The 56,033-nt window shown below is 57.1% G+C and carries 53 protein-coding genes and 2 pseudogenes (1 of these 55 only partly in view); 31 read left to right on the top strand and 24 right to left on the bottom strand.

The window, feature by feature from the left end; genetic code table 11:
- From dadA to QK296_RS01145, 6 genes are all read left to right on the top strand, one after another.
- Positions 1 to 997 carry the 3' portion of a D-amino acid dehydrogenase gene (gene dadA, locus QK296_RS01170; protein WP_003195458.1) on the top strand. 305 nt of this gene lie to the left of the window's left edge, so 997 of the gene's 1,302 nt are visible here — the last part of the coding sequence; its start codon lies beyond the left edge, outside the window; its stop codon occupies positions 995 to 997.
- Entirely contained in the window at positions 969 to 1,322 is a 354-nt protein-coding gene (locus tag QK296_RS01165; protein ID WP_003195456.1) for a RidA family protein, read from the top strand. Before dadA ends, QK296_RS01165 begins: the two co-directional genes overlap by 29 nt.
- A 79-nt stretch (positions 1,323 to 1,401) precedes the next feature.
- Positions 1,402 to 2,475: an alanine racemase gene (gene alr / locus QK296_RS01160; RefSeq protein WP_282390508.1), complete on the top strand. Its 1,074-nt coding sequence runs from the start codon at positions 1,402 to 1,404 to the stop codon at positions 2,473 to 2,475.
- Positions 2,476 to 2,591: 116 nt separating this feature from the next.
- The gene (locus QK296_RS01155; protein ID WP_003195453.1) at positions 2,592 to 3,140 is read left to right on the top strand and encodes a cupin domain-containing protein; all 549 of its coding nucleotides are present in this window, start codon (positions 2,592 to 2,594) and stop codon (positions 3,138 to 3,140) included.
- A gap of 182 nt (positions 3,141 to 3,322) precedes the next feature.
- Positions 3,323 to 3,733 (top strand): c-type cytochrome, encoded by a 411-nt coding sequence (locus QK296_RS01150; protein WP_003195451.1) that lies wholly within the window; start codon positions 3,323 to 3,325, stop codon positions 3,731 to 3,733.
- Positions 3,734 to 3,870: 137 nt separating this feature from the next.
- Positions 3,871 to 5,793 (top strand): acetyl-CoA hydrolase/transferase C-terminal domain-containing protein, encoded by a 1,923-nt coding sequence (locus QK296_RS01145; protein WP_003195450.1) that lies wholly within the window; start codon positions 3,871 to 3,873, stop codon positions 5,791 to 5,793.
- A 116-nt stretch (positions 5,794 to 5,909) separates the two neighbouring features.
- Here the strand turns inward: QK296_RS01145 and QK296_RS01140 are convergent, their stop codons facing one another.
- Entirely contained in the window at positions 5,910 to 6,482 is a 573-nt protein-coding gene (locus QK296_RS01140; RefSeq protein ID WP_003195447.1) for a xanthine phosphoribosyltransferase, read from the bottom strand.
- 58 nt (positions 6,483 to 6,540) lie between these two features.
- The gene (rep, locus tag QK296_RS01135; RefSeq protein ID WP_003195444.1) at positions 6,541 to 8,550 is read right to left on the bottom strand and encodes a DNA helicase Rep; all 2,010 of its coding nucleotides are present in this window, start codon (positions 8,548 to 8,550) and stop codon (positions 6,541 to 6,543) included.
- Between the two features lie 266 nt (positions 8,551 to 8,816).
- Between rep and QK296_RS01130 the strand changes: the two genes are divergently transcribed.
- A complete protein-coding gene (locus tag QK296_RS01130) occupies positions 8,817 to 10,481 on the top strand; it encodes a bifunctional diguanylate cyclase/phosphodiesterase (RefSeq protein ID WP_282390507.1) in 1,665 nt (554 codons plus the stop codon).
- Positions 10,482 to 10,606: 125 nt separating this feature from the next.
- Here QK296_RS01130 and QK296_RS01125 read toward each other — a convergent pair whose 3' ends face one another.
- Positions 10,607 to 12,010 (bottom strand): NorM family multidrug efflux MATE transporter, encoded by a 1,404-nt coding sequence (locus QK296_RS01125; protein WP_003195441.1) that lies wholly within the window; start codon positions 12,008 to 12,010, stop codon positions 10,607 to 10,609.
- A 152-nt stretch (positions 12,011 to 12,162) separates the two neighbouring features.
- Between QK296_RS01125 and QK296_RS01120 the strand changes: the two genes are divergently transcribed.
- Complete coding sequence (locus QK296_RS01120; protein WP_003195439.1) at positions 12,163 to 13,083, top strand: LysR substrate-binding domain-containing protein; 921 nt, start codon at positions 12,163 to 12,165, stop codon at positions 13,081 to 13,083.
- Positions 13,084 to 13,259: 176 nt separating this feature from the next.
- The gene (locus QK296_RS01115; RefSeq protein ID WP_003195437.1) at positions 13,260 to 15,236 is read left to right on the top strand and encodes a methyl-accepting chemotaxis protein; all 1,977 of its coding nucleotides are present in this window, start codon (positions 13,260 to 13,262) and stop codon (positions 15,234 to 15,236) included.
- A gap of 122 nt (positions 15,237 to 15,358) precedes the next feature.
- Here QK296_RS01115 and QK296_RS01110 read toward each other — a convergent pair.
- Positions 15,359 to 16,222: pseudogene (locus QK296_RS01110) on the bottom strand (YifB family Mg chelatase-like AAA ATPase); the annotation flags it as partial.
- Positions 16,223 to 16,256: 34 nt separating this feature from the next.
- On the opposite strand from QK296_RS01110, the gene QK296_RS01105 reads away from it, so the two are divergent.
- Positions 16,257 to 17,978 carry a recombinase family protein gene (locus QK296_RS01105; RefSeq protein ID WP_282390506.1) on the top strand — a complete coding sequence of 574 codons (1,722 nt, stop codon included), beginning with the start codon at positions 16,257 to 16,259 and terminating at the stop codon, positions 17,976 to 17,978.
- A gap of 315 nt (positions 17,979 to 18,293) precedes the next feature.
- On the opposite strand, the gene QK296_RS01095 is transcribed toward QK296_RS01105, so the two are convergent.
- Complete coding sequence (locus QK296_RS01095) at positions 18,294 to 18,539, bottom strand: hypothetical protein (RefSeq protein ID WP_282390505.1); 246 nt, start codon at positions 18,537 to 18,539, stop codon at positions 18,294 to 18,296.
- Positions 18,540 to 18,722: 183 nt separating this feature from the next.
- Here QK296_RS01095 and QK296_RS01090 point away from each other — a divergent pair, with 183 nt between their 5' ends.
- Both QK296_RS01090 and QK296_RS01085 read left to right on the top strand, forming a co-directional pair.
- Positions 18,723 to 19,322, top strand: a complete 600-nt coding sequence (locus QK296_RS01090) for a hypothetical protein (protein ID WP_282390504.1) — start codon at positions 18,723 to 18,725, stop codon at positions 19,320 to 19,322.
- 430 nt (positions 19,323 to 19,752) lie between these two features.
- The gene (locus tag QK296_RS01085; protein WP_282390503.1) at positions 19,753 to 20,190 is read left to right on the top strand and encodes a hypothetical protein; all 438 of its coding nucleotides are present in this window, start codon (positions 19,753 to 19,755) and stop codon (positions 20,188 to 20,190) included.
- A 260-nt stretch (positions 20,191 to 20,450) separates the two neighbouring features.
- Here QK296_RS01085 and QK296_RS01080 read toward each other — a convergent pair whose 3' ends face one another.
- From QK296_RS01080 to QK296_RS01070, 3 genes are read right to left on the bottom strand one after another with little or no spacing between them, the layout of a single operon-like run.
- On the bottom strand, positions 20,451 to 20,798 hold the full coding sequence (locus QK296_RS01080; protein WP_282390502.1) for a hypothetical protein: 348 nt from the start codon (positions 20,796 to 20,798) through the stop codon (positions 20,451 to 20,453).
- 30 nt (positions 20,799 to 20,828) lie between these two features.
- The gene (locus tag QK296_RS01075) at positions 20,829 to 21,278 is read right to left on the bottom strand and encodes a hypothetical protein (RefSeq protein WP_282390501.1); all 450 of its coding nucleotides are present in this window, start codon (positions 21,276 to 21,278) and stop codon (positions 20,829 to 20,831) included.
- A 13-nt stretch (positions 21,279 to 21,291) separates the two neighbouring features.
- Positions 21,292 to 22,428, bottom strand: coding sequence for a hypothetical protein (locus tag QK296_RS01070; RefSeq protein WP_282390500.1), 1,137 nt, complete (start codon positions 22,426 to 22,428; stop codon positions 21,292 to 21,294).
- 122 nt (positions 22,429 to 22,550) lie between these two features.
- Between QK296_RS01070 and QK296_RS01065 the strand changes: the two genes are divergently transcribed.
- The 3 genes from QK296_RS01065 (at position 22,551) to trfA (ending at position 25,708) form a co-directional block, all read left to right on the top strand.
- Positions 22,551 to 22,907, top strand: coding sequence for a hypothetical protein (locus tag QK296_RS01065; RefSeq protein ID WP_282390499.1), 357 nt, complete (start codon positions 22,551 to 22,553; stop codon positions 22,905 to 22,907).
- Complete coding sequence (locus QK296_RS01060) at positions 22,900 to 24,531, top strand: relaxase/mobilization nuclease domain-containing protein (protein ID WP_282390498.1); 1,632 nt, start codon at positions 22,900 to 22,902, stop codon at positions 24,529 to 24,531. The genes QK296_RS01065 and QK296_RS01060 overlap by 8 nt, the downstream gene beginning before the upstream one ends.
- A gap of 325 nt (positions 24,532 to 24,856) precedes the next feature.
- The gene (trfA, locus tag QK296_RS01055; RefSeq protein WP_192101479.1) at positions 24,857 to 25,708 is read left to right on the top strand and encodes a plasmid replication initiator TrfA; all 852 of its coding nucleotides are present in this window, start codon (positions 24,857 to 24,859) and stop codon (positions 25,706 to 25,708) included.
- Positions 25,709 to 26,345: 637 nt separating this feature from the next.
- Here the strand turns inward: trfA and QK296_RS01050 are convergent.
- The 5 genes and pseudogenes from QK296_RS01050 to QK296_RS01030 form a co-directional block, all read right to left on the bottom strand.
- Entirely contained in the window at positions 26,346 to 27,407 is a 1,062-nt protein-coding gene (locus QK296_RS01050) for a phosphoribosyltransferase (protein WP_282390497.1), read from the bottom strand.
- 90 nt (positions 27,408 to 27,497) lie between these two features.
- Complete coding sequence (locus tag QK296_RS01045) at positions 27,498 to 28,622, bottom strand: DNA-processing protein DprA (RefSeq protein ID WP_282390496.1); 1,125 nt, start codon at positions 28,620 to 28,622, stop codon at positions 27,498 to 27,500.
- Between the two features lie 526 nt (positions 28,623 to 29,148).
- Positions 29,149 to 30,918, bottom strand: coding sequence for a DUF262 domain-containing protein (locus tag QK296_RS01040; RefSeq protein WP_282390494.1), 1,770 nt, complete (start codon positions 30,916 to 30,918; stop codon positions 29,149 to 29,151).
- A gap of 478 nt (positions 30,919 to 31,396) precedes the next feature.
- Positions 31,397 to 32,044, bottom strand: a pseudogene (locus tag QK296_RS01035) (magnesium chelatase domain-containing protein); the annotation flags it as partial.
- A gap of 155 nt (positions 32,045 to 32,199) precedes the next feature.
- Positions 32,200 to 32,463: an accessory factor UbiK family protein gene (locus QK296_RS01030; RefSeq protein ID WP_003195432.1), complete on the bottom strand. Its 264-nt coding sequence runs from the start codon at positions 32,461 to 32,463 to the stop codon at positions 32,200 to 32,202.
- A 423-nt stretch (positions 32,464 to 32,886) separates the two neighbouring features.
- Here QK296_RS01030 and glnK point away from each other — a divergent pair, with 423 nt between their 5' ends.
- The 4 genes from glnK (at position 32,887) to sutA (ending at position 35,667) form a co-directional block, all read left to right on the top strand.
- Positions 32,887 to 33,225 (top strand): P-II family nitrogen regulator, encoded by a 339-nt coding sequence (gene glnK, locus QK296_RS01025; protein WP_002555808.1) that lies wholly within the window; start codon positions 32,887 to 32,889, stop codon positions 33,223 to 33,225.
- Positions 33,226 to 33,259: 34 nt separating this feature from the next.
- Positions 33,260 to 34,597 (top strand): ammonium transporter, encoded by a 1,338-nt coding sequence (locus QK296_RS01020; RefSeq protein ID WP_020302863.1) that lies wholly within the window; start codon positions 33,260 to 33,262, stop codon positions 34,595 to 34,597.
- A 209-nt stretch (positions 34,598 to 34,806) separates the two neighbouring features.
- Positions 34,807 to 35,232: a secondary thiamine-phosphate synthase enzyme YjbQ gene (locus tag QK296_RS01015; RefSeq protein ID WP_003195429.1), complete on the top strand. Its 426-nt coding sequence runs from the start codon at positions 34,807 to 34,809 to the stop codon at positions 35,230 to 35,232.
- A gap of 102 nt (positions 35,233 to 35,334) precedes the next feature.
- A complete protein-coding gene (sutA, locus tag QK296_RS01010) occupies positions 35,335 to 35,667 on the top strand; it encodes a transcriptional regulator SutA (protein ID WP_282390493.1) in 333 nt (110 codons plus the stop codon).
- Positions 35,668 to 35,798: 131 nt separating this feature from the next.
- On the opposite strand, the gene QK296_RS01005 is transcribed toward sutA, so the two are convergent.
- The 6 genes from QK296_RS01005 to QK296_RS00980 are packed head-to-tail and all read right to left on the bottom strand — an operon-like array spanning position 35,799 to position 40,386.
- Positions 35,799 to 36,494, bottom strand: a complete 696-nt coding sequence (locus tag QK296_RS01005; protein WP_282390492.1) for an HAD-IA family hydrolase — start codon at positions 36,492 to 36,494, stop codon at positions 35,799 to 35,801.
- Positions 36,491 to 37,390, bottom strand: coding sequence for a tyrosine recombinase XerC (gene xerC / locus QK296_RS01000; RefSeq protein WP_003195423.1), 900 nt, complete (start codon positions 37,388 to 37,390; stop codon positions 36,491 to 36,493). The genes QK296_RS01005 and xerC overlap by 4 nt, the downstream gene beginning before the upstream one ends.
- A gap of 2 nt (positions 37,391 to 37,392) precedes the next feature.
- Entirely contained in the window at positions 37,393 to 38,109 is a 717-nt protein-coding gene (locus QK296_RS00995; RefSeq protein WP_003195421.1) for a DUF484 family protein, read from the bottom strand.
- A gap of 13 nt (positions 38,110 to 38,122) precedes the next feature.
- A complete protein-coding gene (gene dapF, locus QK296_RS00990; protein ID WP_094774729.1) occupies positions 38,123 to 38,953 on the bottom strand; it encodes a diaminopimelate epimerase in 831 nt (276 codons plus the stop codon).
- Positions 38,954 to 38,956: 3 nt separating this feature from the next.
- Positions 38,957 to 40,204, bottom strand: coding sequence for a diaminopimelate decarboxylase (lysA, locus tag QK296_RS00985; RefSeq protein WP_057710197.1), 1,248 nt, complete (start codon positions 40,202 to 40,204; stop codon positions 38,957 to 38,959).
- A 14-nt stretch (positions 40,205 to 40,218) separates the two neighbouring features.
- Positions 40,219 to 40,386, bottom strand: a complete 168-nt coding sequence (locus tag QK296_RS00980) for a lipoprotein (protein ID WP_212614852.1) — start codon at positions 40,384 to 40,386, stop codon at positions 40,219 to 40,221.
- A 238-nt stretch (positions 40,387 to 40,624) separates the two neighbouring features.
- On the opposite strand from QK296_RS00980, the gene cyaY reads away from it, so the two are divergent.
- The 3 genes from cyaY (at position 40,625) to rnk (ending at position 41,723) form a co-directional block, all read left to right on the top strand.
- Positions 40,625 to 40,957, top strand: a complete 333-nt coding sequence (gene cyaY, locus QK296_RS00975; protein ID WP_003195412.1) for an iron donor protein CyaY — start codon at positions 40,625 to 40,627, stop codon at positions 40,955 to 40,957.
- Between the two features lie 2 nt (positions 40,958 to 40,959).
- Positions 40,960 to 41,178: a DUF1289 domain-containing protein gene (locus tag QK296_RS00970; protein ID WP_032897694.1), complete on the top strand. Its 219-nt coding sequence runs from the start codon at positions 40,960 to 40,962 to the stop codon at positions 41,176 to 41,178.
- A gap of 131 nt (positions 41,179 to 41,309) precedes the next feature.
- A complete protein-coding gene (gene rnk, locus QK296_RS00965; RefSeq protein WP_212614851.1) occupies positions 41,310 to 41,723 on the top strand; it encodes a nucleoside diphosphate kinase regulator in 414 nt (137 codons plus the stop codon).
- Here rnk and QK296_RS00960 read toward each other — a convergent pair.
- The 3 genes from QK296_RS00960 to QK296_RS00950 all read right to left on the bottom strand — a co-directional run bounded on the left by QK296_RS00960 (position 41,720) and on the right by QK296_RS00950 (position 45,364).
- Entirely contained in the window at positions 41,720 to 44,560 is a 2,841-nt protein-coding gene (locus tag QK296_RS00960; protein ID WP_282390491.1) for a class I adenylate cyclase, read from the bottom strand. The genes rnk and QK296_RS00960 overlap by 4 nt on opposite strands.
- A 169-nt stretch (positions 44,561 to 44,729) precedes the next feature.
- Positions 44,730 to 44,984 (bottom strand): TIGR02647 family protein, encoded by a 255-nt coding sequence (locus QK296_RS00955; protein WP_003195403.1) that lies wholly within the window; start codon positions 44,982 to 44,984, stop codon positions 44,730 to 44,732.
- Positions 44,985 to 45,079: 95 nt separating this feature from the next.
- A complete protein-coding gene (locus tag QK296_RS00950) occupies positions 45,080 to 45,364 on the bottom strand; it encodes a hypothetical protein (protein ID WP_034134047.1) in 285 nt (94 codons plus the stop codon).
- A gap of 125 nt (positions 45,365 to 45,489) precedes the next feature.
- Between QK296_RS00950 and QK296_RS00945 the strand changes: the two genes are divergently transcribed.
- Positions 45,490 to 46,149, top strand: coding sequence for a glutathione S-transferase (locus QK296_RS00945; protein WP_169855646.1), 660 nt, complete (start codon positions 45,490 to 45,492; stop codon positions 46,147 to 46,149).
- 101 nt (positions 46,150 to 46,250) lie between these two features.
- On the opposite strand, the gene argH is transcribed toward QK296_RS00945, so the two are convergent.
- A complete protein-coding gene (argH, locus tag QK296_RS00940; RefSeq protein ID WP_003195396.1) occupies positions 46,251 to 47,645 on the bottom strand; it encodes an argininosuccinate lyase in 1,395 nt (464 codons plus the stop codon).
- A gap of 501 nt (positions 47,646 to 48,146) precedes the next feature.
- Between argH and QK296_RS00935 the strand changes: the two genes are divergently transcribed.
- The 7 genes from QK296_RS00935 (at position 48,147) to QK296_RS00905 (ending at position 54,534) form a co-directional block, all read left to right on the top strand.
- Positions 48,147 to 48,893, top strand: coding sequence for a LytTR family DNA-binding domain-containing protein (locus tag QK296_RS00935; RefSeq protein WP_003195394.1), 747 nt, complete (start codon positions 48,147 to 48,149; stop codon positions 48,891 to 48,893).
- Positions 48,894 to 49,031: 138 nt separating this feature from the next.
- Positions 49,032 to 49,973 carry a hydroxymethylbilane synthase gene (hemC, locus tag QK296_RS00930; protein ID WP_003195391.1) on the top strand — a complete coding sequence of 314 codons (942 nt, stop codon included), beginning with the start codon at positions 49,032 to 49,034 and terminating at the stop codon, positions 49,971 to 49,973.
- A complete protein-coding gene (locus QK296_RS00925) occupies positions 49,970 to 50,728 on the top strand; it encodes a uroporphyrinogen-III synthase (RefSeq protein WP_169855647.1) in 759 nt (252 codons plus the stop codon). Before hemC ends, QK296_RS00925 begins: the two co-directional genes overlap by 4 nt.
- A gap of 18 nt (positions 50,729 to 50,746) precedes the next feature.
- Positions 50,747 to 51,862, top strand: a complete 1,116-nt coding sequence (locus QK296_RS00920) for a uroporphyrinogen-III C-methyltransferase (protein WP_034134043.1) — start codon at positions 50,747 to 50,749, stop codon at positions 51,860 to 51,862.
- Between the two features lie 5 nt (positions 51,863 to 51,867).
- On the top strand, positions 51,868 to 53,109 hold the full coding sequence (locus QK296_RS00915; protein ID WP_003195384.1) for a heme biosynthesis protein HemY: 1,242 nt from the start codon (positions 51,868 to 51,870) through the stop codon (positions 53,107 to 53,109).
- 235 nt (positions 53,110 to 53,344) lie between these two features.
- Positions 53,345 to 53,866, top strand: coding sequence for a disulfide bond formation protein B (locus QK296_RS00910; RefSeq protein WP_003195382.1), 522 nt, complete (start codon positions 53,345 to 53,347; stop codon positions 53,864 to 53,866).
- 209 nt (positions 53,867 to 54,075) lie between these two features.
- Complete coding sequence (locus QK296_RS00905) at positions 54,076 to 54,534, top strand: Rsd/AlgQ family anti-sigma factor (RefSeq protein WP_003195380.1); 459 nt, start codon at positions 54,076 to 54,078, stop codon at positions 54,532 to 54,534.
- Between the two features lie 52 nt (positions 54,535 to 54,586).
- Here QK296_RS00905 and QK296_RS00900 read toward each other — a convergent pair whose 3' ends face one another.
- Positions 54,587 to 55,264, bottom strand: coding sequence for an FKBP-type peptidyl-prolyl cis-trans isomerase (locus QK296_RS00900; protein WP_003195378.1), 678 nt, complete (start codon positions 55,262 to 55,264; stop codon positions 54,587 to 54,589).
- Between the two features lie 192 nt (positions 55,265 to 55,456).
- On the opposite strand from QK296_RS00900, the gene QK296_RS00895 reads away from it, so the two are divergent.
- A partial coding sequence (locus tag QK296_RS00895) for an AlgP family protein (protein ID WP_282390490.1) occupies positions 55,457 to 56,033 on the top strand: 577 nt, incomplete at its 3' end.

Genomic DNA, 56,033 nt, shown 5'->3' with positions numbered 1-56,033 from the left:
GGTGAACAAGGAACGCATGGTGCGCCTGTCCGAGTACAGCCGCGACTGCCTCGACGAATTGCGCGCCGAGACCGGCATTGCCTACGAAGGCCGCAGCCTCGGGACGACCCAACTGTTCCGCACCCAGGCCCAGCTCGATGGCGCCGCCAAGGACATCGCCGTGCTGAAAGAGTCCGGTGTGCCGTTCGAATTGCTCGACCGCGCCGGCATTGCCCGGGTTGAACCAGCCCTGGCCAGCGTCACCGATATCCTCGCCGGGGCCCTGCGCCTGCCCAACGACCAGACGGGCGATTGCCAGATGTTCACCACGCGCCTGGTCGACATGTGCAAACAACTGGGCGTGGAATTTCGCTTCGAACAAGACATCCAGCGCCTGGACTACGCAGGCGACCGCATCAACGGCGTGTTGATCGACGGCAAGCTGGAAACTGCCGACCGCTATGTCCTGGCCCTCGGCAGTTACTCGCCCAAGCTGCTCAAGCCGTTGGGGATCAAGGCGCCGGTGTACCCGCTCAAGGGCTACTCGCTGACCGTGCCGATCACTAACCCGGCAATGGCGCCGACCTCGACCATTCTCGATGAAACCTACAAAGTCGCGATCACCCGTTTCGACAACCGTATTCGCGTCGGTGGAATGGCTGAAATAGCCGGTTTTGACCTGTCGCTGAACCCGCGGCGACGTGAAACCCTAGAGATGATCGTCAACGACCTTTATCCTCAGGGCGGCGATCTGGCCCAAGCCAGTTTCTGGACCGGCCTGCGCCCGACCACCCCAGACGGCACACCGATTGTGGGTGCCACGCCGTTCAAGAACCTGTTCCTGAACACAGGCCACGGTACCCTCGGTTGGACCATGGCCTGTGGTTCCGGTCGCTTGCTGGCCGACCTGATGGCGAAAAAAACGCCACAGATCAGCGCCGCAGGCCTCGATATTTCCCGTTATGGCAACCACCAGGAGTCCGCACAACATGTCAATCCAGCGCCAGCTCACCAATGAGCGCATGAGCCAGATCGTTGTCCACAGCGGTACCGTGTACCTGGCAGGGCAGGTCGGCGACGACATGAGCGCCGGGATTGAGCAGCAGACCCGTGAAACCCTGGTCAATATCGAGCGCTTGCTGGACCTTGCCGGGACCGACAAGTCCAGGTTGTTGTCGGTAACGATCTACCTGAAGGACATCGACGCCGACTTCGCTTTGATGAACGCGGTATGGGACAAGTGGCTGCCTAAAGGCGTCGCCCCGGCCCGCGCCACGGTGCAAGCCAAGCTGTGCGAACCCGAGATTCTGGTAGAACTGTCTGTCGTGGCTGCGCTGCCTTAACAACCATCCCTCTCCCGGTGCCGACGTTGTTGGTCGGCACCGGTTTTTTATTGACTTTGCTGCCTAGAAGCCTGCCGCCATGCGTCCAGCCCGTGCCCTGATCGACCTCCAAGCCCTGCGCCATAACTACCAATTGGCCCGAGAAGTCACCGGGGCCAAGGCCCTCGCCGTGATCAAGGCCGATGCCTACGGCCATGGTGCGGTGCCCGTGGCCCAGGCGCTGGAGGCGCAAGCCGACGGGTTTGCCGTGGCGTGCATCGAGGAAGCGCTGGAACTGCGCGCCGCCGGCATTCGTGCGCCGGTGTTGCTGCTGGAAGGTTTTTTCGAAGCCGACGAGTTGCCGCTGATCATCGAGCAGGATTTGTGGTGCGTGGTGCATTCGTTGTGGCAGTTGGAAGCCATCGAGAAAGCTCATTTGAGCAAGCCGCTGACAGTGTGGCTGAAGCTGGACTCGGGCATGCACCGTGTGGGCCTGCACCCCAAGGATTACCAGGAGGCGTATCAGCGCCTGCTGGCCAGCGGCAAAGTGGCGAAAATCGTGTTGATGAGCCATTTTGCCCGCGCCGATGAGCTCGATTGCGTCAGCAGCAACGAACAAGTAACGGTGTTTGAGGCGGCGCGCCAGGGGATGGCGGCTGAGGTCAGCCTGCGCAATTCACCTTCGGTATTGGGCTGGCCGAGCGTGGCGAGCGACTGGGTGCGACCTGGCATCATGCTTTACGGTGCAACGCCCTTTGGCGAAGACCAGGCCCTAGCCGCGCGCTTGCAGCCGGTAATGACTCTGGAGTCCAAAGTGATCTGCGTGCGCGAATTGCCTGCCGGTGAGCCGGTGGGCTATGGCGCGAGGTTCGTCACGCCCAAGCCGATGCGCATCGGCGTGGTTGCCATGGGCTATGCCGACGGTTACCCGCGCCATGCGCCCACCGGCACACCGGTGCTGGTCGCTGGCCAGCGCAGCCGGCTGCTGGGGCGCGTTTCCATGGACATGCTGTGTGTCGACCTCACCGACTTGCCCCAGGCGGGCCTTGGTTCCCCTGTGGAACTGTGGGGCAAGCACATCCTCGCCAGTGATGTTGCCGTGGCCGCCGAGACCATCCCCTATCAGATTTTTTGCAACCTGCGCCGAGTGCCAAGGCTCTATTGCGGCGCTTAGCCGCCGGCAACGAACCGGGCAGGCCGGGATTTAGGCCCAAGTGTTGTAAATACTGAACGCTGTCGCCATGATAACGCTCAATTACAACAAAGCCTGAATCCTAGGAGGCTCCTGCATTGGACGTCGGCGAACGACTGCAATCCATCCGTAAACTCAAAGGTCTTTCCCAGCGTGAGCTCGCCAAGCGTGCGGGCGTCACCAACAGCACCATTTCGATGATCGAGAAAAACAGCGTCAGCCCCTCGATCAGCTCCCTGCGCAAGGTGCTGGGCGGTATCCCCATGTCCATGGTCGAGTTCTTCTCCGAGGAAGTGCTCCAGGAAATACCGACGCAGATCGTCTATAAAGCCAATGAGCTGATCGACATCTCCGACGGTGCCGTTACCATGAAACTGGTGGGGCGGTCGCGCCCGAGCCGGGCCATCGCTTTTCTCACCGAGATCTACCCGCCAGGTGCCGACACGGGCGAAGAAATGCTCACCCATGAAGGCGAGGAAACCGGGATTCTGGTGGAAGGTCGCCTGGAGTTGGTGGTCGGCCTTGAAACTTTTGTGCTCGAGGCTGGCGATAGCTACTACTTTGAAAGTACCAGGCCCCATCGTTTTCGCAATCCGTTCGACGTGCCGGCGCGACTAATCAGCGCAGCCACCCCCGCGAACTTTTAAGAACAGAGGCGCCCTGCCAGCGTTGCAGAGGTTCCCGCAGCTGTACACCGTGAAGCCGAATCTCCCTTTATTTAATAGGGTTGTTTCGGCCGGGCGGGCTAACCGTTATACTTTCGCCGCCTGCGAAACCGTGGCCGCAGGCGTGAATAGCCACCATTGAGGGTGAACGCGTGAACCTAATTATGAAAATGCTGGCTGCACCAGCAACCGTACTGGCCCTATGGGCTGTCAGCGCTCAAGCTGCGACCAATGATGACATTGCCAAGCGCCTGGAGCCTGTGGGTCAGGTTTGCGTCCAGGGCCAGGAATGCAAGGGCATGGAAGTGGCCGTGGCAGCGGGCGGCGGCGGCGCGAAAACCCCGGATGAGATCATCGCCAAGCACTGTAATGCCTGCCACAGCACGGGCCTGTTGGGTGCGCCGAAAATTGGCGACACCGCCGCATGGAAAGAACGCGCCGACCATCAAGGCGGCCTCGATGGCATCCTGGCCAAGGCCATCACCGGTATCAACGCCATGCCGCCCAAAGGCACTTGCGCTGATTGCTCGGACGACGACCTCAAGGGTGCGATCAAGAAGATGTCCGGGCTGTAACCGATCGATTTCGCCAAAAATGCCGCTTACGAGCGGCTTTTTTGTGCCTGCGATTTATGTATTGAGGCTGTTCATTGCAGCAAAGACCCGGCAAGCTCGGTCCAACTCCAATTCATGGAATGTTCGGGAGCAGTCGGATGGTGCAGTTGTGTTCAATCGAGCAAGCAGTTGACGACGTACTGGCGCGGTTGCCGGCGCATATCCACATGGGCATGCCCTTGGGCCTGGGCAAGCCCAATTTGTTCGTCAACGCACTGTACCGGCGCATCGCCAAGTTGCCGGAGCGGGCGCTGACTATCTACACCGCGTTGAGCCTGGGTCGCCCGACGATGGGGGATGGCTTGCAGAAACGCTTTCTCGAACCCTTTATCGAACGGGTGTTTGGCGACTACCCCGAACTAGACTTTCTCGCCGACCTGCACAAGGGCAGCCTGCCGAAGAATATCCGTGTGCAGCAATTCTTCATGCAGCCTGGCAGCCTGCTCCACAGCGCCGCGGCGCAGCAGGATTACGTCAGCAGCAACTACAGCCATGCGGCGCGCGACATCAATGCCGCCGGCCTGAACCTGGTGGCGCAACTGGTTGCCAGTAGCAGCGAGCATCCCGACCGCCTGAGCCTGAGCTGCAACCCGGATATCACCCTCGACCTGATGCCCATGATCGCCAAGCGCCGCGCGACCGGGGAGACCATCCTGGTCGTTGGCCAGGTCCATAGCGACTTGCCCTACATGCCCGGTGATGCCGAGTTGGGCATGGATGAATTCGACTACCTGCTGGATGAAAAAGACAGCACCACGTTGTTCTCCACGCCGAACATGCCAGTGGGCTTCCAAGATCATTTTATCGGCCTGCATGCCAGCACCCTGGTGCGTGATGGCGGTACGTTGCAGATTGGTATCGGCTCCATGGGCGATGCGCTGACCGCTGCCTTGCTGGCGCGCCAGGCCGACAACGAGGCCTATCGCCTGTTGCTCACCGACCTGGATGTGTACCAGTGGGCGCCGTTGATCAGCCGCGAAGGCGGCGTTGAGCCGTTTGCCCGTGGCCTTTACGGTTGCAGCGAGATGTTCGTCAACGGCCTGCTGGTATTGGCCGATGCCGGGATTGTGCGGCGCAAGGTCTACCCGGATGTGGCGACCCAGATGCAGGCCAACGCGGGCACCCTGGACGACGCGGCGCAACCCGACGGCGTGTCGATCCATGGCGGTTTCTTCCTGGGGCCGCGCAGTTTTTACCAGCGCCTGCAGGAAATGACCCACGCCAAGCGCCAGGCATTCAACATGACCCGCATCAGCTACATCAACGAGCTGTACGGGCAGGAAGAACTCAAGCGCCTGCAGCGCCTGGATGCGCGGTTTATCAACAGCGCCATCATGGTCACCTTGCTCGGCGCTGGCGTGGCCGATCAGTTGGAAGACGGTCGCGTGCTCAGTGGCGTGGGCGGGCAATACAATTTCGTGGCCCAGGGGCATGCGCTGGAAGGTGCACGCTCAATCCTGATTTTGCGCAGCTGGCGTGAGTCGGCGGGGGAGGTCAGTTCCAATATCGTCTGGGAGTACGGCCACTGCACCATTCCCCGGCACCTGCGGGATATTGTCATTACCGAATACGGCATTGCCGACTTGCGCGGTCAGACGGATGCCAAGGTGATCGAAGCGCTGCTGAACATCGCCGACTCCAGGTTCCAGCACGACTTGATTGAACAAGCGCAAAAGGCCGGCAAACTGCCCAAGGATTTCCAGTTGGATCCGCGTTTTGCCGACAACACGCCAGAGCGGCTTCAGGCGATTCAGGCCAGGCATCGTCGCCTGTTCCCGGAATACCCCCTGGGCAGCGACTTCACGGATGAAGAGCGGGATTTGTTACGAGCGCTGAACTGGCTCAAGAGCAAATTCAAGCTCACGGAAATTCTGGAGTTGGGCAAGGCGGCACTCGACGCGCCGGAGCCGGAGGCATTTCCCAAGCATTTGCAGCGCATGTGCCTGGATAAGCCGGAGGGCATCAAGGAAGACCTGTATCAACGATTGCTGCTTGCCGGCCTGCAGGCCACCGCCCACTGACAGCCCAACGCAAAACCCCATGTGGGAGCTGGCTTGCCTGCGATGAGGGCCTTTCAGTCGACATCTCTGTCGACTGACACTCCGCTATCGCAGGCAAGCCAGCTCCCACATAGTGATTACTCGATAAAGGTCACGACACCACCGGCCAGCGACTTCACCCGCGCCAGCGACTCAACCCGATAACCTTGGGCGTCCAGCTCCGCCCGCCCACCCTGGAACGACTTCTCGATCACAATGCCCAAACCGGCGACGGTCGCGCCGGCCTGCTTGATGATCGAGATCAGCGCCTGGGACGCCTTGCCGTTGGCCAAAAAGTCATCGATCACCAGCACGCGGTCGCTGCTGGTCAGGTGGCGCGGGGAGATCGCCACGGTGCTTTCGGTTTTCTTGGTGAAGGAATACACCGTGGCCGACAGCAGGTTTTCCGTGAGGGTCAAGGATTGCTGTTTGCGGGCGAAGATCACCGGCACGCCCAGGTTCAGCCCGGTCATGATGGCCGGTGCAATGCCCGAGGCTTCGATGGTGACGATCTTGGTGATGCCCGAATCCTTGAACAGTGCGGCGAATTCGTCGCCGATCAGTTTCATCAGCGCCGGGTCGATCTGGTGGTTCAAAAAGGCGTCAACCTTGAGGACCTGATCGGAAAGCACGATGCCTTCTTCGCGAATTTTCTTGTGCAGTGCTTCCACGGAAAGCTTCCTCTAATGGCGCGTTGTGCGCCGAAAGTAGATTAAAAAGTAGTCGATTCTAGCGCTTTAGCATCGCGCGTATATCCGCCAAGGCGGTGTTGCCGCGAACGGCCTTCACCTCGGTGGGCGTGTCGTCATTGCCTTCCCAGGCCAGGTCGTCCGGCGGCAGTTCATCCAGGAACCGGCTGGGGGCACAGTCGATGATTTCACCGTATTGCTTGCGCTTGGCGGCAAAGGTGAAGGCCAGGGTCTGACGTGCGCGGGTAATACCCACATAGGCCAGGCGGCGTTCTTCCTCGATGGTGTCGGCTTCGATGCTGGAGCGGTGCGGGAGGATTTCCTCTTCCATGCCCATGATGAACACGTAGGGAAATTCCAGGCCCTTGGACGCATGCAAGGTCATCATCTGCACGCCTTCGGCACCGTCTTCCTCTTCTTGCTGGCGCTCGAGCATGTCGCGCAACACCAGCTTGCCGATGGCGTCCTCGACGGTCATCTCGCCGTCTTCGTCTTTTTCCAGGGTGTTCTTCAACGCCTCGATCAGGAACCAGACGTTGCCCATGCGGTAATCCGCGGCCTTGTCGCTGGAACTGTTGGTGCGCAGCCAGTTTTCATAGTCGATGTCCATGACCATGCTGCGCAGGGCGCTGATCGGGTCTTCGCCGGCGCACTGCTCGCGCACCTTGTCCATGAAGCGCTTGAAGCGTGACAGGCGATCAGTGAAGCGCGTGTCCAGGTGTTCGCCCAGGCCGATTTCGTCGGTGGCGGCGTACATCGAGATCTTGCGTTCGGTGGCGTAGTTACCGAGCTTTTCCAGGGTCGTCGAGCCGATTTCCCGGCGTGGCACGTTGATCACGCGCAGGAAGGCGTTGTCGTCGTCCGGGTTCACGATCAGCCGGAAGTAGGCCATCAGGTCTTTGACTTCCTGGCGTCCGAAAAAGCTGTTGCCGCCCGACAGGCGATACGGCACCTGGTGATGCTGCAGCTTCAGCTCGATCAGTTTGGCCTGGTAGTTGCCGCGATACAGGATCGCAAAGTCGCTGTAGGGCCGGTCGGTGCGCAAGTGCAGGCTGAGGATTTCCACGGCCACGCGCTCGGCTTCGGCGTCTTCGTTGCGGCAGCGGATCACACGGATCTCGTCGCCATGGCCCATCTCGCTCCACAGTTGTTTTTCAAACTCGTGGGGGTTGTTGGAGATCAGCACGTTGGCGCAGCGCAGGATGCGGCTGGTGGAGCGGTAGTTCTGCTCCAGCATCACCACTTTCAAGGAGGGGTAGTCTTCCTTGAGCAGCATCAGGTTTTCCGGGCGGGCGCCGCGCCAGGCGTAGATCGACTGGTCGTCGTCGCCTACCACGGTGAACTGGTTGCGCGTGCCGATCAGCAACTTCACCAGCAGGTATTGGCTGGCGTTGGTGTCCTGGTATTCGTCCACCAGCAGGTAGCGCACCTTGTTTTGCCACTTCTCCAGGATGTCCTTGTGCTCCTGGAATAGCTTGACCGGTAGCAGGATCAGGTCGTCGAAGTCCACCGCGTTGAACGCCTTGAGCGTGCGCTGGTAGTGGGTGTAGACGATGGCGGCGGTCTGCTCCTTGGGGTTGCGCGCGGCTTCCAGGGCTTCGGCGGGCAGGATCAGGTCGTTTTTCCAGGCCCCGATCATGTTCTTGATCTCGTCGACGCCGTCGTCGCCCGCGTATTCCTTCTGCATGATGTCGGTCATCAAGGCCTTGACGTCGGTCTCGTCGAAGATCGAGAAGCCCGGCTTGTAGCCCAGCCGCACATGCTCCTTGCGGATGATGTTCAGGCCCAGGTTGTGGAAGGTACACACGGTAAGGCCACGGCCTTCGCCACCCTTGAGCAGGGTGCCGACCCGCTCTTTCATTTCCCGCGCCGCCTTGTTGGTGAAAGTCATGGCGACGATGTACTGGGCGCGGATGCCGCAGTTCTGGATCAAGTGCGCGATCTTGCGGGTGATCACGCTGGTCTTGCCGGAGCCTGCACCGGCGAGCACCAATAGAGGGCCGCCGACGTAGTTCACGGCTTCTTGCTGCCGGGGATTGAGTCGGGACATACGGAATTTTAGGAGTCGTTGTTCAAAAGGGCGGGCATTTTAACAGGCTGGAAAGATTCTGCTGCCATAGAACGACGGTGTGACGTACCACTCGATCTAAATTTGCCGGTTTTGCTACTTTGCCGCAGGATGTGGAGGAATAGCCGAGACGATTATTTACAGTCTGCGTATTTGATAACACCTATCATTTGTCATCCTTTGTCATTGTCAGGCCGCACGTCATAATGGCACCGCTAATGAAATTTTGCAGAGTCTAGGGAGTTAGCGTGTCTACGCCTGTCAAACCCTTGCGTTTGCTGCTGCTGGCCGATGAGCCCGAGTGGGCAGCGTTGTTGCGCGAGTGCCTGGCGCCGATGGGCGAAGGGGCTGTGCTGATCAGTGCGCCCAACTGGGACTCGGTGAGCCGCCTGTTCGATGACGACCAGGGTGCTGTGTTATTGACCACGCCCAGCCTGCAGCCCGGCCCGGGCCGGTGCAGTTTGCCGTGTGTATTGCTGCTGGAGCAGGAGCCCCTGGTGTCGCCGCTGGGTGTCAGCGATTGGTTGGTGCTGGATGCATTGGATGCCGACACATTGCGCCGCTGCCTGCGCCATGTGCGCGAGCGCGGCGTGCTGGAGAACACCTTGCAGCGCCTGGCCGAGCAGGACCCGCTCACCGGTATTGCCAACCGCCAGGGCTTCCAGACCTTGCTGGCCGCGCGCTTGGCAGAAAACGACGGCCGTGGCCTGGCCCTCGGTCACCTGGACCTGGACAATTTTCGTCATGCCAACGATGCCCTCGGTCATCAGGCGGGCGACCGTTTGATCCTGCAAGTGGTGTCGAGGCTCAAGAGCCAGCTCGAAGCTGGGGACCAACTGGCGCGCCTGGGCAGCGATGAGTTTGCCTTGTTGATCGATACCCGCCGGGCGCCCCAGCGCGCCGAGTGGATGGCTGAGCGCATCACCGAAGTGATGGCCGAACCCTATTGGGTGGATGGCGAAAGCCTGTTGATCGGTTGCAGCCTGGGCATGGCTCATGCTCGAGCCCGCGCTGGCGCCGACCCGTTGATGTGGCATGCCCATATCGCCATGCAACAGGCCAAAAGCACCCAGGGCTGCACTTTCCATATCTTCAATGAACGCATCAACCGCAACGCCCGCAGCCTGGCCGACCTGGAAAGCGAACTGCGCCGGGCCTTGCGCCGCGATGAGTTGGAGCTGCATTACCAGCCGCGCCTGGACCTGGACGACGGCCATATCGTTGGCCTCGAAGCCCTGGTGCGCTGGCGCCACGGCGAGCGCGGCTTGTTGCCGCCCAGCGAATTCGTGCCGCTGGCCGAACAGAGTGGCCTGATCGTGCCATTGGGCTACTGGGTGATCTCCCGAGCCCTGCGCGACATGCAAGACCTGCGCGAACGCGGCCTGCCGCCGCTGCACATGGCGGTCAACCTGTCGTTTCGCCAGTTTCAGGACAGCCAGTTGCTGTCCACCCTCAGCCGCCTGATTGCCGAGCGCGGCGTGGAAGCGCAATGGCTGGAATTTGAACTGACCGAAACCGCCGTGATGCGCCGCAGCGACCTGGTCAAACAGACCATGGATGCCCTTGGCCGGTTGGGTGTGCGGTTTTCCCTGGATGACTTCGGCACCGGTTTTTCATCGTTTGTGCACCTCAACAGCCTGCCGATTGCCTTGTTGAAGATCGACAAGAGTTTTGTCGGCGGCATGGAAGAGCGCGAAGAAAACCGCAAGCTGGTGCACGCCATGATCAACCTGGCCCACAACCTCAACCTGGAAGTGGTCGCCGAAGGCGTGGAAACCCCTGAGCAACTTGAGCTTTTGCGCTTGTTTGGGTGCGACCAGGTCCAGGGTTACCTGATCAGCAAGCCGTTGCCGTTGCCGGAGCTGGTGGAATACCTGATGTTCGGGCAAAGCCAGCAGGCGCTGTTGGGTTAAGCCTTTAAAGTGGTTCAAATGTGGGAGCTGGCTTGCCTGCGATAGCGGTCGTTCAGCTAATAATGATTAGCCTGACACACCGCTATCGCAGGCAAGCCAGCTCCCACATGAACCGCGTGCACTCGCTAGTCAGGCAGTGCCGCTCGGAGTCCGACATCAGCATCCGGCTCCTGCCGAATCATCCGCTTCATCTTCGCCTCAAACGCCCAGGTCAGGCTCACCGCCGCACACGCCAGGCCTAGTGCCAGGCCCCACCAGACGCCGGTTGGCCCCCAGCCCAGGGTGAACGCCATCAACCAGGCCGACGGTGCACCAATCAGCCAATAGCAACCCAGCCCCACCAGGAAGGTGGTCTTGGCGTCCTTCAAGCCACGGATACAACCCATGGCGATGGTCTGCACGCCATCGAACAATTCGAACCAGGCAGCGACGGCCAGCAGGCTCACCGCCAGGACGATAACGTCATGGAATGCCGGGTCGTCATGGTCGAGGAACAGTCCTATCAGCGGGTCGGAGAACAGCCACAGCACCGCCGCAAACCCCAACATCACCATGGCGCCGAATCCTATGCCGACCCGCCCGGCCATGCGCGCCATCAGCAACTGCCCGGCGCCGTAATGCTGGCCGATGCGCATGGTCACCGCGTAGGACATCCCCGCCGGCACCATGAAGGCCACCGACACAATCTGCAGGGCGATCTGGTGCGCCGCCAATTGCGTGCTGCCCATGGTGCCCATGCACAACGCCGCAAAGGCAAACAACCCGACCTCTACCGCATAGGTGCCGCCAATCGGCAGGCCCAGGCGCCACAGCTCGCGCAGGTAGTGGGTATTCAGGCGCAGCAGGCCGGTGCCCAGCGGGTAGGCGGCGTAGGCGCGGTTGCTGCGGATGTACCACATCAATGCCAGCGCCATGCCATTGGCGACGATGGCGGTCACCAGGCCGATGCCCATCAGGCCCAGTTTCGGTAGGCCGAACATGCCTTCGATCAACGCATGGTTGAGCAGGTAGTTGACCACGGTACCGCACAGGCTGATCACCATCACCGGAGTGGCCTTGCCGATGGCGCTGGTAAAGCCGCGCAGGGCCATGAAGCTCAGGTAGCCGGGCAGGGCAAAGGGCAGAATCGTCAGGAATTGCCCGGCTGCTTGCACGTTGGTTTCGGTCTGGCCGAACATCAGCAGTACCGGCTTCAAGTTCCATAACAGCAACGCCGCCGCCAGCGCCATCAACCACGCCAGCCACAGCCCGGCCTGGGTCAGGCGAGTGGCGCCGTCGATATCGCCCGCGCCATGGCGAATGGCGACCAGGGTGCCCACGGCTGCGATCACGCCGATGCAGAAAATCGCCACGAACGAATAGCTCGCCGCGCCCAGGCCGCCGCCCGCCAAAGCCTCGGGGCTCAGGCGCGCCATCATCAGGGTGTCGGTCAGCACCATCAGCATGTGCGCCAACTGTGAGGCAATCAACGGCCCCGATAGCCGCAGAATGGCCCAGAGTTCGGTACGTGCCGGATGTTGCATGATCATCACACTCGAATGGTCAGGAAGGTGGGGAAGGGTTGATTCTCGGCGCATTCAGCGCATTGCACAAAAGGATAAAAGCGATCATTGGCATGATTAAAACTCATGCATGAGTGATTCTGGTAGGGTTTCCAGATTGCGCAGTCGGAGCTTTCAGCATGTCTCGTCGTCTTCCTCCTCTTTATGCCTTGCGGGCATTTGAAGCCGCCTCCCGCCACCACTCGTTTACCCGCGCGGCTGAGGAATTGTCGATTACCCAAAGTGCGATCAGCCGGCATATCCGTACGCTCGAAGATTATTTCGCCTGCCGATTGTTCCAGCGCAGCGGTCGCACGTTGCAGCTCACGGAAGCGGCGCGTTTGTTGCTGCCTGGCGTACGGGAGGGCTTCGCTGCCCTGGAGCGTGCTTGCCATACCTTGAATGCCGAAGATGACATCCTGCGTATGAAGGCGCCGTCCACCTTGACCATGCGCTGGCTGCTGGCGCGGCTGAGTCGCTTCCGGGCCCTGCAGCCAGGCAATGAGGTGCAGCTCACCAGTGCGTGGATGAGCATCGATGAAGTGGACTTTAACCAAGAACCGTTCGACTGCGCGGTGTTGCTCAGCAACGGGCACTTTCCGGCGGACTGGGAGGCCAGTTATCTGTTTGCGGAAATGCTCATCCCGGTGGGAGCGCCCAATCTGCTGGACGACGGTCCCTGGGACGTGACGCGGTTGGCAACCGCCGAACTGCTGCACCCGACCCCGGACCGCCGCGACTGGCGTTACTGGCTGCAGCGCATGGGGCTGTCGTCTCAGGTTTCACTCAAGGGTGGGCAGGTGTTCGACACGCTTGAGCTGGGCATGATCGCCGCCGCCCGAGGCTATGGCGTGTCCATGGGTGATTTGCTGATGGTGGCCGAAGACGTGGCACAGGGGCGCTTGAGCCTGCCGTGGCCTACGGCGGTCGCCAGTGGGGAAAGCTACTACCTGGTGTGGCCGAAAACCCGCCCGGGTGGGGAACGTTTGCGACGGCTGGCGGAATTTCTTCAAGGTGAAGTCAAGGCGATGGAATTGCCCCAGGTTGAACGCCTCGATTGAGTGGCGGCGAGTTGTTAGTGCAATCGTTTGCGGGATACCCCTGTGATTCGCTCAAGTATTGCCAAATGCCGCCGAAGAAGGGGGTTGGAACCATCGTGCATCATCGTTTCCCACTAGATAATTTGCCGAGCAGCGCTATGAGATCAGGATGATCCTGGCCTCGGCCAGGAGCTGTCATGTCTCAACCCCGTGCCCGGATTGCCTCCCAGTTAGGCCTCGCACTCGCCGTGATTCTCGCTGTCGTGATCAGCGGCAGTACGGTCTTTGCCTTGCGTACCCTCGACTCCGCCAACCTCGCCACCCGCGAGGAACACCTGGCCAGCGAGGCGCGTTTGCTCGCCGACCAACTCAACACCTTCCACAGCACCTTGCGCGAAAGCACTCAGCGTTTGAGCGGGCTGTTTGAAAAGCGTTTCGGCGCAGGCTTGAGTGTGCGTGCGGACCAGCCCGTGGCCGTGGCCGGCGTGCAGACGCCGAGCCTCTATCTGGGCAACGAGGTGCTGAACAACAACTTCGAAGAAGTGGATGAGTTCAAGCAGATGTCCGGCGGCGTGGCCACGGTGTTCGTGCGCAGCGGCGACGACTTTATCCGCGTCAGCACCTCCCTGACCAAGCAGGATGGCAATCGCGCCATTGGCACCGTACTTGACCGTCAGGGCGCGGCCTACCAGCGCGTTGTGAGTGGCCAGACCTACATCGGCCGTGCCGTGTTGTTTGACCGCTCCTACATGACCCAATACAGCCCCGTGCGTGACAGCAGTGGCCAGGTCATTGCCGTGCTGTTCATCGGTTTCGATTACACCGATGCCCAGAACGCCCAGTTTGAAAACCTCAAGCGCTTCCGCATTGGCCAGACCGGCTCCCTCGCGCTGCTCGATGAGCAAAAGCACTGGCTGGTGCCGCCAGCTGGCGTGCAAGCGCCGGATCAGGCGATTGCGGTGATGCTCGACCTGGCGAGAAAGCCGGGTGCAGGCCGTTTCTGGAGTGACAAGAACGAAGATTTCTATAGCGTCTCGGTGCCGTTCGAAGGCGGTCCTTGGGCGGTGGTAGCGAGCATGCCCAAGGCTGAGATTCGCGCCGTGACCTGGGAAGTCGGCATCCGCCTGGTGATCGGCAGCGTGCTGGCGATGTTGCTGGCAGTGGGCGCCACGGTGTGGCTGTTGCGCAGCAAGCTGGCGCCATTGAGCGAACTGGTGCGCCAGGCCCAGGCGCTGGGCGCGGGGGATTTGAGTGCGCGCCTCAACGTGTCCAGCCATGACGAAATCGGCCAGTTGGCGCGCAGTTTCAACCAGATGGGCGAAGCGCTGTCGACCATGGTGTCGCATATCCGTACTGCCGCCGAACAGGTCAACAGCCGCGCCCAGGCGTTGTCGGGCTTGTCTGGTGGTGCCTACGAAGGCATGGAGCAACAGTCCGGCGAGATCACCAGCATGGCCGGTGCGGTGGAAGAGTTCAGTGCTACCTCGCTGAACATTGCCGACAACATGGGCAACACCGAGCGCCTGGCTCAAGAGAATGCCCAGCAAACCCGTATCGGCCGTACCTCGATGCAAGAGGCTTCATCGTCCCTGGAACATATCGCCACTGCGCTGAACAGCACCGCGGCAGTGATCAACACCCTGGGCCAGCGTTCCCAGGAAATCGGCGGGATCGTCGGCGTGATTACCGCCATCGCTGAACAGACCAACCTGCTGGCGCTCAACGCCGCCATCGAAGCCGCCCGTGCCGGTGAGCAAGGCCGTGGTTTCGCCGTGGTCGCTGATGAGGTGCGCAACCTGGCTTCGCGTACCCGCCAGGCCACCGATGAAATCTCCGGCATGATCCAGAGCATCCAGCAGGAAACCGGCAACGCCATCAGCACCATGGAGCATGGCAATGCGCTGATGCAGGAAGGCCTGTCGCGCAACGCCGACGTGGCCTCGGCCCTGGCGCGTATCGACGAGCAGAGTCGCTCGGCCGGCCAGCAGTTTGCTGCGATCACAACCGCCACCCAAGAGCAGAGCAGCACCGCGACTTTGCTCAGCGCCAACCTTCAGAGCATTGCCCTGGCCAACAGCGAGCAGCGTGAAGTGGTGTCCAACCTGGCGGTTACCGCCAAGGAACTGGAGACCTTGGCAGCAGGCTTGCGCCATGAGGTGGATCGGTTTCGCTGACGCACCACCAATCAAACGGTGGGAGCGGACTTGCTCGCGAATGCGGTAAATCAGTAGCAAATGGGTGACTGACACTCCGCATTCGCGAGCAAGCCCGCTCCCACATTGATATTGCGTAAGGCTCAAGTCACGGATGTGGGGCGGTACTGCAGGGCCTCCTTCAGATGGTCACGGGTGATGGCGTCCATCTGGTCCAGGTCCGCCAAGGTGCGCGCCACCTTCAGCAGCCGATGGGCCGCCCGCAGTGACAGTGTCAGTCGCTCGCAGGCGGTCTCCAGCCAACCCTCGTCGACCTTTGGCAGCTTGCAGTGCTGGCGCAGCCCCGGCAGGTCCAGAAAAGCATTGGCACACCCCTGGCGTCGCTGCTGACGCTCGCGTGCTTGCGCTACCCGCACCGAGGCATCGGCCGTGGTATCGCCCGCCTGTTGGGTGGGGCTCAGGGCAGTGGCCTCCCGCGCGACAGTCAGGTGCAAATCAATCCGGTCCAGCAACGGCCCGGAGAGCTTGTTGCGATAGCGCTGAATCTGCTCCGGTGTACACCGGCAACGCCCGCTGGGCTCGCCCATGTAGCCGCAAGGGCAGGGGTTCATCGCCGCGACCAGTTGAAAGCGCGCCGGGAAACTCACACGGTCACGGGCGCGGGAGATCACGATATGCCCAGATTCCAATGGCTCACGCAGCACCTCCAGCACCTTGCGATCGAACTCTGGCAGCTCATCCAGGAACAACACCCCGTGATGGGCCAGGGTGATTTCCCCCGGTTGTGGCTTTGAGCCGCCACCCACCAGCGCCGGCCCGGATGCCGAGTGGTGTGGCTGACGGAACGGGCGGTTAGGCCAATGACTCAGAGGGGCCAGGCTGACTACGGATTGGATAGCGGCCACTTCAAGTGCTTCCTGCTCGCTCAACGGCGGCAGCAAGCCCGGCAGCCGGCTGGCCAATAAAGTCTTGCCGGTGCCCGGTGGCCCGCTGAACAACAGGTTGTGATACATTACACCCATTGAAAAACCTGAGACCATCGTGACTAATTCACTACCCAAAGCGTATAGCTACATCCGGTTCTCTACACCAGAGCAGGCCAAAGGTGATAGCTATCGTCGCCAACGGGACGCTGCTAAGCAGTATTGCTTGGAGCAGGGCCTCCATCTGGTGGCTGATAACGATTACCTTTTTTTTGACAGCGGTAGATCTGCCTTCAAAGGCAAGCACCTTGAACATACCGGCCAATTAGCTAGGTTTTTGGGGTATGTACAGGAAGGGATAATCGAGCCAGGTTCAGTCCTTATTATTGAAAGCTTAGATCGGCTGAGCCGCGAGCGCTTAAGGGCAGCCTTGCCGCGCTTTCTAGAAATCCTCGACAGTGGAATTAATATCTACACCTCTATAGACAGGAAGCTTTATACAAAAGAGTTTAATAACATTGATTTGATATTTAGCATTCTTGAGATGAGCCGGGCACATAGTGAGTCAAGCTTGAAAGGCGAGCGTGTTAGTGAGGCTTGGAAGCAGAAGCAGAAGGATGCCAGAGAGACTAAAAAGCCGTTGGGTAAGGCTTGCCCGTATTGGCTAAGACTGGTGGATGGTAAATATCAACCGATACCCGAACGAGTCAGGGTGTTGGACGAGATTTTCCGGCTTGGAACAACTGGCTACGGGCAGCGTGCGATAGCCAAAATATTAAATGCTAGTAGCACACCTATTTTCGGCTCGTCTACAAGAAACCCTTCTGGACTTTGGGGAAGTAGTTCTGTAGGTAAAATATTATGTAATCGCGCTGTTCTAGGTGAATATCAGCCTACTGGGCTGGTTGACGGTAAACGCGATAAAATCGGGGAGCCTGTATCCGATTTCTTTCCGGTAGTTATAAGCGAAGATTTATTCTTCGATGCCCAATCGTCTAGATCAACGCGGAATGTGTCTAAGGCTACCAAGGCAGCGCTGAACTTCAATTTATGGCAAGGTCTAGCCAAATGTTCTCTGTGCGGCGAATCCATGCACTTGGTTAACAAGGGTAGGCCGCCCAAGGGCGGAAAATACTTGAGGTGCTACGGTAGTGCCAAAGGCCGATGCACCAATAAACTCGTAGAACTTGGTAGGTCAGAACGTGCATTCATGGAAATTTTGGCTAAGGTAGACAGCCTGAGTCTCATTCAAGATTCACAGGCTAAGATACAAAAAGAAATTTCCAGGGTTGATCTGCAAATAACTAAGATCAAAAAGCGCCAAGCCGAAATCGAAAGTCAGATATTGGACGTGAACGATGACCTGCCTAGTTTTGTCATGCAGGCTGCTTCACGATTCGATCAAGAGTTGAAAGAGCTAAAAAAACAGCGAAATGAACTAAAGCGTGATTCTCAGCGTGAAAAAATTATTAATAAAGAAGACTTTTTTTCAAAGCTCGATCTTGTGACTTTTGAGGGCAGGGCTAAGGCTAACTACCTATTAAAAGCATTAAAGGTCAAGGTTTGTATCGAGCGTCTGGACGATAAAGTTTGCTATGCCATTGATGTGGAGGGTGTGCTAGCTTTCGTTATGAAGCAAGCTTCTGACCAAATCGACTATTATCCTTATACCGGCGAATTGACTGAGCTATTACGCAGTCAGGGTGATGATGCTGCCTTTGCAGCCATGCATTCCTCCATGGTTGCTAGAGCATTTGAATTACTTGAGCGTGTACGAGAGCAAAACAGAATAGACGCGATGCTTGCCCATAAATCAGTGCCAAAAAAGTTTCCAACTTGATGGGCGGTCGAAAACCACCCGATGGTTGTTAGTGCTCTTGTGCAAAGAAGCCTATGAGTGCTATTAGTAAAGCTTGATCTACTCCTCAAAGAATCCCTGAGCTACAGCTCGACAATCAGTTGCTTTACACCTGCGGATGTACAGAATCGCTCAATGGCTGTCAGAGAGCGCCATAGGCGCTTCTCTTCTCTTCTGCTGCGCACTGGTAGCCAAATAGTGCCTATTCGGCCTTCTAGAGCCCAGCACGGGCCTTCCCGAACGGCCCGTAACTCTCTTAGCGCGTTGTTTTCGACAAGCGTGCTCAAGGTTTCCTGATCAATCGTCTTCTTCTTCGTCGTCATCATCTGGGTTAATCCAATCCTCATAGGCGATATCGAGCGATGTTCCGGCCTCGGGGCCAGTGTGTTTAGCGCTGTCGAGCTGGAGCTTCAGCCAGGTTTCCAACACGTCACGGGAAAAGGGGCAGGGAATATACTCCTCCAGGCCATCTGCAAGATACTCCAGGCGCTCTTGCGCGTTCATTTCTGCGTGACGCTTATACATAACAATTTCTGTGTGCATCGGGAGGCCTCCGGCCATTGGTGAGGACGCGCATCGTATACCAGAATTGCCGGTTCTGGTAGACCACTTACCCGTATTCTGGAGGCCGCTGTATTTTGAAAAAGGCTCTGGTACGGGGATGGCAAGGGAGACTGGCACTTTGCGATCCTTATCCCCCTTTTACGCTTGCAACAGGATGTTCTCGTGCCTCAATACTTCTATGCTGACTGTGCCATCACTGATATCGAGCCTATTGCAGGCTCAAAGGCAATCACGTCGGTTTCAGCAAAAATCGACGGTCGCCAAGTCAAGCGTATGGTCATCCCGGCAGAAATGCAGCTGTGCTTTGCTGGGTTGCGTGGAGATGTAAAAAACCGGGTGTGGTTCGCAGCACTGAATATTTTGGGCAAACGCATTTTGATGGTTCGGGGCGTCGAAAACGCAGCTGGTGAGTTATTTGTCCAAAATGAAACATTTGCATGGAAGTTTTACGACATCGTCATCCGGTCGGCCTTCGGTGGTTTTCTCGCCTGGTTTGCCGCAAACGTTATTGGACTCATTCCAGCGATGATCTATTCCCGTAATGCTGTTGCAGCGTTGTACGAGCCAACCCTTCAGATCGGCATCTGGTCTGGTCTGGCAATGTCTGCCTGGACGGCACTGTTCATCTACAACCTGTCTCAAATGAAAACCTGGCAGGCTGGTGATGTCAGTCGCTACAGCACTGAGGTCAAACCAGCCTTTGGATCTGGCCTAGCTGCGAAAATGTCACAGACGGCTGAGGTGGAGAAAGCCGCCAAATAAAGGTGCAATGGGTGGTTTAACATCCCTCCGGCAAAAGCCCGCTCCTGCGGGCTTTTGTGTCTTCGATTTCAGTAAAGCCTTCATGCAGACTCGACGCGATCACATAGCCGTCACCCTTGCTCTATGGTCGCCGCTGCATTGCAAATGGTCTCTTCCCTACGCATGGTCTCCCAACATAGCAAGGCAAGATCGCCTGCCGGCAGCGGGCGCCTACCAGCCAGCGGGCGTTGCCCACTGACCGATAGCCACCTTACGATTACCCAGATGCTCTAGATGGGTATACAGATTAATTATCATAAAATTACAATCGGTATGCCGAGTCGGCATACCGATTAATTAATTCTTCGTATATGGCCGCATACCCATATATGATCAATCGGTATGTGGTGATATCATGATCTTATGTAGACAACCATGGGAGACTGCCAGCATGCAGATTCGCGAGCTTAAAACGGTGTATCAACTGATACGCACGACCTACGACGAGACGAAGAAACGCGGTGTTGAAAAAATGCTTGGTAGCTTCCCTAGAGATGCGCTCGTCATGCCTGAGCAAGTTAAATCGGCACTCAACGAGAAGGAGTTCAAGCAGCTTGAGGACTGGTTTCAAGCTCGTGAAGACAAGAGGAAGAAAGAGGTAGAGGACATGAAGTGGAGCCGTAAGCTATACCAGCTTCGTTGTGCTGCGCTGGTGCTTTCCGAGTTCCGTGATGCGCTTAAAGATCAGGAAGTAGTGAAGGAATTTACTGCCACGCATGCCAACGAGCTCTGGGCTGAACTTGACGCTACACGTAGTGACTTACGCAAAGCCGGGTACGCCAAACCCAAGGCTGAATCGCGGTCAAACCGAGCGTGCACGAAGCTTTAGCTATTGTGCTCTAGAGATTTTTCGACCAGGTTGAATGATAAATTCAATATGATTGCTTGTGTGTTTTTGATGAGTCGTGCGTGACGCCGGTTATTTATATATCGGCACATACTCACTTTTAGTTCATCGGTGCCTAGGCAATAAAAACCCCAGCATGGCCGGGGCGGGCGAGTTCGCTGCTTCGCCGTTTCGGCGGCTAGCTGTCAGCGGCTCAAGCGCATCCGCTGTGCTGGTCACGCGTCACTGCGTCCATCCCTGACCTACCTCCAGCTTCTAGAACCATGGCAATTCGTGTAACAGTTGCCATAGCAGCTACTGAGATTCGGGTTGTAGATGTTCAAGGTCGTTGAGTCTGCACCTTCAAACGCCGCTACAAGCTTGCCCACGTCGATTTTCAGCGGTTTATCGTCGAGTTTCATTGCCGCCGCAAGGTCGTTGAGATTTGAATCGACCAAAAGCGAAAAGTCATGTTTTTCGAGCAAAGCCTTGGCGGAGTTCTTTGCCTCAAGCGATGCTTTCGAATAAATGACGTTAACACTCGCATTTGCATGCGCCATGGTCGCCGCAGCGGCTACAACAGCTGAAGTGATTGTTGCATGGAATTTCATTGGTTGGCTCCAAGTCGAGGGGAATAGGCGTTAGCGGACATAGCCGTCATCCGAGCGCTGCCGGGGCTTTTTGCTCGATTTAAGGGTCTGCCCGTCCCCGTCTCCATCATCCCCTGACCCACCTGTTAGGGCGTTTGTCGCGGACTGGATCAGGCTGACAAGAAGTCTTAACAGCGCTTCCAGCACGTTTAAATCAACCTTTCTCGCTTTGTTGTATTCGGGATCTTCATCACCGTTATCGAAGTCTTGAATCTTGCCGACACTTGCTCGACCTAATGCAGTCCATACCTGAGGGTGGACTTCTGTTTTTGAAATCAAAACATATTGCCCAGTGGGTTCCATAGACAAAGAATCATATTCGTTTGAAATTGCAGCATTAAGCCGTTCACTTTCGTTAAGCTCAAAGCTTTCGTGATACTTCTTGTATATTTCGTTAAATTGTTCTTTCTGCTTTTGAGTCAACCGTAAAAAGTCTGCCATATTAAACCTCTTATTATTGTTTTGGCTTACTGTCATTAAGTACATTGAGCAACGCACTATTCAATAGTGCTTCACTCCTCAGATTAGATTTGTATTGGTCTAATGCTAACGAAATCTCGACAGCCTTCATTTCAGCGCTTTGGCGCTGAGCTTCTGCTGGCGGCACATAACTGTCAGTACAACTATTTGTTATTGCACATATCCACTTTTTGCTACCGGAGTGCTTATCGTCGTACTGTTCATAAAGCTCCACCCGACCAGGTGCACGCACACCGTTAATCAGCGTGCCATGTTGAGCGACTTGGATTGCATCAAGACTGGCTCTATTCTGTTCGCGTGTATTTTCCCTTCTCAAATCTTGCACGAGAGCTCTGGCGTGCTCAGGCGAGCCGGGAATAAGCCCGGAGACTTGCGGTACTGCGATTTTTACATTAGCTGCAATGTCGTTTTGCAGTTGCAGTGCCCTGTATTCATCAGCTGTCAGCGCAGTTTGTGATAGCCACAACCTAGGGTCACTGCAGCTACCTTCGAGCTGGTCGCACTGATCCATGACTTCTGTTGCGGTTTTGTTGTTAGCGTTGTTAACGTCCTGTACGTCAGTTACTCGGGTAGTGTTCATGATTCCGCCGCCTGTAGCGACTGAATAATGCTTAGCGCGGTTTTTGGACAGCTGTTCTATTTGATTAAGTTCAGCGCATGCAGTTTCACCTAGGTCGCTTGATAGCGTAAGCGTGTCACAAGCACCCCGCGCAGGTTGAGAGCGTTCTAGCTGCTCAAGGTTCTGTCTTTCCTCTTCTCCCTTTTCTAAGCGAGCAGCCAAGTTAGCAAGGCCGTTATTGTTTGCTTCGGCTTCATATTCTGCGGCTATCCCACTGGCAACTAATTTTGCATTTTCTATGACGAATTGCTTACCGGCTTCGATTGTCCGTGTGAGGTTCTCAGAATATTTTTGCTTAAACGAGGCTTCATCACTTACTAAAACATCAGCGAAGGATGATGGAGAAAGTATCAGTAAAATCAAGGATGCAGTGATTTTTGGCGCTTTCATGATTGACCTTTCTTCTTGTTGTTTTTGTTCACTATATATGTGAGTGAGGGAAAATAACACTTGAAACTGTGCAATCTCATGGCGTGGAATAAGAGCGAACAAGGCTCCTCAAGAACATGTTTCACATGTTCTTGACCTTGCAAGGGCTTTGCCCTTGACCCAATGGGGTTCCCCCATGCCCCTAACAACAAGACCTAAAACAAGACCTAAAACAAGAGGCGAACATGAAACGAACTATTCACCTTCAGGCAAAACTCTCTGAAGCTCAGCACGCGAAGCTCAAGGCCAAGGCTGCAAAGGCCGGGATGGGCCTTGCAGAATTGGTAGTCGCGTTGATCGAAAGTCGGGAAGTTGTCGAAGCCAAGGCTGATGTACGACCAGTTATTCGCGAGTTGGTTAGCTGTTATGGTCGAATTAATTCAAACTTAAATATGTTGAGTAAGCATGCGAATACGTACAAGCACAACGCGCAGACGGCGCTAATGCTGCACGTGCTGAACGATATCCGGCAGGACGTATATCTCGTCACCCTGGAATCGGAAAAGCTCCAAAAACGACGTGGGAGGCCCTCTAATGATTAATGGACTATCGAAATGGACAACCAACGCTGGTAAGGCCATCGATTACTTTTTGGGGGAGACTTATTTCGACAAGGAAGCCGAAGAATGGAAGCCGCGAGACCCTGAACCGGTAATATTGGAGGGAGACCCGCAAGCGATAAAATTTATATGCGATAAGCTGGAATTTAAAAACAAGTACACCACCGGCGTACTAAGTTTCAGTCCGGAGGAAACGGTAAAGATTGCGGCTAATCCCGAAATTAAAGATCAAATATTACAAGATTTCAAAGATTTTGCTTTCGCTGGGGTGCCCGATGATGCAAGGCAATTTCTTGCAATTGAGCACACGCATACTGGGCGGCTTGAAATACACTACATGATGCCCCGTGTTCATTTGGAAAGTGGCAAGTACAGGAACCCCTTCCCGCCAAATTATGACGGTAAGCGTGGCAAGGGAAACAACGAAGCATTTATTAAAGAGAATGATGCTTATGTAGACCATGCCTGCCAAAAGTTTGGGCTAACTAATCCACGTGATCCAGGAATTATACGGGACTTAAAAGTAAACTCATTCGACAAGGAGTCAGCGACCAAAAAAGATGTTCACAACCTTGTGTGTGAACTGGTTGGCTCAGGGCATATAACTTGCCGAGAAGACATACAAAATCTGTTTGTTGAGCTGGGCGGTACAATAACAAGAAATGGTGACGATTATCTGTCAGTAAAGTTTGGCGATGATCAAAAAGCCATGAGATTTAAAGGGGATATATATGACAAGGCTAACTTCGGAGCAAAAGCTATTAGCGAAAGCGAAATTTATGGAGAAACAAGAACTCCACAAGGATCGATTGAGCAAAGATTCCAAGGCGTTATGGCAGATCGAGCTGCGGAAACGGAAAGACGCCATAACCCGCAAAGATCAAGAGATCAAGGATTTACAAACGGAGAACTGGAGATTGACGAGCAGGTTAATGAACTCGAATCAGAGTTTAGCGAGCTCATTGCAGCTTACGAAGAATTTGAAAATAGCACTATCGATCATCCTGACGTTAAGTCTGCTGCTGCTGACTTTGCTAGCAGTAATGGTAATCAAATAGCTGGGTATAGTGAAAGGTGTGGTAGCGCTAAAAGCGATATAACATCCGGTGTGGATGTTGGTGAAATATCAATATTACAGACAGACGATCCGGTGATCCGGTTTTTTCAAGATGAGTTTAAAAAGCAATTGCAGAAAGAAGTTAAGCGAGCAGCGGCAGCATCTAAGAAACTCTGGAATACGCCATTTGCTTCGCCAAAGTCGGACGAATTATTTGCAGAACGTGTTGGAATTATCTTCAAGACGGCATTCGGCGCCGCTACCGGTATTAACATAGATCGTCCTGGGCGTGCGTTTGATCGCAAAGCTCTAGCTGAAGCCACAGCAAAAGCATCAGGCATCGAAAAGGAGCACGCAGTGATGGTCGAGGAAGATCGTCAAGAGCACATCAATGCGGCAGTAGCTGAAGCGCAGGCTTCACGGATACACGAGCAAGAAGACGCTGACGAACGAGCGAGGAGGGAGCAAGAGCGCCGCATGCCTAGCTGGAAGCGCAACGGCCATGACCTTGATGATCAAAATAACGGCCCCAGGCCCGGTGGGCGCTAAAAAAACGATTAACTCAGAAGTGACGAAAATATTTTTCTTTCTAAAACCCCAGTAAATTCAACTAAAAAAGCAGGTCTGTTAAGTTGACCTTGAAATACCATTTGCGTCACTTCTGACTGAATCGTAATCTGTCAGCAGTGACCAATTATTGGATATTTTATGAAAGAGCCTGTTGTACACAAAACAAGATCTGGGGCTACCAGACAAGCTGAATACGCCGCCCGCATGCGTGCAGAAGGATATAGGCAAAGAACAATTTGGGTTACAGTAGTAGAGTCTCGCCAGGTTGACCAGGTATTGAAAGAACTCAGAAGCGGTGATGCTAATGAGTGATTCGTTTTATAATAGTGAAGACCAAAATCTTCGCAACTTACAAAGAGCGTTGACGTTTAATACGGGCGCCGGTAGCGATGGCATACTTGGAGACTGGCCGGAAGATACTCGCGGCGTGCCAAACTCGATTCTGCGTAGCGCGCTTTTCGGTGCGATTGGTAGGGGAAAACGCGCTTACAATTCTGGTTCGATAACCGCTGCCGGTGACGTATATATCAAACACACTGGGCCGCAGCTCGATCAAGCAGATTTGGATGTTTGGGAGCAGTGTTTACATATCTCACGTAATTCAAAGCTTGGCGATAGCGTTGAGTTTTCAGCTCACAGGTTTCTTAAAAGTATTGGTCGTCAGACTGGGAAGTCTCAGAGAGAGTGGCTTAAAGAGTCATTTTTGCGACTCATGACTTCCGTTGTTGAAGTCTCTGACGGTGATAGATCGTATGCGGGTCAACTTATACATCACCATATGCGTGATGATACTACAGGCCTACAAAGTATTACGATTAATAAAAAACTTGTGAAGTTATACTCAGCCGATGGTTGGACGATGCTTGACTGGAAAGGACGGTTAGCACTTAGGAATCACCCGCTTGCGCTGTGGCTTCATGGTTTTTATTCAACTCATGCCAAGCCGATGAGGTACAAAGTTGAAACCATCCATAAATTATGCGGTAGTCAGTCTAAAAATCTTATTGATTTTAGGAAAGATTTGAGAAAAGCGTTTGAAGTTATGAATAGCGAGATCCGCTGGGCAGGTGTTATTGGTGATACGGGACTCATCACAATGACGAAGCCACCATCACGGAGTCAGCAACGTCATCTAAGTCGTATGCTGAACAGCTAGCAACCGTAGAAACCGCATAGAACCTCTGTCAATCTCTTCGATACCCCCCTGTACCGGGGGGTTGTCATTACGGAGGCTCAATTTCCAAAAATCCCAGTGTTGAATGCGCATTGGACGGGGCATAGCACCCCTGCAAGGGGCATAGCACCCCTGAAATTTTGGGGGCATAGCACCCCTTTTTTGGGGCACGGAACCCCTGGTAATGGGGCATAGAACCCCTGGCGAGAGGGCATAGCACCCCTATCCGGTCGGCTCGTAATGCGTCTGGAACCCTTGAAATTACAGGCCAAGATACAGATTGGCGAAAAGCCAATAATCTATCTTTAATCGTGCAAATCAAAAGCGAATAAAAGCCTGTAATCGTAAAGCACAGCAAAATCTCAGTTAGGTCGCCGAGATAACTGCCGAACTGTGCGAGATCCTGCTTTTGTGTGTGCAGTCCAGAGCCTTGCCCCGGCCCCTGCGGGCCTAAGGCTTTGGCTCTTGTAATGTCGCTATTGTTTGAAGATCAAGGGCTAGGCAACCGCCTCCGGCGAATGCTCGCTGCGCTGCGCACGATCAACGGACGAGGCCACGGCAGAGCAGAAGCAGAGCCTCAATGCCTCTGGGGGGCGTTTATCGCGACTCCCAAGGCTAATCAGGGTATCAACGCTTGAAGCACCTGTTGTGCTGTACTGTCGGTTGCACCAGGGAAGCGGCCTAGATTTGCGCTGGTAAATCCGTCCGCAGCTATTGGACTAAACGGGTCACTGTTGATACTTATATCGTAATACGAAAGCTGGTTGCCGAATTTGCCAAGGGCAATCCCATGGACAGAGTTTGCGCCAGCCTTAAGCAGAAAAGCAGCTGCTACACCGAACGACACGCCGTATGTGGTGCAATCATCAATGACGATCACGTTGCGGCCACCTATCTTCCCTTTGTAGAAAGGATTCAGGTGAAGGGTCGTTATCTGTCCAGCGGGGTTCGTGCGGTCGCCACCACGATTGGCCGAGCGTTTCTCTGATGCTGTGTGGCGGATAAAAAGGGGTTCTCCCAGCTTCGCAAATCGAACCCTAGAAGTGGTTGTGCGTAACCGGTGCGTAAAGTCCGTTAATACCTCATCTGCGCTACAGGTATTCCCAGATGAAGGATATACGCCCCACAATAGTTCTGGCGTTTGATCGATGTTGTTAATCAGCATAGAACGGGCTGTGACTGCCAATAGCGCCGCGAGACTAGATCCTCCTTTCTTCACCGTCGAAGTCAGCTTCTGGGCAAAAACCTGCTGCGTTACCCCTTTATGAAGTGTCGACAAATCTACCAGCGCATGAATGGTGTAGGTGTTTGCCTTTCCTTCAAACCACCATTTTCCGTTCCAGCCGTTCGTCAAAACGGTCAGTTCTTCAAGCTCTTGTACCGAATTGATTTTTAGTCCAAGCCCCTTAATTTGTGGGTCAGTAGACCAACCAGCCGCCACAAGTACGGCTCTCCCATTTTTAGCCATCTGCAAGTCTTCTGCTTTGACGGCTAGTACCAAAATATCGTGCGTTTTTACATTGCAGTTTTTGGCGATGGTTTTGATTATCTCACCATTTTGGCGAGCATCCGTTGGGATAAATGTCACCTTAGATCCGACGAACTCCTGGTCGAACCATGCAGGTTTCTCATGATTAGATATCACACCAACCAGGTTGCCGTTAGAGGCAATGCGGATCATTGCTTGGACGATATCTTTCGCTGGTTGGCCATTCCGTATTATGGCTGCCGGGGAAGTAGTTAAAATTAGCATCCTTTCTACGCTTCCTGATTAAATTAGGGGGAGTTGGCTTGGTTCGTTTGGGCTGTCGGGATCGTCCTCTGGCTCCTGCGTGGGTGGAGTCCTTTGCTCCGGCTGAGGCGGCTTCTTCGGCGCTGCCGGCAGCGTCAAATCCTGATCTGGGGGCGACTCTAAAGTGTTCTTCTCTGTCTCTGTGTCAGAGATGTGTTCCGTCTGACTATCAGCTGAGCTACCGGCGATGCCCAGCAACACTGATTTCAGAAATAGAATCAGGCTTTCTGTTTTTGTAGGTACTTCGTACCATGAGGCACCATATTCGGCGGCTGAAAATGGTATCTCCGGGCGAGAACTTTGAGTCCCTGGAAGAAACACATTTATTATCCGTTTCTGATACTTACTTGCATATTTAACTGTGTGGGCCGTGCCGCTTTTTATGCTCCACTCAGCGGGAATTAGGACGTCACACAGAGCCGCTTGTATTCTGTTACGGCGGACGAAATTCTCAGCGCTGTAGGATTGATTCGGCAGGTATTCGGAAACGATACTCCCACCGGCTTTCAGAATCTCCTCCCGTAGCTCATTGGAGCCCTTCGGATAGTTTTGAAGAATTCCTGTTCCGAGAACTGCTACGGTGGGTAGGGAATACCGGATAGACGAAATGTGCGCTGTTTGGTCGATCCCTAACGCCAGGCCACTTACGGTAACGCAACCTATCCCGGCCAATACGCCTAGCACGTACTTGGTCAGAAACAGGCCATCGTCAGACGGCTTTCTTGTTCCCACGACCGCCACTGACGGTTTGCCGAGATTTTCGGGTAGGCCCTGGATAAAAATCCATTCTGGAGCGTCAGGGATGGCTCTTAACTTCTCGGGAAACTCTGCTTCGCCTTTGAATACCAGCCTAATGCCTAGGCCCGTAAGAGTTCGCGCTAGCGCAATCCCCTCCGCCCACAGCGATTCCTGGCCAGACTCTCCGTCATAACCCGCAGCAGCAAGGGGCTTCTCCACTCCTACTGCCCCTGGCGTCCTCAGCGTTTCTTTGAAACCGTAGTTCGCTTGCGCAATTTTATGAAGCGACCAAAAGCCGATGCCATTTACTGTCGTGAGCGCGAGGAATGCTACACGCTCGTTTCTCCAAAATGCCTTGTCTTCCATACCTTGCCTTCGGCTTCCCTTGTTGGCCTGATCTGCCCGCAGGCAAATTGCTGTGGGTGTGTATACCATGAAGAAGAACCGCTTCCTTCCGACTGGCCATCAGCTCAGGTGAATGCTGGCATCTGATCATTCTACCTAGTCAGGCCGAGCCCCTACCAGCGTCATCCAGACCTATTTGATCAACCCACCAGGAAGGCAACGTTGTAAGCGGGCAACGATGGGCGGCTACCGTGTCGACGAGGACACGCTGGGTACTCAACTCGCTTACCCGAACGCCCGCGAGCATGCCTTTTCCGCACGCGGCTACTTGAAAAGTGAGCCTTGCCCCACTGCTGAATGTTCGGGTTTCAATCCCCGACGTGTACTCATTTGCAATGGACAGGCGAAGCTGACTGAGGCGCTTTCACATAGCGCCCATATAGCGGAAAAAGCCATGAGACCCATGTGGTAAATAAAAGCACTTGAGTGGGGCGCCCACGAGTGGGTGCGCCCGCCCAAGTCCTAACCTGGTTAGTTGATGTTAAGGTCAAAATCTTTTAAATAAATCATTCATAGCTGCACCAGGTTTTATTTCAGCGTTATGTGATAAATGACGTTCGAAATACTTATTGTCATATGCCTCTGGCGACACACCTCGCTCAGCTCTGAATATTAGAATCTCTTTTTCTTTATAGGTGAAGTTAGAGAGTTTATTTAATATTCTAAACTTGAAGGCTTCTGATATAAGCTTGCTTTTCCCTATGTAGTCCTTAATTATTTTTAAGTATGAGTCAATTCCATCATGCAAGTAATCAGCCTCGCAATCAATCCCTACAATAAACTTGCTGGAGTATTTGATAAAGCTTCTATTGAACTTTGACTCGTGCTCTTTCGCATCTGATTCGCTCTCCGCCACGCCGACAATTACAGTGCACTCGCCAGTGATGCTGTTTGTCATTGCCACTAAAGTCTTTAGTATTTTATCTATAAGATCAAAGTTTAATTCTTTTTTGCTATTTGACAGAGTCATTAAGCCCATCTTGAAGTCATAAGATTGCTGCTCTGTCTTTGATTCATTAATTATATTTTCAATGTTCCTGATCCAGTTTCCAGGTTCAAATTTATTGTCCTTGGACTTTACGAAATGCTTCCGTATTATGCCTTTCGTAGCCTCAATCAGGCTTGTTCTTTCTTCGTTATGCCACTTTCTGCCATTAGTCATGATTGAACTATAATGCTTGTCATATATACCCCTAAGAGATTCATGCAAATCTTTATAGTTGTTTACAGCCATAGCTTCATTTATGATAAGCTCATACATGGATAAAAATATAACTTGAAAGCATGTAGAGGATTTCTGCTTTTGTTTTGTAAATATAGTGTTGGAAAAACTACCTCTATCGTCTTTAAATACTTTATTTAGCTCGTCGAATATAAAATTAAAAGACTTTATAATGTAATCTTCTTTGTACTTTTCTAAGGTGCTAGCTAGCTGTTGATGTTCTTTTGTGGACGAGTCATATACTTTATTTAGATAGTCAGATGTTGTATGGCATTCCTTTGGCACCGAAACGTAGCTGAGCAAGTGAGTAATCAGCTCTTCATCCCTGGACTCCCGAATATCTTCCTTTCTTATTATCTCGCTCTTAACCCAAAAAATATCTTTAATGTTTATCCCGTAGTTTAACTTGTCATCTCCAATGCTGATATTTTTCATGTTTCGCAATGTGACAATATCAGTTCTTGATGAGTCCTTTCTTACATAGTTAGATATCTTATTAATAGTTTCAGGGATAATCCCTAGTGATCCAGCCTGTCTTACGTCTTGCATTGACAGCCTTCTTCCGCCAGTATTTATCCTTCTGAATGTTTCATCAATAAAATCTGGCGTGTTTATGTGCGTGGTCAAGAATGGTATCTGGTAATTCAATATGGTTGAACAAACTTTGGAATCAAGCATTGGCTGTCTTTGCTTTAGTTTCCCTTCGTCCTTCAAACTTTTGGTCAGAGATGTTGTCTCTAAATCGAAAAACTTCCCACCCAGAGAGAAGTCACATTCGATAAAAGATGTTATTGCATTTAGCCTTTGTAACCCGTCCAATATTTCCAATGCGCCGATATCAACCCCGACGCCTTCCTGCTTTGAGGTCAGGATCATAGGGATGGGGTACCCCTTAGCCAATGAGTCGATGAACTTCTCCTTTTCCTCAATATCCCATACTAGCTTTCGCTGATATCTACGATTTACAACTAATTTGTTCTCGAGATATAACTCAAAAACACGCTGCACAAGCTGAGGGGTGATTGCTGAACTCATTTGACACTTATCCTTTTAATTTTGCATCCGTTATATAAAAATATGCAGAGTGTCCGACTATATGATATTTGCTAAAAGCCACTTGAAGTATCTAAATAGCAGCACCACTAGGCTCCTTAACTCATTGTCTAATACCTAATAAATTACCTTAGGATTTTCGATTTATAGCGCTGCTTACCGGCGGGCCAGAGCAGACATGGCATTCTGCCATGCTGCCCAGGAAAAATATTAAGAAATTACGTGCATGCTTGATCGTCTGCTTGATCTGATCTCCGATGGAGATGCTGCATAAATAGCCAACCGCTCGCAGCCTTGGCACATCTGGTTGGTAAGGGGACTTGCCAGAGGCAATAGGATAGCCAGAAGTCAAAATCCCATGAGGTACAGAATAGCCCTCCCTCCCTCCCTTCTTTTTCACCAACGTCTGGAAGGGGAGGGGGGACTTTGGCGACTCATTCCTAGGTGTATTGTTTTACAACATAAGCAGGTTATGCGCGCCCGCCGCCGCGATCAGCAATGCTCGCTTGGCCGCGAGTTGGCCCTGTACTTCACTTAGGTCCGGGTAAGGCTTGTTCAGGTACAGCAAGCCGTCGGACCTGTAGGGCTCGATCGGTACGTGCCCATTCAGGTGCGCCACTACTTGCAGCAAGTGGTCCACCGCAATCACCTTCAGCCCCGACGCCAGGCAGGCCTCCTCGGCGTTGGCGCGTGGCACTATCACGGTGCGCCCGGCCTTGCGCGCTGCCAGCGCGGCCGGCAATACCCCCTTCACCGCGCGCACCTCGCCGGACAGCGCCAATTCCCCTAGGCATTCCACGTCATCGAGCATCAACGCCGGCACTTGCACACTGGCCGCCAGGATGCCCAGGGCAATCGCCAGATCAAAACGCCCGCCGTCCTTGGGCAGGTCGGCGGGCGCGAGGTTGAGCGTGATGCGCCGGGCCGGATATTGCAGCGCCGAGTTGAGGATGGCACTGCGCACGCGGTCCTTGCTTTCCTTCACTGCGGTTTCGGGCAAACCCACCAAGGTGAGAGACGGCAGGCCATTGGCCATATGCACTTCGACAGTGACGGCTGGGGCTTCCACACCGACCTGGGCGCGGCTGTGGACAATGGCGAGGGACATGCTCGTTCCTTGAATGGGAGGGCCGCTTCCTGCGGTTTTTTCAAGGGTAGACGAGGTGGGATGGAGCGGGGCGGGGGAGGTTTTACAGAACGTATCCGGGCGGCAACGCAAAACAAGTGTGGGAGCAGGCAAGCCAGCTCCCACAACAATCGCGTTCACTCAGCAGAAGGTGGCGTCAACCGGGCTTCAAGTTCAGCCACCTTCGCCTCCAGGCTCTCCAGCCGCGCACGGGTGCGGGCCAGCACCACCATCTGGCTGTCAAACTCTTCCCGGCTGACCAGGTCGAGCTTGCTGAAACCACTCTGTAGCAAAGCCTTGAACTGGCTTTCGATTTCATTGCGGGGCAGCGGGGTGTCACCGCTGAACAGGCGAGAGGCGTGGCCGCTCAGGGCGTCGAGGAAGTCTTTGGGCGCGAGCATTGGACATATTCCGGAAAACAGTTGGCCGGCAGTGTATCACGCAGCGTCTATAGTCATTTTTACGCCCTGCTGCGCACGGTTTTCGCGCATTGGGGCGGGCGGCCACGCACTGTTTTGATGCGCATTGCGGCCGCGCAGGCGCCCCGTAGGTGGGCACAAGCGGGCAATGGATTGATTTCAGTGGTTTTTACGGAGCTGGCAAGGTTTCTGCTTAGACGATCATGACCCATGCACTGATGCAGTCGCTGTGACGAATGCAGTGCGCCGACGGATCCGGGGTACAGGGCTCGTCACCAGTGGTTCGCTGGCGTCGCGACGGCAAATGCCGAGGCGACGATGCGTTACAAAGCCAGGCACTGCGCTTAGACTTGAGACGGGTTTGTTTTCCTGGGGCAAGTCCACCAAATTCGGGAGAGAGTTTTCATGAAGCTAGTCACTGCCATCATCAAGCCGTTCAAGTTGGACGATGTTCGCGAGTCACTGTCCGAGATCGGCGTGCAGGGCATTACCGTTACTGAGGTCAAGGGCTTCGGTCGGCAGAAGGGTCATACCGAGCTGTATCGCGGCGCGGAATACGTGGTCGATTTCCTGCCGAAGGTGAAGATCGATGTCGCCATTGACGACAAGGATCTTGATCGGGTTATCGAGGCGATAACCAAGGCGGCCAACACCGGCAAGATCGGTGACGGCAAGATCTTCGTGGTCAATCTGGAACAGGCTATTCGCATCCGTACCGGCGAAACCGATACCGACGCAATCTAAGCCGCCAAACCCCAACGCCCCAGGAGAAAACAATATGACTCTGCGTAAATTCGCAGGGCTCGGAGCCCTGCTGTCCATCGTAATGCCAAGCCTGGCCATGGCGGCAGATGAAGTGGCTGCTCCAGTCCTCAATTCCGGCGACACCGCCTGGATGCTCACTGCCACCGCGCTGGTGCTGTTCATGACCATCCCTGGCCTGGCGCTGTTCTACGGCGGCATGGTCCGCTCCAAGAACATTCTGTCGGTGATGATGCAGTGCTTCGCCATCACTGGCCTGATCAGCATCCTCTGGGTCGTCTACGGCTACAGCATCGCGTTCGATACCACCGGTATGGAACAGGGCGTGGTCAACTTCAATTCCTTCTTTGGCGGCATGGGCAAGGCGTTCCTGGCAGGTGTCACCCCGGCCAGCATCACCGGGCCGGCGGCGCTGTTTCCGGAAGCCGTGTTCATCACCTTCCAGATGACCTTTGCCATCATTACCCCGGCGCTGATCGTTGGTGCTTTCGCTGAGCGTATGAAGTTCTCCGCGATGCTGATCTTCATGGCTATCTGGTTCACCCTGGTCTATGCGCCGATTGCGCACATGGTCTGGAGCGGCAACGGCGGCCTGATGTGGGACTGGGGCGTGCTGGACTTCGCTGGCGGCACCGTCGTGCACATCAATGCGGGTGTGGCTGGCCTGGTGGCGTGCATCGTGCTCGGCAAGCGTAAAGGCTTCCCGACCACCCCGATGGCCCCGCATAACCTGGGCTATACCCTGGTGGGTGCGGCCATGCTGTGGATCGGCTGGTTCGGCTTCAACGCCGGTTCCGCTGCGGCGGCCAACGGCACCGCCGGCATGGCGATGCTGGTGACTCAGATCGCCACCGCCGCCGCGGCCTTGGGCTGGATGTTTGCCGAGTGGATCACCCACGGCAAGCCAAGCGCGCTGGGTATCGCCTCGGGCGTGGTCGCCGGCCTCGTCGCCGTGACGCCAGCAGCGGGCACCGTGGGCCCGATGGGCGCTCTGGTGATTGGCCTGGTCGCTGGTGTGGTGTGCTTCTTCTGCGCGACCAGCCTCAAGCGCAAGCTGGGTTATGACGACTCCCTGGACGCTTTCGGCGTGCACGGTATCGGCGGTATCGTCGGTGCGATCCTCACAGGTGTGTTCGCAGCCCCTGCACTGGGCGGCTTCGGCACCGTGACCGACATCGCAGCCCAAGTATGGATCCAGTGCAAAGGGGTGGGCTTCACCGTGATCTACACGGCGATCGTGACCTACGTCATCCTCAAGGTGCTCGACATGGTCATGGGCCTGCGTGTCACCGAGGAAGAAGAGGCGGTTGGCCTCGACCTGGCGCAACACAACGAGCGCGGCTACAACTTGTAACCAGGCGAAAAAAACATGCCCGGCTTGCCGGGCATTTTTTTGCCTGGCGTTTGTCTGTGGCTAAAGGTGCATGGGTTTTTTATCGACTTTGTGATGGGATCCACACAGCACTTCTAAGGGTGCAAATGTCTTACAGGCATGAAGGCGTATTCGGCCCTTTGTTTTTTCTCAGAGCGCGCTAGAATGCGCGCCGATGGGCGGAGAACTGTATGTGGCAACAGACCCTGATTACCCTGCGGGCCAAGCCCCGGGGCTTTCACTTGGTAACGGACGAGTTGCTTGCCGGCTTGCCTGAATTGAAGGCGTGCCGTGTGGGCCTGTTGCATCTGTGGCTGCAGCACACCTCGGCCTCGTTGACCGTCAACGAGAATGCCGACCCGGCGGTTCGCCGTGACTTCGAGCGTTTTTTCAACCTGCTGGTGCCACAAGGTCGCGCAGGGTTTGAACATAACGACGAAGGTCCGGATGATCTGCCGGCGCACTTCAAGGCCAGTCTGCTGGGCTGCCAGCTGAGTTTGCCGGTCAAGGCCGGCCGCTTGGCGATAGGGACCTGGCAAGGTGTTTATCTGGGCGAGCACCGTGATCATGGCGGTGCTCGTAAAGTCCTCGCCACCTTGCACGGTGAAGGGGCATAAGCCACTGGCTATTCAGTGGATGTTGATTTTTTTCCAGTGACCTCGACAGAGGGTGAAGCTGGGCTATAACTAATCTGCTTTTCGCAAGTCATGAGGTAGAACATGAGCGACGATGATCTGGAACAAGACGACCTCGAAGTAGGTGATGAAGACGACACCGAAGAAGGTCTTGAAGTAGCGGCCGAAGACGTTGCTGGCGACGCCGATGACAGTGTGGGCGATGACGCGGCTCCCAAAGCCAAAGGCAAAGCCAAGGCGGCTGTTTCGGTAGACGAGTTGCCGAGCGTTGAAGCCAAGAACAAAGAGCGCGATGCCCTGGCCCGTGCGATGGAAGAGTTCCTCGCTAAAGGCGGCAAAGTGCAGGAAGTCGAGGCCAACGTGGTGGCTGATCCACCGAAGAAGCCGGATAACAAGTACGGCAGCCGACCTATCTGAGGTCTGCCTCCTGCTTGTGAGAAAAAGCCCGCCGTCGCTGCGGGCTTTTTCATGTCTGGAATTAAATCTCTCAGGTCACCATAAATCAAATGTGGGAGCAGGCAAGCCAGCTCCCACATTGGGGGGCCGTGTTAACTCCAGCGACTCAGCAAGGTCGGTAACTCCGTCAGGCTGCGAATCTGCGCATCCGGGTGCTTGTCACCCTCCCAGGCCTTGCCCGTGGGGTTGAACCACACCGCCCGCAGCCCCGCCTGCTGCGCGCCGGCAATGTCATCCCCAGGATGATCGCCCACATGCACAGCCGCGCTGGCGTCCACACCGCCACGTTGCAGCGCCTCCTGAAACAGCCGTGCATCCGGCTTGGCGATGCCGATATCTTCAGCGCGCAGGGCAAAGTGAAAGTAGTCCGCCAGGCCCACACGCTGCACATCGGCATTGCCATTGGTGATCACGCCGAGCAGGAAGTGCTGGCGCAGCGCCTTGAGCATCGGCTCGGCTTCCGGAAACACGCTGAGTTGGTGGCGTGCATGGATGAACGCTTCGAAGCAGACATCCGCCATCTCTGTGGCCTCAGGTTGGGGATAACCGGCCTCCTCGAACGCATGCATCAACACGCGATGACGCAGCAGGCTGATACGGTGCTTGAGTTCGGGATGACGCTGCAGCATCTGCTGGCGCAGGCTGGCAAAATGCTCAAGGGGCAGCTCGCCAACCTTGGATGCGTGAACTGCCAGCCATTCGCGCATCGACGCTTCGGCGCTGATGATGACGGGTACGTTGTCCCAGAGGGTGTCGTCCAGGTCGAAGGTGATCAGCTTGATACTCATGAGTCGCCGCCCTTGATGCGTTTGGCCCGTGGATGGGCGCTGTCGTACACCGTTGCCAGGTGCTGGAAGTCGAGGTGGGTGTAGATCTGCGTGGTCTTGATATCCGAGTGCCCGAGCAGTTCCTGCACGGCGCGCAAGTCCTGGGAGGATTCGAGCAGATGGCTGGCAAAGGAGTGACGCAACATGTGCGGGTGCAGATTCTGCCCCAGCTCCCGCTCGCCAGCGGCCTTAACCCGCAGCTGAATCGCCCGTGGCCCCAGGCGCCGGCCTTGCTGGCTGACAAACACGGCATCGTCTGCCGGGTTGGTCAGCAGTCGTAGCGGCAGCCATAGCTGCAAGGCTTCGCGGGCTTTCCTGCCCACGGGCAGTACGCGGGTCTTGCTGCCTTTGCCGAGCACTTGCACCAAGCCATCGGCGAGGTCCAGTTGATCGAGGTTCAGGCCCGTCAGCTCCGACAGGCGCAGGCCCGAGGAATAGAACAGCTCAAGGATGGCTTGGTCGCGATGGGCCAGGAAGTCATCCTCGACGGCACCGTCGAGCAGTTGCAGGGCGCGGTCGGTATCCAGGGTCTTGGGCAGACGCCGTTCGCCTTTGGGCGGTGACAGGCCATTGGCCGGGTCGTGGTCGCACAGGCCTTCGCGATTGAGGTAGTGATAGAGGCCGCGCACCGCCGACAGCAGACGAGACAGGCTGCGTGAGGATTGGCCCTGCAGATGCAACCGAGCGATCAGGCTGCGCAGGGCCTGGATATCCAGGGCCTTCCAACTGCTGACGTGCTGTTTTTCGCAATAGGCCAGGACCTTGTTCAAGTCCCGCCGATAGGCTTCCAGCGTATGGGGCGACACCTGGCGCTCATTGCGCAGGTGAGCGCAGTAAGCGTCCAGTTGCCGCTCCATGATCAGCGCACCGCGCGCAGGCTGGTGGTGTGGCGCGGCAGGACGCGGCCCAGCACTTCGGCGATATAGGTCAGGAACAGCGTGCCCACCGAGCTTTTGTAGTGCGCCGGGTCGCGGCTGGCGATGGCCAGTACGCCGTGCAAGCCTTGATGGCTGAGGGCGATGACGGCCGTAGAACCGATCTGCTTGCGCTGTTCGGCGCCAAACAGGAAGTCCAGTTCATGCTCGCGCAAGGTGCCGCTGACGGTCTTGCCTTCGGACAACAGGCCGCCGATGGCCGTCTGCGCCTCGCCACCTGTGACCCAGCGACCCACCGGCATTGGGTTGTCGCTGAACAGGATCAGGCTGACGAAGGGCACCTGGAAATCCTCACGCAGGCTGTCTTCCACGGCGATCACCGTTTCTTCCAGGCTGGTGGCATCCATCAGGGTCAGAATCAGGCGGCGCGTCTTGTCGAACAAGCGGTCGTTGTCGCGGGCCACGTCCATCAGATGAGAGAGCCGGTGGCGCATTTCAATATTGCGCTCGCGCAGGATCTTCATCTGCCGCTCCACCAGCGATACGGTATCGCCGCGCTGGTGAGGGATGCGCAGGGCCGGCAGCAGCTCTTCGTGTTCGACGAAGAAGTCCGGGTTAGCCTCAAGGTACGCCGCGACAGCAGCGGCCTCCAGGCTTTCACTCGGGGTTGCGTGTGCGGGTACTTGAGGCTTATCGGTCATTAGCTTGGCTCACTCATAGACGGACCTGTCCTTCGTATACACGCGTGGCCGGCCCGGTCATCATCACCGGGTGGCCAGGGCCTGCCCATTCGATGGACAAACGTCCACCGGGCAGGTCGATCAACAGCGGCGAATCCATCCACCCCTGGCTGATCGCGGCCACGGCAGCGGCGCAAGCACCGGTGCCGCAAGCCTGGGTTTCGCCGACGCCGCGTTCCCATACGCGCAATTGCGCACGGTTACGGTCGATTACCTGCAAAAAGCCCACATTGGCCCGTGCCGGAAAGCGCGGGTGATGTTCGATCTTCGGCCCCAGTTCGTGCACGGGGGCGTTATTGATGTCGGTGACCCGCAGCACTGCATGGGGGTTGCCCATGGACACGGCGGCGATCTGCACGGTTTTGCCATCCACCTCCAACGCGTAACTGAGAGCCTGCTCGGTGGCCTGGAACGGAATATCCGCCGGCACCAGGCGCGGCGCGCCCATGTTGACGCTGATCTGGCCATCGTTGCGGATGTCCAGTTCGATCACGCCACCTTTGGTTTCGACGCGAATCTGGCGTTTGGCAGTCAGACGCTTGTCGAGCACAAAGCGCGCAAAGCAGCGCGCGCCGTTGCCGCACTGTTCCACTTCGGAGCCGTCGGAGTTAAAGATCCGGTAGCGGAAATCCACCTCCGGGTTGCTCGGCGCCTCGACCAGCAGCAACTGGTCGAAACCGATCCCGGTGTGGCGATCGCCCCACTGTTTGGCGTGCTTGGGCAGGATGTGCGCGTGCTGGCTGACCAGGTCGAGGACCATGAAATCATTACCCAGCCCGTGCATCTTGGTAAAACGCAGCAGCATGGCTTACTCCGGCAGCAGGCTTTCGCCAGCATACAACTCGGCTACCGTCTCGCGGCGACGCACTTCAAATGCTTGATCACCGTCCACCAGCACCTCGGCGGTACGCCCGCGGGTGTTGTAGTTGGAACTCATGACAAACCCGTAGGCACCGGCCGAATGCACGGCCAGCAGATCACCTTCCTCAAGCGCCAACTCACGATCCTTGGCCAGGAAGTCGCCGGTCTCGCAGATCGGCCCGACGATGTCATAGGCGCGGGCTTCGCTTGCGCGCGGCGTCACGGCGGTGACATCCATCCAGGCCTGGTACAGCGCCGGGCGGATCAGGTCGTTCATCGCCGCATCGACGATGGCGAAATCCTTGTGTTCGGTGTGCTTGAGGTACTCGACCTGGGTCAGCAACACGCCAGCGTTGGCAACGATGTAGCGGCCTGGCTCGAACATCAGCGTCAGGTCGCGGCCTTCGATGCGCTCGCGCACGGCCTGGATATAGTCGGCGATCAGCGGCGGCTCTTCATCGCGATAACGCACACCCACGCCACCACCGAGGTCGATGTGGTGCAGGTAGATGCCACACTCGCCCAGGCGGTCGATCAACCCCAGCAGGCGGTCGAGGGCATCCAGGAACGGTGGCAGGGTGGTCAGTTGCGAGCCGATATGGCAGTCGACACCCAGCACTTCCAGGTTCGGCAGTTGGGCGGCGCGGATGTACACGTCTTCGGCGTCGGCGATGGCAATGCCGAACTTGTTCTCTTTGAGACCGGTGGAGATGTACGGGTGGGTGCCGGCGTCGACGTCCGGGTTGACGCGCAGGGAGATCGGCGCACGCACGCCCATCTCGGCAGCGACCACTTGCAGGCGCTCCAGCTCATCGGTGGATTCGACATTGAAGCAGTGCACGCCGACTTCCAGGGCGCGGCGCATGTCGTCGCGGCTCTTGCCGACGCCGGAGAAGACGATTTTGTCCGCCTGGCCGCCGGCGGCCAGTACGCGTTCCAGCTCGCCACGGGACACGATGTCAAAACCAGCGCCAAGACGCGCCAGGACATTGAGTACACCCAGGTTGGAGTTGGCCTTGACTGCGTAGCACACCAGGTGCGGCACGCCGTCGAGCGCGTCGGTGAACGAGCGGTATTGGGCTTGGATATGCGCACGCGAGTACACATAGGTCGGGGTGCCGAAGCGCTGGGCAATCGCGGACAAGGCCACGCCTTCCGCGAACAGCTCGCCGTCCCGGTAGTTAAAAGCGTCCATAAGTTTCCCTTGGCTTAGTAGGTGTCGTGCTTATGGGCTTTTGACGTCTTTTGCGACGATTGCGCCTGTTCGTTTGGATCTTTGCTGTCATCGGGCAGGTACAACGGGCCTTTCTGGCCACAGGCACTAACGAGGCAAGCGACCGCGACGAGCGCAGCAAGGGAAGAGATCAGGCGCTTCATGGCGAAATCCTTGAATATGCATTAATTGCGCCCGAGTATACCGACCACCCGCCAGCTTGCCTATGCGCCGCAACACCCGTCCGGCGGGGGTTTGCCGAGACAGTAGGGAAGCAGGCTACGATGCCTGGGGATATTTCGTACCGTCATCCGTGATGAAATCAGTATCCTTTGCAATCGGCGAAGCTCGCCCGTATCGTGCGGCGCTTGAGCAAAACCAGACACTTTTGAGGTTGCCACAATGAGTTTGACCGAAGCCCGTTTTCACGACCTGGTGGATACCACCCAGCAGGGGCTGGAAGATATTTTCGACGACAGCGGCCTGGACGTGGATCTGGAAAACTCGGCCGGTGTGCTGACCGTCAAGTTCGAGAGCGGCCAGCAACTGATCTTCAGCCGCCAGGAGCCGCTGCGTCAGCTGTGGCTGGCGGCGCGCTCCGGTGGCGTTCACTTCGATTACGACGAAGAAAGCGGTAAGTGGCAGTGCGACAAGAGTGAAGAGTTGCTGGGTGAGATGCTCGCCCGCCTGGTCCAGGAATACACCGGCGACGAACTGGATTTCGACGAGATCTGATGGTGAGTGAGCCTGCAACCGTACGCCCGCCCAAGCCGCTGTTCAGCAATGTCAGCCCGGCGGTGCCGTCACCTTGTATCAGTTTGTGTCGCCTGGACGAGCAGAAAGTTTGCCTTGGCTGCTTCCGCCATGTGGAAGACATCCGGGAATGGCGCTCTGCCGACGATGCGCGGCGCCGGGTGATCTGTGCAGAGGCCGAGCAGCGCAAGGCGAGCACCTGACGGCGTCTTGTTTATTTGTGTCGCTGTGGTAGTGTCCGGATACACCTCCATTCATCGAGGTCCGTGAGAACCCCGCCTTTTCCTGGCGGGGTTTTGCTTTTTTGTGCAGAAAAAAGGAGTCTGCCTGAATCATGACCACCGCACCGTCCATCATTCTTACCCGTCTTGACGTGCAGCGTCTGGAGCAACTGATCGACCGCTTGGGCGACAACTCTCCCGGCGCCGAAGCATTGCAAGCCGAACTCGACCGCGCCGAAGACGTGGTTGGTCACGATGAAGTGCCTGCGGGTGTCGTGACCATGAACTCCAGCGTGCATTGCCGTGAGCAAAGCAGCGGCAAGGACTATCACCTGACGTTGGTCTACCCCAAGCACGCGAACGCCGACGAAGGCAAAATTTCGATCATGGCGCCGGTAGGCAGCGCGTTGCTCGGCCTGCAAGTGGGCCAGCACATCGACTGGCCGGCGCCTGGCGGCAAGATCCTGAAGCTGGAATTGCTCAGCGTCGAAGGCCAGCCCAAAGATGGCGGCGCCTTCCCGCTCTAAACCTGATTGAAGGCCGCATTGAGTGACTGTTCCAGTTCGGCTTTATAGCGCAGGTACAGATTGCTTGGGCTTTGCACATCACCGAGCAGCCCCGACAGATCCAGGTCAGTGATATAGCAGCGGTAACGCTCGGTTTCCCGACGTTGCCCGACGATCTCCCGGGCGACCACCGTAAACAGCTGGTCGCCAAATTCCAGTTCGGAAAACTCCCGCTGATTGCAGTACAGGGTGATCCCTACGTGGCCTGGCGTGCCTTTGCCGATAATGGCCTGCACGTCATAAAACGCCTTGTTGGCCGGGTCTTGCGGGGCCGGCCTTGGCTCAACGCCCCGCGCACGGCCGCTGCCCGATGGCAACAGTTGGTAATACAGGATCTGTATCTCGCCCGCGGGTTGCTGGGTGTCCAGGGACGATAGTGCTTCGCGGCGATACAGGATCGATTGCAAAAAGCGCTGCAACGGCGCCAACAGGCTTTGCTCATCATGAAACGGCAAGCGCTGTTGCCAGAGCGCGTTGAATTCGTCGAGCACGTAGACGTCGGCGAAGCCTTCATTGACCCGGTAGAACACCTGCACACACTCGGCTTGGCCCATGGGCAGCAGCAGCGCCAGGTCGTGGTCTTCCAAGGCCATGGCGTCCAGGTGCCACGGGCTATAGCTGACCAGCTCCTCGCTGAGGTAGGCGATCAGCGCGTCCTGGTTCGGCAGTGATACATGGGTGGCTTGGCCCGGCACCAGTTCCATCACGTGGTAATGCTGCTGTACCTGGAGCAGGTAGCGATGATTGCCCTGGCTGAGCAGCAGATGCTGCGCGGTGTCGAATACCTCTTCCACCCGCTGGGCTATGAACTGTGCCCGGTTGTGGCAGAAGCAGCGCACCCGTAGGCGTGGCAGATGGTTCGATGGCAGTTGGTTGAGGTAGTCGCGCAGGCAGTCGAGCAGGGCGTGGGGGCCGTCATAGCGGCTGACCATCACTTCGTTCCAGCTGTTGAGCGTGACCTGGTCCAGGGTCAGCACTAGGTTGTCGCGCACGCCGGCATAGCTCAGGGAGTCGGTGCGCTCGGTGGTCATCAGGATATTCAGGTCGCGATGATGCTTGAGCGGATCAACCCCGACGTTGATCAGCAGCAGCACCTCTTCCGGCACTGCCGGGCGTAGCAAGCGGCTCTCATCGACACTGGCCAGGGGCAAGGCGATAGTCTGTTGCAGACTGCCCAGCAGGTTGAAAAGCTCGAACTCGGTCATGTCGCTGGTGCCGGGGTGCAGCGCCAGGCGGGTGCTGCTGTCGATCACGCCGTTGCGATGGCACCAGGTGAGCATTTCCAGCAGGTCGCGGCTGCGTTTGATCGGGGCGAAGTGTTCCCACTCCAGAGCGGTAAGGTTGCCGTTATACAGGCCCCAATGGTGCTGGCCCGGCTCCTTGCGGTTGGGCGACTGCACCAGGGTCAAAGTGTCTTCGGCCAGGTCCGGGGCGATGCCGGGGTTGATGAACTCGACCTTGCCGGCCTTGCGCTCGAACGCCGCATACAAGCGGCGGCCCAGTACATTGAGCTCGCGTTTATTGACCGCGCTGGCGGTGTGTTCGCTGCGGGTGAACTGGGTGAGGAAGCGGTAGCTGTAGTTCAACTCATTGACCAGAGCACGGCGCTCGGAGGCGACCTGGCGCACTTTCCATTGGCTGCGGCTGTCCAGCAGGGCCAGTTGGCGCGTGTCCCAGCCCCACTCATGCGCCAGGCGTTCCAGCAGCTGCCGTTGCCAACCGGCGGTGCGCTGGCCGGCGCTGAGCTTGCGGTTGACCTTCAGGTACAGGCTGCGGCGCACCAGTTCCAGGCGCTCCAGCTCGTTGCGGGCCTTGAGGTATTCCTCGATGCGGCGGTAGACCATGATGTACGGGTCCAGCTCATCCAGGTCTACCTGATGGCTGAACACCGCCTGTTTGAAGCGCAGGCTCAGGCATTGCACCTTCGGGTGTTCGCTGGCGTAGACCTCGGTCAGCAGCAGCTTGAGCACCGATTTATAGGGCGACTCGATGCCCTTGAACAGTTGCCACAGCCCGGCGCCAATAAATTCCCCCGGAGGAATATGAGCCAAATGGCCGAGGTCGAGGGTTTCATCGGCGCGGATAAAGCGCTTGGAAATCAGTGCGTGAGTAAACTCGGCGTAGCGGTTTTCTTCGTAGACCGGCACCAACCACCAGATGGGCGTGCGTCCGGCCAGCCAGATCGCGGTGCGATAGAACTCATCCAACAGCAGGTAGTGCTGGGTGGTGCCGCAGTCGTCGGAGCTCAATTGTGTATCGCGATCACCCAACACAAAGCGCGTCGGGTCGATCAGGAAGAAATGCGCCTCGGCGCCCATGCCCAAGGCCCAGGTTTCCAGCAGTTGGCACTTTTTGCGCAGCTCGGCCAGCTCGGTCTCGCTCAGGTCGGGGGCGTGGCACACCCACACATCCATATCGCTTTGATCGGCCTGGGCCAGCGTGCCCAGGCTGCCCATCAGGAACAAACCGTGGATCGGCGTAGGCGGGTTACCGTGGCGCGGTTTATAGGAAAACGAGCGGGTCAGGCGCTGGGCATCGGCCAGGGCCTGGGCGTCCGGTTCAAAATTCGACAACCCGGCCGGCGTGCTGCTGGAGACGTAGCCTGGCAACAGCGGGTGATTGACGTGGAAAAACAGCGGCAACAAAGCCAGCACGCTTTGCTGGCGTGGCGTCAGCCCCTCGACGGCCCGGGCCATGCGGCCTTGATTGAGGGTCATGAAACGCGCGCGCAGTTGGGTCAGCACCTTGCGGTCGATGCCTTCGTCCAGATCGGGGCGGATTTCATGGGTGCGGGTCATGTCGAACTCGTTGGCTCGCAGGGCCCGACGCGGGCGGCCATGCAGGAGTTTACAGACAGTAGCGTAGGAGTTTTAGAGGGAAGTGGCTTTTTGGCGTCAGAATTTTGTATGCCGCGCAGCAAAGCCCGCGGAATCCGCAGGCGGCGGACTCCATGGGCGGTATCAGGTATCAGGCGGCTTCTTTGGTGCTGGCAGTGGTGAGGATGGTCAGCAGGGTTTGGGCTTGCTCGGCAGCGTCCCGGCCAAGGCTCGTCAGATAGCCCCCGTCCGGTTGGTCGATCAGCCCTTTGGCATGGAGGCGCTTGGCAGCGGCGATGGCAGTAGGGGCGGCAGTCTGATGGACTTTCAAGCCTTCCTTGGTGCTGTCCAGAGGGAAGAGTACAAGGATTTCCAGTTCGGCAACCAACTCAGGGGTATACGACATAAGGACTCCAGACTTTCTAAAATTTATTAGAGGCTAGCAGGCCATAAGGTGAACGCACTTTGCCGAACTGTCCAGCGTGTTGCTGCGTGCCAGGGTTATTGCTTCTCCGGCGGCAGCTCGGGCAGTGCCCGCAGTGCCGTTTCATACCACTCGGTATTGAAAGCGCGGTCCTCGTCCAGCATGGCGTCGATCTCGAAGGCCAGCACGTGAGCCATCAGATTCAGGATCTCTTCGCGCTCGTAACCCACCAGGGTCAGTTTATTGAACGTAGCCTTGGCCGCAGGCGGGTTATCGCTCTCGATCTGGTTCTCGATGGCTTCGATCAGCGTGGTCTCGGTGAATTCTTCTTCGTCGTTGTCGATATCGGTCGGCTCGCTCATGGCAGGCTCCTCAAGGAAAGGGCGTCAGTCTACCCCCATTCAGGTGGGTGATGCTGCTGGTCAGGGTGGCCTCGAGGATCTATAACTCTTGCAGCCAACCCCACACCCGGCCTGGAGGCTTTGCAATGCTCAAGCTTTACGGATTTTCGGTCAGCAACTACTACAACATGGTCAAGCTGGCGCTGTTGGAGAAAGGACTGCCCTTCGAAGAAGTGCCTTTTTACGCCGGGCAAACCCCCGAAGCCTTGGCGGTCAGCCCCCGCGGAAAAGTGCCGGTGCTGGGTGTGAAGCAGGGGGTCATCAACGAAACCAGCGTCATCCTCGAATACCTGGAGCAGAGCCAGGAAGGCCCTGCGCTGCTGCCCGCCGACCCGTTTGCGCGGGCACAGGTGCTGGCGCTGTGCCGTGAGATCGAGCTGTACATCGAGCTGCCTGCGCGGGCGTGTTACGCCGAGGCTTTTTTCGGCATGACGGTGCCGGAGGCGATCAAGGAAAAGTCCAGGGCCGAGCTGTTGCTTGGGATCGGTACGTTAGGCCGGCACGCTAAGTTCGCGCCTTATGTGGCAGGGGAGAGCTTCACCCTCGCGGACTTGTATTTCATGTACAGCTTGAACCTGGCCTGCGGTGTGGGCGAGAAGCTGTTTGGGTTGGACCTGCTGGCGCAGTTGCCGAAGGCGAAGACCTTGTTGGCGCGCCTGAATGAGATGCCCAACGCGCAGAAGGTAGAGGCGGACAGGCAGGCGGCGATGCCAGCGTTCATGGCGATGATTGCGGCCAAGAAATAAATCTTTGGCATCTGATAAGAGCGCCATCGCGGGCAAGCCAGCTCCCACATTTTGATGTGTGAACCCAATCAAATGTGGGAGCTGGCTTGCCTGCGATGCTTTTAGCGGCTGGCGAGCAATTCTTTGCCGCGCACGACCGCTGCCTTGACCTGCGCCGGCGCAGTGCCGCCCACATGGTTACGGGCATTCACCGAGCCTTCCAGGGTCAGCACGGCAAATACATCCTGCTCGATCTGGTCGCTGAACTGGCGCAGTTCTTCCAGGCTCATTTCCGCCAGGTCCTTGCCGGTGTCCACACCGTACTTCACGGCGTGGCCAACGATTTCGTGGCAATCACGGAACGGCAGGCCACGGCGCACCAGGTAGTCCGCCAGGTCGGTCGCGGTGGAGAAACCACGCAGGGCCGCCTCACGCATGATCGCGTGCTTGGGCTTGATCGCCGGGATCATGTCGGCAAAGGCGCGCAGCGAGTCGCGCAGGGTGTCGGCGGCGTCGAACAGCGGCTCTTTGTCTTCCTGGTTGTCCTTGTTGTAGGCCAGTGGTTGGCCTTTCATCAGGGTCAGCAGGCCCATCAGTGCGCCGAATACACGGCCACTCTTGCCACGCACCAGCTCTGGCACGTCGGGGTTTTTCTTTTGCGGCATGATCGAGCTGCCGGTGCAGAAGCGGTCCGGCAGGTCGATGAACTGAAATTGCGCGCTGGTCCACAGCACCAGCTCTTCGGAGAAGCGCGACAGGTGCATCATCGCGATGCTGGCCGCGGCGCAGAATTCGATGGCGAAGTCCCGGTCCGACACGCCGTCAAGTGAGTTGCCGCCCACGGCGTCAAAGCCCAGCAGTTGTGCGGTGTACTCACGGTCGATCGGGTAGGTGGTGCCGGCCAGTGCAGCGCTGCCCAACGGCATACGGTTGGCGCGCTTGCGGCAATCGACCAGGCGCTCGTAGTCGCGGCTGAGCATTTCGAACCAGGCCAGCAGGTGGTGGCCGAAGGTCACAGGCTGTGCGGTCTGCAGGTGAGTGAAGCCCGGCATGATGGTGTCCGATTCGCGCTCGGCCTGCTCCAGCAAACCTTTTTGCAGGCGGGTGATTTCGCCCAGGATCAGGTCAATCTCATCGCGCAGCCACAGGCGGATATCGGTGGCGACCTGATCGTTACGGCTACGGCCAGTGTGCAATTTTTTGCCGGTCACGCCGATGCGATCGGTCAGGCGTGCCTCGATGTTCATGTGCACGTCTTCGAGGTCGACGCGCCAGTCGAACGTCCCTGCCTCGATCTCACCGCGGATGGTGGTCAGGCCGTCGATGATGCTGTCACGCTCGGCGTCGGTCAGCACGCCGACCTTGGCCAGCATCGTGGCGTGGGCGATGGAGCCCATGATGTCGTGGCGGTACAGGCGTTGATCGAAGGTGACGGAGGCGGTGAAGCGCGCGACGAAGGCGTCGACGGGTTCACTGAAGCGGCCGCCCCAGGACTGGTTGGTCTTGTCGGTGCTCATGGATTCGCTCGTGATCTGCTTAAAAGAGGCATGAAGGTGTGCCGGCGATCATAACAGGGTTGCCCGTGGAGGCGGTGCTGCGGGTGATCGGCAATTTTATTTGTGTAAGAGATGGCTAAGTGCCTTGCCGCCGACCGCATCCGGGACGAGACTGGGGGCAGGTACTTATTGAAACGATATTTGACGATTGAGCAATGTCGCCTCAGTGAGCGTCTACAGTTGGACTGATAGTGTGTGAATGCACCAAAGTCGGGTGATGCGGTCATAACCAGACTATCCATTAAACAGGGGGGTATTCGGATTGTTTATCAGTGAACCCTACGACGATGCCCGAAGGCAGCGGGTCTTGGGCGCTATTGAACAGGTCCGGGTAAATTTGGGTGCCATTCTCAGGGCACTTTTTGCCGCTCGCGCTAGTCTTAGCGTGGATCGCTGTGACGTCAGTCACCGCACCTGTCTACGCTATCCTTGTGCGAGACTCACGCAGGAATCCAGCGCAATATGAATGTCCTGATCGTTGATGACGAACCCCAAGCCCGCGAGCGACTGAGCCGTCTGGTCAGTGAACTCGAGGGTTATACAGTCCTTGAACCGAGTGCCACCAGCGGCGAAGAGGCGTTGACGCTGATCGACAGCCACAAGCCGGATGTAGTGCTGCTCGATATCCGCATGCCGGGCTTCGACGGCCTGCAAGTCGCCGCCCGCTTGAGCGAACGCGAATCGCCGCCCGCCGTGGTGTTGTGTGCGGCGCAGGATGAGTTTTCTGCACAAGCGCTGGAAGACAGCGGTGTCAGTTTTCTCGTCAAGCCGGCCACTGCCGAAGCCTTGCTCAAAGCCTTGAAAAAAGCCGAGCGTCCCAGCCGCGCCCAACTGGCTGCCTTGACGCAACCGGCTGCGCAAAGTGGTAACGGGCCACGCAGCCATATCAGTGCGCGTACCCGCAAGGGCATCGAGCTGATCCCACTCGGCCAAGTGGTCTACTTTATTGCCGATCACAAATACGTGACCTTGCGCCACGAGACCGGTGAAGTGTTGCTCGATGAGCCGCTCAAGGCCCTTGAAGACGAGTTTGGCGAGCGTTTCGTGCGCATTCATCGCAATGCGTTGGTCGCCCGTGAACGCATCGAGCGCCTGCAGCGCACGCCCCTGGGGCACTTTCAGCTATTCCTGAAGGGGCTCAATGGCGATGCCTTGATTGTCAGCCGACGCCATGTCGCCGGCGTGCGCAAGATGATGCAGCAGCTTTAGCCCAAGGGCTGCGGCGCGGTCTGCATTCCTAATCCCGGTGCGACGTGGCCAGGGAGGCCCCGCACTTGCTGATTCAAATCAAAGCGTATTTGCCTGAGCTGTTATTATCCGCCGTATCTATTCAGTACGGATTGATCCATGTCCTCTCGCGAAATCCGCATCGCCACCCGTAAAAGCGCCCTGGCCTTGTGGCAGGCCGAATACGTCAAAGCCCGCCTTGAGCAGGCCCATCCCGGCCTCAAGGTATCCCTGGTGCCCATGGTCAGTCGCGGCGACAAGCTGCTGGACTCGCCGCTGTCAAAAATCGGCGGCAAGGGCCTGTTCGTCAAGGAGCTGGAAACCGCGCTGCTGGACAACGAAGCCGATATCGCCGTGCATTCGATGAAAGATGTGCCCATGGACTTTCCTGAAGGCCTGGGCCTTTTTTGCATCTGCGAGCGCGAAGACCCGCGCGACGCCTTTGTTTCCAACACCTTCGCGTCCCTGGACGAATTGCCGCTGGGCAGTATCGTCGGCACCTCCAGCCTGCGCCGCCAGGCCCAGTTGCTGACACGTCGCCCCGACCTGCAGATCCGCTTTTTGCGCGGCAACGTCAACACGCGCCTGGCCAAGCTCGACGCCGGCGAATACGACGCGATCATCCTCGCCGCTGCCGGACTGATCCGCCTGGGCTTTGAAGACCGCATCACCTCGGCCATCAGCGTCGAAGACAGCCTGCCGGCTGGCGGGCAGGGCGCAGTCGGGATCGAATGCCGCACCGCCGACAGCGAAATTCATGCGCTGCTAAAACCTCTCGATCACGCAGACACCGAAGTGCGCGTCACCGCCGAGCGTGCCTTGAACAAACACCTTAACGGTGGCTGCCAAGTGCCCATCGCCTGTTATGCCGTACTCGAGGGTGAGAACCTGTGGCTGCGTGGCCTGGTTGGTGATCCGGACGGCGGTAACCTGCTGACCGCCGAGGTGCGTGGGCCGCAACGTGATGCCACGGCCTTGGGGATTCAGGTCGCCGAAGCGTTGCTGGAAAAAGGCGCGGGTGCCATTTTGCAAAAAGTCTATGGCGAGGCCGGCCCGCAGTGACCGATTGGCGAGTGCTGCTGACGCGGCCTGCCGAGGAGTCGACGGCCCTGGCGGCGTTATTAGCCCAGAGCGGTATTCACAGCAACTGCCTGCCTTTGCTGGAGACTGAAGCCTTGCCGGTGACCGCTGAGCAACGCGCGGTGTTCGGCGCGCTGCCGCGCTATTGCGCCGTCATCGTGGTGAGCAAGCCGGCCGCGCGCCTGGCGTTGCAGCAGTTGGGGGGCAGTGTGCCGCCAATGCCCTGGTTCAGTGTCGGCGCGGCCACGGCTCAGATACTGGCCGATCATGGCCTTAACGTTCACTGTCCCGTCACGGGCGATGACAGCGAGGCCTTGCTTGAACTGCCCGCCTTGCGCGAGGCTATTGCAGTGCCGGGCGCCCGGGTGTTGATTCTGCGTGGCGAGGGCGGGCGCGAGTTGCTGGCAGAGCGTTTACGCGAGCAAGGTGCTAGTGTCGACTACCTGGAATTGTATCGGCGTTTTCTTCCAGTGTATGAGAAGGGCGCGCTGATGCAACGCATCCAGTTGGAACGCTTGAACGGCCTGGTGGTCAGCAGTGGGCAGGGTTTTTTACACTTGCACGCGTTGGCCGGCCCCGATTGGCCAGAGGTGGCACAGCTGCCGTTGTTCGTGCCCAGCCCGCGTGTATATGAAATGGCGCGGGCCGCGGGTGCAGAAAAAGTTGTGGATTGTCGCGGCGCGAGTGCCGCGGCTTTGTTAGTGGCGTTAGGGAGCTATCCCGTTCCCACTCTCTGATACGCAAAGGACGGATACGTGAGCGAAACAGCCTTGCCTAAAGATGAAGCTCAGCCCGCGCTTGATGCGCCGGTCGAGACACCCGTCAGCGCGCCACGCCGTGGCAATGGCCTGGCCATCGTCGCCTTGCTGTTGGGCGCTGCGGGCGTAGCCGCCGGCGGTTGGGGGATCTGGCAGGTCCGTGCCCTGCAAGCCAGCAGCCAGCACCAGCTGGGCCAGGTGCAGACCCTGGATGACCAGTCCCAGAGCCTCAAGCAAGGCCAGCAACAGTTGGCCGCCCGCCTGGCGCAGTTGCCGGGTGCGGATGAGCTGGAAGAACGTCGCCGTCTGGTCACTCAGTTACAGGGTGATCAGCAGCGCCTCAACCAGCGTCTGGAAACCGTGTTGGGTGCCAGCCGCAAGGACTGGCGCCTGGCCGAGGCCGAGCATCTGATCCGTCTGGCCAGCTTGCGTTTGTCCGCCTTGCAAGACATCAACAGCGCTCAGTCGCTGGTCCAGGGGGCCGACGAGATTCTTCGCGAGCAGAGCGACCCAGGGTCTTTCGCCGCACGCGAGCAACTGGCCAAGAGCCTGGCCGCGCTGCGCAGCACCGAGCAACCGGACCGTACCGGCCTGTACCTGCAACTGGCCGCCTTGCGTGACCAAGTGGTGCAACTGGCGGCGATTGCCCCGGAGTATCAGCTCACCGAGCCCGCTTCCCAGGGGCGCCCCACCAGCGATACGCAGAACCAGTTGAGCCAATGGTGGGAGCAGATTTCCCGTTACTTTCGCATCGACTTCAACCCGGATGACAACATCCGTCCCTTGTTGGCAGGCCAAGGCCTGAACCAAGTGCGCCTGGCCTTGAGCCTGGCGCTGGAGCAAGCCCAGTGGGCTGCGCTTAACGGCGAGGCGGCGGTGTACAGCCGCTCGCTGGGAGAAGCGCGCAGCGTGTTGCAGGACAACTTCAACCAGGACAACCCGCAGAGCAAGGCGATGCTGGCGCGTATTGCCGAGCTCGAGCCCAAGGCCGTGTCGGTGGTCACGCCTGACCTGGCCGCGAGCCTGGCTGCTGTGCAGGCGTACCTTGAGCGTCGTCATCTGTCTGCCGACGAAGCCAAGGCCTCGGCTGGCAAACCGGCGACCCAGGAGTAGAGCTGATGAAGCGTTTCTATGTGATCCTGGTGCTCGCAATTGCGCTCGCCCTGGCCCTGGGCGTGGGCATTTCGAAGCACACCGGCTACGTGTTGATTACCTATCCTCACTTGCTGCATTACGAATCAAGCCTGTGGGCGACATTGGTGGCGCTGTTCGCCATTGGCCTGGCGATTTACCTGATTCGTGTGTTGTGGAGCCTGGTCACCACATCCGGTGGCGTGGTCAACCCTTGGTCACGACGCAACCGCAGCCGTCGTGTGCAGATTGCTATCGAGCAAGGCCAGATGGACCTCGCCGAGGGCCGCTGGGCCAGCGCCGAACGCCACCTGCACCGCGCCGCCGAAGCAGAGCGTCAACCTTTGCTGTATTACATCGGCGCGGCCCGTGCGGCGAATGAGCAGGGTCGTTATGAGGAATCCGACGGTTTGCTGGAGCGCGCGCTGGAGCGCCAGCCCCAGGCCGAACTGGCCATTGCACTGAGCCATGCGCAATTGCAGATGGATCGTGGCGATACGGAAGGCGCTCTGGTCACCCTTCAGGCGATGCATGAGCGTCATCCGCATAACGCGCAAGTGCTGCGACAGTTGCAACGCCTGCATCAGCAGCGTGGCGATTGGTCGTCGGTGATTCGCCTGCTGCCGGAACTGCGCAAGGACAAAGTCTTGCCCGCCAATGAGCTGGCCGAGCTGGAGCGCCGCGCGTGGGGCGAGAACCTGAGCCTGGCGGCCCAGCGTGAAGAGCAAGGCGAGGCGGGGTTGCAGTCCTTGGAGCGCGCATGGGAGCAACTGACCGCTGCCCAGCGCCAACAGCCACAACTGGTATTGGCGTATGCCGACCAACTGCGTCGATTGGGCGCCGATGCCAAGGCCGAAGAAGTGCTGCGTGGTGCGCTCAAGCGCGGTTACGACAGTCACTTGATCCGGCTGTATGGCCTGCTGCGCGGCAGTGACCCTGCGCGTCAATTGAAGTTTGCCGAAGGCTGGCTCAAGGACCATCCAGGCGATGCCAGCCTGCTGCTGACGCTGGGTCGTCTGTGCCTGCAAAACAGTCTGTGGGGCAAGGCGCGGGATTATCTGGAAAGCAGCCTGCAAGTACAACGCAATCCCGAAGCCTGCGCCGAATTGGCTCGGCTGCTGGCCCAATTGGGCGACACCGAGCGCAGCAACCAGCTGTTTCAGGAAGGCTTGGGGTTGCTCGACAATCGTCTGCTGTCCTCGCCGCTGCCGGTGCCTGCGCGAGTTTGAAGTAGGAAAGGGTGAGTGGATTGGCTCGGACCGATCCGCCCCCGATCCTTCAAATCCTGCAAACACTCGGTTTAACTGGCCTTGTTGCTAATTCCTACTTGTTGTAACTGAATTTCCTCGGGCTCGTGGCGGGATGTCCTTATGTTTTCGAGGAAATGTCTGCTCTAGGGCGTATTGAAAGGGGTCGGGCCTTTCCTCTACCGTAGCGACCTATCTCTTGCAGTGCGGATAAACAATGTCTTTGGCCCCTTTACGCTCTTTGTTTTTCCTGGCGTTCATGGCGGGTGCGCTGACGTTGGGCGCGTCTTTCTACCTTCAATACGGCGCGCTGCTACGACCGTGTTTTCTATGCCAGGTACAGCGCCTGTTCCTCGCGTCTTTTGCATTGATCAACCTGATTGCCGTGCTTCACAAACCTGGGCGTTCCGGCCTTTGCCTTTATGGGTTGGCGAGTATGGGCTGTGCGTTGCTGGGCGCCATCACCGCAGGCCGGCAAGTCCTGTTGCAGAACAGGCCGGCAAGTCAGGTGGGGGATTGCTGGCCCAGTCTGCAGCACATGCTTGAAAGCCTGTCTGTCTGGCAGGCCATGCGCTCGGTGTTCAATGGCACGGTCGATTGTGTCGAAATCAACTGGACGCTATTTGACCTGAGCCTGCCTGAGTGGAGCCTGTTGTTCTTCGTCGCGATGCTGATCCTGGGGCTCATGCAGGTATCACGGTTGTTGTTCGGCAGGCATTTGCGCCTCGCAGTGCATTGAAAACGAGACTCAGGTTGTAGGAGCGGATTAAACACTTGTATGAACATTCTCTCCTGCGTACCTTGAAGCCATAGTCATGCGGGCATAATCTGGCCCGCACGCGTTATCCAAACCGCTTGTCAGACGCGGCCTTGTCCGTCTGCTGCTTCATCCTTGAAGTGTTGCGCAGGTACAGAGCTGCGGCGCCCCAATAGGGAAGAGAGATCATCATGTTGGAAAGTTGTCAGAATGCTCAGGAACGCTGGGGTGGAGTGCACAAGCTGATCGACAGCTGGTTGAAGGCACGTCACGAACTGGTTCGGGCCTTTGATGCTCTCGGCGCCAAGCCCGAAGCGTTGGGCGAGAATCGCGAGACATTGCAGGAATTCTGCGGTGTGCTGGTGGACTACGTGTCTGCCGGCCATTTCGGCGTCTACGAGCAACTGACCAAGGAGGCCGAAGCCTTCGATGATCAGCGTGGCCTGGAGTTGGCCGAGACGATTTACCCGCGCATCGATGTGATTACTGAAAAGCTGCTGGCGTTCACCGACCTGTGTGATGCCGGGAAATGTGTTGCGGAAAAATTCAAGGAATTGGGCGCGCTGTTGCATGAGCGTTTCGAACTGGAAGATTGCTTGATCGAAGTGCTGCACAACGCTCATAAAGAAGAGCCCGCCACCCAGGCTTGAAGCTGATGGCGAGATAAAAAACGGTGCGCATGTCGCACCGTTTTTTTATGGGTCAGTGGCGAGTGCCGAGCAGTTCGATTTCGAACACCAGCGGCGTATAGGGTGGGATCAACTCACCTGCGCCGTCTGCGCCATAGGCCTGGGCCGAAGGAATCACCAGGCGCCATTTCGCACCCACCGGCATCTGTTGCAATGCACTGCTCCAACCGCTGATCACGCTGTTGAGGCGAAACCATTGCGGTTGCGTACTTTTGTCGAAGACAGTCCCGTCAGGCAGTCGGCCCACGTATTTCACCTGTACTTCATCGCTGGCCAACGGCTTGTTGCCAGTGCCCGGTGCCAGCTCGGTGAGCAGGATACCGTCGGCTAGCTGACGAACGCCGGCGGCGGCTTTTTCCCGAGTGAGAAATTGCTGTTCGGCGGCCAGTGCTTTTTCGCTTTGCGGCAGTGGGGCGTCGGCGGTGTTCTGCGCTTCATGCTGGGAGAGGATCTGTTCGATGCGCGCGTTATCCAGCGCCAGTGGTTTGCCTTGGTAGGCTTGTTTGAGTCCGTCGAGCAGAGCCTGTATCTGCAGGTCGGGGACTTCCTGGCGCAACCGTTCGCCAAGGCTTGCGCCCAGGCTATAGGCAAGGTCGTGCGGGGTTGCGTCGGTGATGTTTGACGAAGGTTGCTCGCTTGCATCGGCCACGCAGATCGCCAAGCCGAACACTAGAAAAAGGTAACGCGACATGGTCATTCTCCCGGCGAAAGTGCGACGGATTATGCCAGTGCGAGTGCGTAAAAAGTGGCGTGGTTTTCCGTTATATCGATAAGAATTTTCGCACTGTGCAACGCAAGGCAAAGGATACTGTCAACATGCCCTAGCGGCGGTAAGAGCAGAGGGCTAGTATGAGCCGCACCCACGTCAGCCAGGAGGTAAACCATGTCGGCCAAACAGAAGCCTGTAAATACCCCGTTGCACTTGCTCCAACAACTTTCGGGCAGCCTGCTCGAACATCTGGAAAGCGCGTGCTCCCAAGCCTTGGCTGATGCAGAAAAACTGCTCGCCAAACTGGAAAAGCAGCGCGGTAAAGCGCAAGAAAAACTGCACAAGTCCCGTACCAAACTGCAAGACGCCGCCACTGCCGGCAAGTCCAAGGCACAAGCCAAAGCCAAAGGCGCGGTCAAAGAACTTGAAGAGCTGCTGGATGCTCTCAAGGATCGCCAAGCCGAAACCCGCAGCTACATTTCCCAACTCAAAAAAGACGCTCAAGAAAGCCTGAAACTGGCCCAGGGCGTTGGTCGTGTGAAGGAAGCCGTAGCTAAAGCACTGGGCGCTCGTACGCCTGCAAAAGTAGCCGCCAAGCCAACTGCTAAAACTGCTGCTGCCAAACCAGCTGCCAAGCCAGCCGCTAAAACCGCTGCTGCCAAACCAGCCGCGAAGCCCGCTGCTAAAACTGCTGCAGCCAAACCAGCCGCGAAGCCCGCTGCTAAAACTGCTGCAGCCAAACCAGCCGCGA

This window comes from Pseudomonas sp. AL10 (genome assembly GCF_029960685.1).
GTDB classification, from domain to species: Bacteria; Pseudomonadota; Gammaproteobacteria; order Pseudomonadales; family Pseudomonadaceae; genus Aquipseudomonas; species Aquipseudomonas lactis.
The sequence above is the reverse complement of the archived record's forward strand: the minus strand, read 5'-3'. Positions and strand labels throughout refer to the sequence as shown.

What these genes read in the sequence shown, in the direction of transcription:
- QK296_RS00950 (WP_034134047.1), bottom strand. Translation starts at nt 45,364, where the DNA reads ATGAGCGAGCCGACCGATATCGACAACGACGAAGAAGAATTCACCGAG.
- QK296_RS00980 (WP_212614852.1), bottom strand. Translation starts at nt 40,386, where the DNA reads ATGAAGCGCCTGATCTCTTCCCTTGCTGCGCTCGTCGCGGTCGCTTGC.
- rep (WP_003195444.1), bottom strand. Translation starts at nt 8,550, where the DNA reads ATGTCCCGACTCAATCCCCGGCAGCAAGAAGCCGTGAACTACGTCGGC.
- QK296_RS00915 (WP_003195384.1), top strand. Translation starts at nt 51,868, where the DNA reads ATGAAGCGTTTCTATGTGATCCTGGTGCTCGCAATTGCGCTCGCCCTG.
- dapF (WP_094774729.1), bottom strand. Translation starts at nt 38,953, where the DNA reads ATGCTGCTGCGTTTTACCAAGATGCACGGGCTGGGTAATGATTTCATG.
- QK296_RS01075 (WP_282390501.1), bottom strand. Translation starts at nt 21,278, where the DNA reads ATGGCAGACTTTTTACGGTTGACTCAAAAGCAGAAAGAACAATTTAAC.
- QK296_RS00905 (WP_003195380.1), top strand. Translation starts at nt 54,076, where the DNA reads ATGTTGGAAAGTTGTCAGAATGCTCAGGAACGCTGGGGTGGAGTGCAC.
- QK296_RS01165 (WP_003195456.1), top strand. Translation starts at nt 969, where the DNA reads ATGTCAATCCAGCGCCAGCTCACCAATGAGCGCATGAGCCAGATCGTT.
- alr (WP_282390508.1), top strand. Translation starts at nt 1,402, where the DNA reads ATGCGTCCAGCCCGTGCCCTGATCGACCTCCAAGCCCTGCGCCATAAC.
- QK296_RS00910 (WP_003195382.1), top strand. Translation starts at nt 53,345, where the DNA reads ATGTCTTTGGCCCCTTTACGCTCTTTGTTTTTCCTGGCGTTCATGGCG.
- QK296_RS00955 (WP_003195403.1), bottom strand. Translation starts at nt 44,984, where the DNA reads ATGTCGTATACCCCTGAGTTGGTTGCCGAACTGGAAATCCTTGTACTC.
- QK296_RS01050 (WP_282390497.1), bottom strand. Translation starts at nt 27,407, where the DNA reads ATGATCCGCATTGCCTCTAACGGCAACCTGGTTGGTGTGATATCTAAT.
- lysA (WP_057710197.1), bottom strand. Translation starts at nt 40,204, where the DNA reads ATGGACGCTTTTAACTACCGGGACGGCGAGCTGTTCGCGGAAGGCGTG.
- QK296_RS01045 (WP_282390496.1), bottom strand. Translation starts at nt 28,622, where the DNA reads ATGGAAGACAAGGCATTTTGGAGAAACGAGCGTGTAGCATTCCTCGCG.
- QK296_RS00900 (WP_003195378.1), bottom strand. Translation starts at nt 55,264, where the DNA reads ATGTCGCGTTACCTTTTTCTAGTGTTCGGCTTGGCGATCTGCGTGGCC.
- QK296_RS01040 (WP_282390494.1), bottom strand. Translation starts at nt 30,918, where the DNA reads ATGAGTTCAGCAATCACCCCTCAGCTTGTGCAGCGTGTTTTTGAGTTA.
- glnK (WP_002555808.1), top strand. Translation starts at nt 32,887, where the DNA reads ATGAAGCTAGTCACTGCCATCATCAAGCCGTTCAAGTTGGACGATGTT.
- hemC (WP_003195391.1), top strand. Translation starts at nt 49,032, where the DNA reads ATGTCCTCTCGCGAAATCCGCATCGCCACCCGTAAAAGCGCCCTGGCC.
- QK296_RS01120 (WP_003195439.1), top strand. Translation starts at nt 12,163, where the DNA reads ATGTCTCGTCGTCTTCCTCCTCTTTATGCCTTGCGGGCATTTGAAGCC.
- QK296_RS01080 (WP_282390502.1), bottom strand. Translation starts at nt 20,798, where the DNA reads ATGAAATTCCATGCAACAATCACTTCAGCTGTTGTAGCCGCTGCGGCG.
- QK296_RS01125 (WP_003195441.1), bottom strand. Translation starts at nt 12,010, where the DNA reads ATGATCATGCAACATCCGGCACGTACCGAACTCTGGGCCATTCTGCGG.
- QK296_RS01020 (WP_020302863.1), top strand. Translation starts at nt 33,260, where the DNA reads ATGACTCTGCGTAAATTCGCAGGGCTCGGAGCCCTGCTGTCCATCGTA.
- QK296_RS00995 (WP_003195421.1), bottom strand. Translation starts at nt 38,109, where the DNA reads ATGACCGATAAGCCTCAAGTACCCGCACACGCAACCCCGAGTGAAAGC.
- cyaY (WP_003195412.1), top strand. Translation starts at nt 40,625, where the DNA reads ATGAGTTTGACCGAAGCCCGTTTTCACGACCTGGTGGATACCACCCAG.
- xerC (WP_003195423.1), bottom strand. Translation starts at nt 37,390, where the DNA reads ATGGAGCGGCAACTGGACGCTTACTGCGCTCACCTGCGCAATGAGCGC.
- sutA (WP_282390493.1), top strand. Translation starts at nt 35,335, where the DNA reads ATGAGCGACGATGATCTGGAACAAGACGACCTCGAAGTAGGTGATGAA.
- trfA (WP_192101479.1), top strand. Translation starts at nt 24,857, where the DNA reads ATGAGTGATTCGTTTTATAATAGTGAAGACCAAAATCTTCGCAACTTA.
- QK296_RS01085 (WP_282390503.1), top strand. Translation starts at nt 19,753, where the DNA reads ATGCAGATTCGCGAGCTTAAAACGGTGTATCAACTGATACGCACGACC.
- QK296_RS01005 (WP_282390492.1), bottom strand. Translation starts at nt 36,494, where the DNA reads ATGAGTATCAAGCTGATCACCTTCGACCTGGACGACACCCTCTGGGAC.
- QK296_RS00960 (WP_282390491.1), bottom strand. Translation starts at nt 44,560, where the DNA reads ATGACCCGCACCCATGAAATCCGCCCCGATCTGGACGAAGGCATCGAC.
- QK296_RS01115 (WP_003195437.1), top strand. Translation starts at nt 13,260, where the DNA reads ATGTCTCAACCCCGTGCCCGGATTGCCTCCCAGTTAGGCCTCGCACTC.
- QK296_RS01065 (WP_282390499.1), top strand. Translation starts at nt 22,551, where the DNA reads ATGAAACGAACTATTCACCTTCAGGCAAAACTCTCTGAAGCTCAGCAC.
- argH (WP_003195396.1), bottom strand. Translation starts at nt 47,645, where the DNA reads ATGAGCACCGACAAGACCAACCAGTCCTGGGGCGGCCGCTTCAGTGAA.
- QK296_RS01060 (WP_282390498.1), top strand. Translation starts at nt 22,900, where the DNA reads ATGATTAATGGACTATCGAAATGGACAACCAACGCTGGTAAGGCCATC.
- QK296_RS01145 (WP_003195450.1), top strand. Translation starts at nt 3,871, where the DNA reads ATGGTGCAGTTGTGTTCAATCGAGCAAGCAGTTGACGACGTACTGGCG.
- QK296_RS01030 (WP_003195432.1), bottom strand. Translation starts at nt 32,463, where the DNA reads ATGCTCGCGCCCAAAGACTTCCTCGACGCCCTGAGCGGCCACGCCTCT.
- QK296_RS01015 (WP_003195429.1), top strand. Translation starts at nt 34,807, where the DNA reads ATGTGGCAACAGACCCTGATTACCCTGCGGGCCAAGCCCCGGGGCTTT.
- QK296_RS00945 (WP_169855646.1), top strand. Translation starts at nt 45,490, where the DNA reads ATGCTCAAGCTTTACGGATTTTCGGTCAGCAACTACTACAACATGGTC.
- QK296_RS01095 (WP_282390505.1), bottom strand. Translation starts at nt 18,539, where the DNA reads ATGCACACAGAAATTGTTATGTATAAGCGTCACGCAGAAATGAACGCG.
- QK296_RS01150 (WP_003195451.1), top strand. Translation starts at nt 3,323, where the DNA reads ATGAAAATGCTGGCTGCACCAGCAACCGTACTGGCCCTATGGGCTGTC.
- rnk (WP_212614851.1), top strand. Translation starts at nt 41,310, where the DNA reads ATGACCACCGCACCGTCCATCATTCTTACCCGTCTTGACGTGCAGCGT.
- QK296_RS00935 (WP_003195394.1), top strand. Translation starts at nt 48,147, where the DNA reads ATGAATGTCCTGATCGTTGATGACGAACCCCAAGCCCGCGAGCGACTG.